This is a genomic window from Prauserella halophila, from assembly GCF_024171895.1.
Classification (GTDB): domain Bacteria; phylum Actinomycetota; class Actinomycetes; order Mycobacteriales; family Pseudonocardiaceae; genus Prauserella; species Prauserella halophila.
The window spans coordinates 1-57,671 of the sequence record NZ_JAMTCQ010000014.1 but is presented as its reverse complement, the minus strand read 5'-3'; the positions used below and the strand labels follow the sequence as shown (position 1 = coordinate 57,671).

The following is a 57,671-nucleotide window of genomic DNA, read 5'->3' as shown; positions in this document are numbered from 1 at the left end:
ACCAGGCCGGAATCGGAGTTCCCCCCGCCCGGCGACGTCTCGAACAGCTCGACGGCCATCACTCCGGCGACGTCGAGTTCCTCGGCGATGCGCAGTGCCAGGTCCTGCGCCTGCTGCATCCGTTCCTCGGACAGTCCCGGCGCGGGTGCGAGGACCTCGGTGTTGATGCCCTCGGACTGCACGGTCTCGACCACCGGCCACGCCGCACCCTGCCCGAACGGCGACCGCGCGACCAGCGCCGACAGCTCCCTGACCATCGGAACCCGTTCCTCGAGCAGCAGCGACACGCCCGCGTCGAGGAGCTCGGGCACCAGTACGCGCGCCTCGTCGGCGGAGCCGAGCTGCCACACGCCCTTGCCGTCGTAGCCGCCGGTCGCGGCCTTGAGGACCACCGGCCAGCCGTGGTCCTCGCCGAACGTCACGGCATCGGAGGCCTGCGTGACCTCGACGAACGCCGGGTTCGGCAGGCCGAGTGAGGCCATCCGTTCACGCATGAGGAGCTTGTTCTGTGCATACGCCAGCGCCCCCGGCCCCGGGCGGACGACGACGCCCTCGTCGACGAGGGTCCGCAGGTGCTCGCCGGGCACGTGCTCGTGGTCGAACGTCAGCACGTCCGTTCCGCGCGCGAAGGTGCGCAGCGCGTCGAGGTCCGTGTGATGGCCGTGGGCGACGGCGGCGGTGACGAGACCGGCCGCCTCGCCCTCACCGACGGCCAGCACCCGCAACGACTGGCCGAGCGCGATCGCGGCCTGGTGCGTCATCCTGGCGAGCTGACCGCCACCGACCATGCCGACGACGGGAAGTCCGGTACTCGTATCCATAGCGGGCTCAGCTTAAGCGGGCCCGATCCGGCCGCGTCACGAACCGTCCCCGAGTGTCACCACCGCCACTGAGGGATACCGTGCGACGAAACCACGATCCAGTGTCACCAGCGGACACGCGAGAGCCTGAGCGAACGCTGCCAGGTAGTCATCGGTCCACAGTTTGTGACTTCGGTCCTCACGGGCGGAGATCACTCGCCAGACCTGCTCGAGGTTAGCCGGCTCGGACGTCCAGACCACACGTTCGTCCGAGCGAAGCTCATCGAGAAGCCGCCACGCTTCTGCGCGACTCAACGCGGCATCGCCCATGACCGACTGGTTCGACAACAAACGGAGCAACCCCATCTGCGTCACTCGGCACAACCTGAGTTCGCCGTCCTGTTCATCGAACCACGAGGACACTTCGGCATAGTGCTTGTGCTCTTGCCACACCGACGCGAACCAGACATTGAGGTCCAACAGCATTTACTGTGCCCGATACTTCTCAGCATCTTCGGCCGCGAAGATCGCTTCGATGTCATCGTTGGTGATGTCGACTTTGCGCGACTTCGTTGCCGGGACCAGCGGGAGCTTCACGCGCTTACGTGGACGACCACCTTCGACTGTGCCCAGCTCATGACTCACTGCCCGAGCCAAGAACTCTTTCACAGTCTCCCCGCGAGCCGCGGCTTCGGATTTCATCGCCCGCATGAGCTCCGGGGGCAATTCAACCGTTGTGCGCATAAAAGCATATTAGCACATACGATCTCGCGCTTGACCTCGATCGCGGTCGAGGTCGCAGCATCCGCCGTATGCCGGACTTCGACCTTCACGCCTTCCTCGACGAACCGGGGCGACCCGCGGCCGTCTCCACGGTCACCGGACGCGGACGCCCGGCACTGGCCACGATGTGGTTCCTGTTCGCCGACGGCCGCCTGTGGTTCCACAGCCCCGTCGACGAGCCTGCGCCCTTCGTGGCCGCGGCGTCCGCAGGACGCGAGGTATCGGCGCTCGTGGCGACGTTCTCGCCGCCGCACGACGTACGCCAGTTCCGGGCCACCGGGCCCGCCGCCCTCGCATCGCGCGATCTCACGCGGGTGCACCGGATCTACGAGCGGTACCTGCTCGAGTGGTCGGCCGACTGGACGGCGCATGCGGCATCGGGCCGATTCCGCCTGTGGTCGATGGTGCCCGAACGCGGCATGGCCGTCGCCTACCCCGGTCTCGCCGAGGCTCCGGTCTACCGCTGGTCGGAACCGGCGGAGCCGACCTCGTCCCGCTGAGGCTCCGGGCGCGCCGTCGCCCCTGCCCTGCCTCGCAGCAGGGCGGCCGCCGCGCCGCGGTCGCGGCCGGCCATGCGCAGGATGTCGCGGTTGCGCCACGCCCAGCGGCCCGCGAGCACGGCGACCAGCACGACCGGCACCAGCAGATAGGCACTGCCGAGGATGTACTGCCAGAACTCCCAGTGCAGCTCCAGGTTGCGCCCGTTCGGCAGCACCAATAGCACGCAACTGACGAACACGACGAACACCGCACCGGCGGCGAGCCACCGCTTCCGCGTCTTCGCCGGGTCGGCGTGCGGCAGCTTCGACACCAGCACCATGATCAGCGGCACGGCCCACACCCAGTGGTGCGACCACGACACCGGCGAGAGCAGCAACGCGTAGAACCCCGTCACCAGCAGCGCTTCGAGCGGACGGCCGCTGCGGTGGAAGCGCAGCATCAGCCAGACCGCCAGCGGCCCCAGGGCGAGTCCGACGACGATCGCCGCGTTCGAGGCCCACGGCGCCAGGTCGGTCATCCGGTTGAACAGGCCGTTCAGCGACTGGTTGCCCGCCCAGTGCATCGGCCCGATCCGGCCCGCGTTGAACACGGTGTGCGTCCAGAACCGCCACGCGTCCGACGGGATCAGCGCGAACATCAGCGCCTGCAGGCCGAGGAACGTGCCCATCGCGCGCAGCGCGTCCATCCGGCGGCCGGTGAACAGCAGGTGCGGGATGAAGATCAGCGGCGTCAGTTTCACCGCCGCGGCCACGCCCACCATGACGCCGCCCCATCGGCTGCCGCGGGCGCAGACCACCAGCACGTCCAGCACGATCAGCGCCATGAGGATGAGGTTGATCTGGCCGAGGAAGATCGTCCGCCACACCGGCTCGAGCGCGAAGAACAGCACCGCCGACAGCACCGTGACGCGCGCGGGCGAGGCCCACACCGGCAGCTCGCCCTTCGGCCGCGGCAGCGCCTCCAGCGCCACCCGGATGACGAGCGTCATCGCCAGCAGCGACACCGCCGACAGCACACCCCACGCCACCTGCACCGGCAGCCCGGCCAGCGGCACGAACAGCAGCGCCGCCGTGGGCGGGTACGTGAACGGCAGCAGAGCCCAGAACGGTTCGGGGGCGAGCGTGTTGCCCTCGTAGAGGGGATCGCCCTGCAGCAACGTGACGGCACCGGCGCGATACACCGCCGAATCGACGCCGAGCTGCAGGTCGAGCAGCCAGCCCACGACGCCCGCCACGATCATCAGCGCGGGCAGTGCCAGCACCAGCGCCAGCGACCGGGGCCGCGCGAGCAGCCGCTCGGCCGAGGCGCGCAGCTGCAGCGACGCCACGCCCGCCGGCTCCCGGTGGGAGCCCGCGGGTGATTCGGCCTCGCGCAGATCTGGGGTGCTCACTCTCTCCAGGAAACCATGAACACCGGTGGGCCGGTGCCGGCCACTCCCCTGTCGCGTCGCCTGTCGCGTCACGCCTGTTGCGTCACGGTCCCGTCACCCATCGCCTCACTGCCGCGCCGCCAGCGATTCGAGCAGCAGGCTCGCGTCGTGGTGCGAGGCGGGCAGGCGCACCACGTTGACCCGCGCCGATCCGGCCTCGGTCAGCTGCGGATCGACGGCGAAGCGCTCGGTGAGCTCGCGCCGCAGCCGCACCGCACGGCGGGCCACGTCATCGGACCGCGGCGCGAGGGCCACCACCGTCGACGTTCCCAGCACGGCATGACTCTCCCCACCGTCGAACACCTGCCGCAGCACGTCGGCGGCCAGGATCATCCCCGCGGGCCGCAGATAGGCCGCCCCGTCGTCGAAGCCGAGCGAGATCACCACGAGCAGGTGCCCCTCGGCCACGCTCACGCCGTCGCGCGCGGCCTGCCGGTACAGCTCGGACAGACGGGTCCGCAGATACGTCTCGGTCGGCAGTCCCGTGAGCGAGTCGTACACCTCGGTGGCACCGACGTCGCCCAGCGCGACCTCGGCCCACGCCACGGCGACGATCCGCAGCAGCCGCGTGGGCAGCGCGTCGACGTCGGCGGCCTCCGCGATGGCGTCGAGCGCATCGGTGTGCGCCGTGTCGCCCGCCGGCGCACCGGTGTCGACCTGCAGCACGCCGTGCAGGGCCGCCAGGTCGCCGAGCGTCTCCTCCAGGCCCGTGCCGACGGCCGCGCGGGCGTGGGCCAGCGCGACGAGCGCCGCACCCGCACCGTGCAGACCGCCGGACCGCGTCACCGCGGAGCACACGAGGTCGAGCTCCGCGACCTCCCAGTCGTCGGGGAACCGCCAGCCGCACGCCAGACTCGCGGTCCGCCACCGGCGCCGGAGCGCCACTTGGGGTTCCCGCTCCGTCCGTGCCTCCCGCACGACCGTCGGCTGCCGGCCCCGGGGACCTCCGCCACCCTGCTCATCCCGCAGAACGAACGGCACACCCTGCACGTCGCCAGCACTCACGTCCACTCACGCCTCCTTCACGGCTCCGTCGACGGTGAGACGCAGGCAGGGAACCGGCATGACGGCTCCCGACACGAAAAGTTGGCACACGAGTGATTCGGGTGAAGGGGCGACCCTCGTCGTGACGACTTCACGATTGTCCGTCACACTTTGCCTCGCAGTGCGTCCCTGTCCGGGACGACCTGAGAGGAGAGCCGTGAGCACCGCACCCACCGACCCGCAGGGCATGAGCGACGCCGAACTCATCGCCTCGGTACGCACGGGCCAGCTCGAGTGCTACGGGACGCTGTACGAACGTCACGTATCCGCTGCGTACAACCTTGCGCGGCAACTCGCCCGCACGTCGATGGAAGCCGACGACCTCGTCTCGGACGCCTTCTCGAAGGTCCTCGACACACTCCGCGGCGGGAAGGGCCCGGACAGCGCGTTCCGGGCGTACCTGCTGACCGCGGTGCGCCACGGCGCCTACGACAAGACGCGGCGCGACAAGAAGCTCGACCTGTCCGAGGACATGGCGACCGTCACGACGGTCGGCGGCGCCGGCGCCGAGGCGCTGACCGTGGAGTTCTCCGACACCGCACTCGAAGGTCTGGAGCGCACGCTCGCCGCGAAGGCGTACGCGAAACTGCCGGAACGCTGGCAGGCCGTGCTCTGGCACACCGAGATCGAAGGCGCGACGCCCGCCGAGGTGGCGCCTCTGCTGGGGATGACAGCCAACAGCGTGTCGGCACTGGCCTATCGCGCCCGTGAAGGTCTGCGCCAGGCGTATCTGCAGGTGCACCTCGCGGAGGTCAGCGCGAGCACCTGCCACACCACGGCCGACAAACTGGGCGCCTGGACCCGCGACGGGCTCTCCAAACGGGAGCGCGCTCAGGTCGAGGCGCATCTCGACGACTGCACCGACTGCCAGGCACTCGCCGCCGAGCTGGCCGACGTCAACGGCGCGTTGCGCGCGGTCATCGCTCCGCTCGTCCTCGGCGGCGGCGCACTGGGCTACCTCGCACTCGCGGGCGGTGGCAAGGCCGCCGCGGCCACCGCGATCGGCGCCGGCACCGCGGCCGGTTCCGCAGGCGCCGCAGGCGGTGCCGCGGGTGGGGCAGGCGGTTCCGGAGGCGCCGCGGGAGCCGTGGCGGGTGCGCCCCGGGAATTCGTCGGCGTGGCGGGTTCCGGCGTCGCGATGGCCGCGGCCGTCGCGCTGGCGCTCACCGCAGGCGGCGGCGGGCAGCAGATCCCGGCGGCCGCCGAACAGCCGCAACCGGAACCGCCCGCCGCACAGTCACCGAACGAGCCCCCCGCACCTCCCCCGCAGGGACAGCCCGCTCCGGAGGACCCCCCGCCACAGGACGAACCCGCACCGCAGCCGCCGCCTGCGCCGGACGTGTCTCCACCACCCGAGTCGCCGGAACCCGCCTCGGTCGGGGCGACCGTGGACCGGCAGAGCGTCGAACTCGTCGCGGGCGGCGGACCCGCCGACCTGCCGATCACGGTGCGCAACAACGGCGGCACGCTGTCCGATCCCATCGACGCCACACTGAACCTGCCCCCCGGCGTGCGCGCCCTCGACGGCGGTGGCGGCGGGACGACCGCGGGAGCGGCCGGCAGCCCGCGCGGCCACAGCGCCGCACCGGCGGGTGGCGGTTCGTCGCCGTCCGGCGGAGCGCCCCGGCAGACCAGTGGCGGCGAGCGCATCACCTGTCCCGGCGGCACGGGCACGGTCACGTGCTCCACCGGCCGGGGGCTCGACCCCGGCGAGTCGATGACGCTCGTGTTCCGGCTGCAGGCCTCGGCCGACGCCGATTCCGGGAAGGTCACGGGCAACCTCAGCAGTGGCGGGTCCGTCGACGTGTCGCTCGAAGTGCCCGTCACGGTCGAGCCGAAGCCCGCACCGCCCGCCGAGGACGGGGTGCGGGTCCAGGCGAGCGGCTGGGGCAGGGCCCTGACCGTCGAGATCCGCAACACCGGTGACAGCACCAAGAAGGTGACGCTCACCTCCGACCGCCCCGCGATGACGCCGGACGGCGGCATGGACTGCTCCGACGGGCCGTCCGAACCGCTGTCGTGCACCTCCACCGACGTGCTCGAACCCGGCGACGGCTCCGCCGTGTTCGTCGTCGTGAGCGACGACGGCGACTGGATCGGCATCGGCAACGGGGCCGGTCACGGGAACGGGGCCGGTCACGGGAACGGGGCCGGTCACGGGAACGACGACCGCCCGGACGACATCACGTTCACCGCGACGCTCGGCGACGCGTCCGACAGTGCCTCGGTGGCGCTGCCCCAGTGCTGGCTGCCCTTCGGATGCTTCGGCGCAGCCGCGACCGAGGCGCCGGGCGGCTCCGGCTCGGCGGCGAACACACCGGACCCGCCGGCCTCGGGCTCGGCCACGGTGACCGACCCGCCGTCCGGCTCCGGTTCGGCGACGGCACCACCCGGGACGAAGCCCAACGACCCGCCGCCGTCGGATTCGTCCGGTTCGGCGACCGCACCGGCGCCGACCGGCACCTCGCAGCCGGCATCCGGCTCGGCGACCGCGACGTCGTCGACGACCGAATCCGCGGACCGGCCCGGCCCGCCGTCGAACCCCTGGCCCCGGCCGCCGGGCCGCGATCCCGAACAGGGCGGCACCGACGACGAGGGCTACGGCTACGGCGGCCACGGCTACGGCCATGGCGGCCACGGCGGCCACGGCGGCCACGGCGGCCACGGCTACGGCTACGGCTACGGCGGCCATGGCTACGGCTACGGCGGCGACAGGGGCAACGGCACCCCGCGCTGACCTCCGCGTGCGCGACGTCACGTCCGGCCACGGGCAGCCGCAGTCAGCAGGGCAGCTCGTCAGCGCAGCACAACGGGGCGGGTCTCCGGCGAGTGGGGTTCCACCGTTCGGCGGACCCGCACGGCGCGAATGGCTAGACTGCGATGCGTGTCCGTCGTCGAAACCGTGCTGGCGCACGTGCCCCGGCCGCTGCGCTCGCTGCTGTTGAAACACCGTGAACTGCTGAAGTTCGCGGTCGTCGGCGGCACGACCTTCCTGGTCGACAACGGCATCTGGTACCTGCTGAAGTTCACGGTCCTGACCGACAAGCCGACGACGGCCAAGGCCATCGCGATCCTCGTGGCGACGATCGTGTCGTACGTGCTGAACCGCGAGTGGTCCTTCCGCACCCGCGGCGGCCGGGAGACCGGGCACGAGGCGACGCTGTTCTTCGTGATCAGTGGCGTCGCGGTCGCCGTCAACCTGGTGCCGCTTCTGATCTCACGCTACGTGCTACACCTGCAACGCCCCGAGGTGTCGCTGTTCGTGCAGGAAACGGCGGACTTCATCAGCGGCTCCGTGATCGGCATGCTGCTCGCGATGGGGTTCCGCTTCTGGGGCTTCCGGAAGTGGGTCTTCCCCGACGAGCTCGGCGGCACCCGCCCGCCCGCCACCCACCACCCGACTCGGTGAAACGAACCCGACCGAGCCGACACCACCTCACCAGACGACGACACCTCCGAGTCGACCCTGCTACCTGGGCATCTTCTCCGTGGGCCACTGCACGGCGGGGACGTCCCCTGCGGTCGGCACGCGGAGGAAGAGGCTGAACGTCGCGGGCGCACGGGTGGACAGTTCGAGCCTGCCGCCGTCGGCCTCGGCGAGCGCCCGCGCGAGCGCCAGCCCCACGCCCGTCGACCCGGCACCCGAGAACCCGCGGTCGAACACGTGCGGTGCGAGCTCGTCCGGCACGCCCGGCCCCGCGTCGCCGACCTCCACCACGACCGTGCCGTCGGTGTCACCGCGCCGGGCCGCGAGCGTGACCGTGCCCGTGCCGTGCCGCATCGCGTTGTCCAGCAGCACACCGATGATCTCCCGCAGGCGCGCGGGCGTGGCCCGCACCATGAGCCCGTCGGAGATCCGCAGCCGGAGGGTGCGCCCTTGGGCCTTGAGCACGTCCCGCCACTCACCGCTGATCTCGGGCAGTATCTCGGTCAGCGACACCGGTTCGGTGCCGACCTCGCTGGCGGCGCGGGCCGCGGCCAGCAGTTCGTCGAGAGCCCCGGCGAGCCGGTCTGACTGCTCCAGCGCCGCGTGCGCCTCGTCGGCGACGTCCGGATCGCGGTGCAGCCCCAGCGTCTCGAGCCGCAGCTGCAGCGCGGTGAGCCTGCTGCGCAGCTGGTGGGACACGTCGCCGACGAGCTGACGTTCCCGCTGCACCAACTGCGCCAGCGCCGTACCCGACGAGTCGAGCGCGTCGGCCACCATGTCCAGCTCGGCCACCGCGTACCGCCTGCTCTCGGGACGGAAGTCGCCAGCACCGAGGCGGGCCGCCCGGTCGGCGACGTGCCGCAGCGGGCGCGCGAGCCGGTTCGCCGTGACCGTCGCGACGAACGTGCCGATGCCGACCGACAGCACCACGACGAACACGACGGCGATCGCGACCTGGGTCTGCTGCGTCCGCATCTCGCCGGCGGGCTGGGTCATCACGATGTGGCCGCCCGCGATCGGCTGCTGCTCGCTGATCACGTCGTCGCCCGTCGACGCACCGGCTTCCATGATCGCCGCAGAATCGTGGTGAACGACCAGGTGCGCGTCCCGCGGCATCGCCGACCGGATGTGCCGCAGGTTGAGGTCGTGCCGGTTGGCGAGCTGGTTGTCGAGCGCCGCCGCGATCCGCTGCGCGCTGTTGGTCAGTTCCCCCCGGTGGAAGTTCTCCACCAGCAGCACGCCCGTCACACCGAGCGGCGCCCCCAGTGCCACCCCGGTGACCAGCACGGCCAACAGGATCGCCAGGAGAATTCGCCGCCGCATACGCCGCCTATACCCTTACCCGCAGTGCCACGTGCCCGCCCCGGTCGCCGGTGTCAATCGACGTTGAACCGGAACCCGACCCCGCGCACCGTCGCGATGTGTTCCTCGTTCGAATTCCGCGGGTCCCGGCCGGCCGCGACCGCGAGTTTCCTGCGCAACCACGACATGTGCATGTCGAGCGTCTTCGACGTCTTGAGCGCTTCGGTGTCCAGGTCGTTCCACACCTCGGAGAGGATGTCCTCCCGGGCGACGACCTGCCCGGCGCGGCTCATGAGCACCCGCAGCAGCTCGAACTCCTTGTTGGCGAGCTGCACCTCCTCGCCCTCGACCGTCACCAGCCGGGCGGCGACGTCCATGCGCACACCGCCCGCGTCGAGCGCACCCGGCGAACGCCTGCGCAGCAGGGCACGGATCCGCGCGAGCAGCTCGGCGAGGCGGAACGGTTTCGCGACGTAGTCGTCGGCACCCGCGTCGAGCCCGACGACGAAGTCGACCTCATCGGTGCGGGCCGTCAGCATCAGCACCGGCGTCTGCGCCCCCGACGCACGCAGCCTGCGGCACACCTCGAGTCCGTCCATCTCGGGCAGTCCGAGGTCGAGCACCAGCAGGTCGACCCGTTCGGACTCCGTGGCTTCGAGCGCCGCCGAACCGTCCGCGACGGCGACGACCTCGTACCCCTCGCGTTCCAGCGCACGGGACAGCGGCTGCGCGATCGCGGGATCGTCTTCGGCGAGTAGGACCATGCTCACCTGGTCAACCTTACGGAGGGGGCACGTGGAACCATCGTGATGTGTCCCGTTATTCCGACGACGCAGAGCTGGCGGCAGAACTCGCCGACGCGGCCGATGCCATCACCGTCGAACGCTTCCGTACCCAGAACCTGCAGGTGACGGCCAAGCCCGACCGTACGCCCGTGACCGACGCCGACACCGACGTCGAGGACGCGATCCGCGGCGTGCTCTCCGGCCGGCGTCCGGGCGACGGGGTGGCGGGCGAGGAGCGCGGCGGGTCGATCGCCGCGCCCGGCCGGGTGTGGGTCCTGGACCCGATCGACGGCACGAAGAACTTTCTCCGTGGCGTACCGATCTGGGCGACGCTGATCGCGCTCCTCGACGGCGGCGTGCCGGTCGTCGGCATGATCACCGCTCCGCTGCTGGGACGCCGCTGGTGGGCGAGCCAGGGCGGCGGCGCGTGGCTGCGGGACTCGGCAGGCGAACGCCGACTGAGCGTCTCGCGAGTGCCGCAGCTCGCCGACGCCTACGTGTCCACAACGGACCTGAACAACTGGGCCGAGCACCGCACCCAGGAGGCCTATCTGTCGCTGACCAGGGCGTGCTGGGAGACCCGCGCGTTCGGCGACTTCTGGCACCACTGCCTCGTCGCCGAGGGCGCGCTGGAGGTCGCTGCCGAACCCGTGGTGAACCCGTGGGACGTCGCCGCGGCGCAGGTTCTCGTCACCGAGGCGGGCGGGCGGTTCACCGATCTCGACGGTGCGGCCCGGTTCGACCGCGGCTCGGCGCTGTCGACCAACGGTCTGGTCCACGACGCCGCGCTGGCCCACCTCCGCCGCCGCTGACGAACCCTCTCGCGTGTTCTGCGCTCACGCACGCGTGTTCTGCGCTCAGGGCAGGACGCCGACCGCTCCCCTGGCGACCTGCGCCCACGTGAGCCTGCCGAAGAGGTAGTGGCAGGCGACCTGTTCGTTGGTGAATCGCGCCCAGTCGTAGCGGTTTCCCTGTTCCCGCCAGAACACCTCCCACGCGACCCCGCCCGCGTCGTCGACGTCCTCTTCCCGCAGCACGCACCAGGTGTTGTCGACCTCGTCATCCAGCGACACCACCTCGGGCGGCACGCCGACGGCCTCGAGCCAGCGCATGATCGACTCCGTGTTCACGGGGTGTCCTCCTTCGCGTTCCGGTCCGCGCTCCCCTCGGCCGCGTCCGCCGCGTCCGGCGTGTCCGCCTGCGGGGCGACGGGTTCGAACGTCGCATCGGCCAGGTAACCGAGCGTCACGAGTTCCGCAGCGCTGTACACGGCGCGGTACCGCGCGCCGCCGCCCGGCTGGCCGAACCAGCCTGCCGACACCCCTCGCCACATCGGCACGTCCCGCAGGACGCGGTAACGCCGGTAGCCGGCGTCCAGTTCCGACGGCGGCAGCGATCGCTGCTCGAACGGCGTGCCGTCGGCGGCGAACACCCGTCCGTGGGCGGTGCCGAACCGGTCCAGCATCGTGCCGGCCGCCAGCAGCTCCGGCTCCCCCTCGGCCGAGCAGCCTTCGGGGAACCGGTCGACGGGCGGCCACACGTACGCAGGCACCTCGTCGACCTCGGCAGCAACTGCGTCACCGGTGCCGGTCGCGGGCGTATCGGCAGCGGAGGTATCGGCGACTCCGGTATCGGCGACTCCGGTATCGAGGGTGTCGCTCTCGGGGGTGCCGGTCCCGGGAGCCAGGAATTGCGCGTCCCAGTCGCGCTCGTGCATCCCGCCGAGCGGGTCGTACCCGTCGCGGACACCGCAGGGCGGGCACGGCAGCACGGCCGCGGGCGGAGGCGCGGGCTGCCGGGCGCCCTGCCGCAGCAGATCGATGGCCTGGTCCGGCTCGATGACGTCCGAGTCCGGGTGGTCGTGCGGTTCGAACCGCGCAACCACGGGCGCACCGGACTCCGGTTCGGGCACGGGAAGCTGCCGCGCCGGACGGTCGGAGGCGACCGGCAGATGCCCGATCGGGAACATGTGCACCAGGAACAGCGCGACGACGCTCTCCCGCTCCTGCCGCGGCGATCCCAACGCCGGGGCCTGCTGTGGGGCCTGCTGCGGCGGCCCCGCGGGGGGCGCAGGCGGCGGCGCTGCGGGTGGCGCTGCGGGTGGCGCTCCGTACTGGGGCGGCGGCGCGGGAGCGTGGGGTGGGACACCCGGCGCTGCCGGCGCGTTCCTCAGCTGCGGCGGTTGACCGGCGGGCGGCTGCGGCGGGTACTGCTGGCCCGCGGGCGGCCTGCCGTAAGGGTGCTGCTGCCCCTGGTTCGGCTGCCTCGGCGGCGGCTGGCCCTGGGATTGTTGGCCCGGCTGTTGCTGGCCCGGGGCTTGCTGACCCGAGGGTTGCTGACCTTGCGCTTGCTGGCCCGGGTACTGCTGGCCCGGGTACTGCCCGCCCGCGGGCGGCCGGGCGTGCGGGTGCGGTCCCTGGTTCTGCTGGCCGTACTGGGCCGCACCACCGGGCTGGGCCGTGCCGGGCTGGCCTGCACCACCCGGCGCCGCACCACCCGGGAACCCGCCGGCCGGAGCCCCGCCCGGAACGGCACCGCCGCCGGCCACAGGGCCGCCTGCGGGCGGGCCCGCAGGCGGCGGCCCGACACCGCCCGGCTGACCACCCATCGACGGCGGAACGGCGCCGGCCTGCGGGGGCAGCGCACCACCCGCGGGGGGCCCGCTCAACCCGGACAGGTTCGTACCGGTCGGCGGCGTCGGTGCGTCACCGCCGGGTGGGGGCGGCGGTCCCCAGGACGAACCGACGGGAATACCGCCGGGCGGTGTCGGCGCGTCCGGCAGCACGATCGGTCCCGTGCCGCGATCGCCCGCGCCCGGGGGCGGCACCAGCGGTGTACCGGGCCCAGGCTGCTGCCCCAGGCCGAACGGCGGTGTGCCCTCGTCGTCACCGGGCCCGCCGGCAGAACCAGGACCGCCGGAAACCCCGGGCCCGCCCGGAAACCCGGAACCGTCGGCGAAACCGGGACCATCGGGGAAACCGGCGCCACCCGGGCCACCGGGGTGTTCACCCGCGTCCGGGCCGCCGAGCAATTCCTCGACCCCGTCCAGCAGGTCACGCCCCGGTTCGGCCGTCCCGGCACCGCCGCCTCCGCCGAGCACGCCACCCGGTCCGGCGGCGGCCGCGTCGTCACCGCCGAGCACGTCCGAGGCGTCGGCGAGACCGCCTCCCGAGCCGACTCCGGGGGCGCCTCCGAGCACGTCGTCCACCGGACCCAACGGGCCGCGCGGTGTCGACGACCCCGGCGCACCCGACGACCCCGGAACCCCCGACGAACCCGGCTCAGCGAAATCCGTCCCGCCGAGCGGTCCCTCCTGGCCGAACAGGCCCGGCCCCTCGCCCCGGCCGGAGCCGAACAAGCCCGACGCGTCTTCGCCGGAGCCCGCGCCGTCGAACCCCACGGCATCCAAGCCCGCGGCGTCGGAACCCGCGGGGCCGGCGAGGGCACCCGCGCCCGGCACGTCGGGCAGACCGAGCGCGCCCAGCAGACTGCCACCGGAACCACCGGGACCACCCGTGCCGCCGGAGCCGCCGGGGCGTTCGTTGACGACGTCGGGAGCGACGCCCTGGCCCGCGCCGTCGACGCCGACCGTGTCGGCGAGACCGCCCGTGATCGCCCGCACGTTGGTGGCCGTGCCCTGCAACAGCGTGTCGACGCCCGCGAGCGCCGCCGGGTGACCCGCGTCGGCTGCCGCGGCCGCGGCGTCGCGCGCGGCCGCGGCGTCCCGCAGTTTGCGCACGAGTTCGACCTTGGTGCGGCCGACCTGCTCGGCGGCGCGGTCGAGCCGGTCGGCGGCGTCGCCCGCGCCCTGCGCGGCCGTGGTGAGACTGCCGCGTTCGGGATCGACGAAGCCCGACCACGTCCGCCGCGCGGCATCGGCGGCCTCGCCGCTCATCGCGCCGAGGGCCCGGCCCGCGATCGTGTCCGCGTCACCCGCCAGCCCGTGCAGCTCCCCTGCGGCCTGCCGCCACGACTGCGCCTGCTCGCGCATCGCGTCCTCGTCGGCCTGCGGCCACGCGACCCCGGTCTCGGCGGCGATGTCGGCGAGTTCCGCGGGCAGTTCGATCCCCATGTCGCGGGCCTACCCTTCGCGCCCGGCGTCGGTGATCGCGCGCTGCGCGGACTCGTCGCTCGCGGCGTAGGCCTCGGCGGCGGACGAGAGCGCCCTGCCCATCTCGGCCATCCCGTCCGGCAACCCGTCCAGCACCCCCGCCGCCTCGTCCGCGGGAGCCCGGTGCCGTCCGTCGAACGCCAGCCCGACCTCGTCCTCGCCCCACGGCGACGACGCGACCGCCTCGCGCAACGTCCGGGCGATCTCCGCCGCACGCTGGGTCAGCCCGTCGAACTCCGAGGCGTGCTCGCCGAGCCTACCGGCGTCGGCCTCGAAACCGCCGGCCTCGAAACCGTGGGAACCGGGCCCCGTCATCGCGAACGCTGCCATTCGGAGTCGTCGATCCAGTTGGCGTCCTCGAAGCTCTCGTCGTCGCCGAAGTCGTCGGCACTCGGGGTGCGGTCCTGCCCGGCCGGGGTGATCTCGTCGGCCGTCAGATCGGCCGTGCCGAGCAGCAGCGCCTGCGGATCGGTGTCCTGCGGCAGCGCCGGAGCCAGCACCTCGCTCGCATCGGTGAACGCCTTGGCCGTCGCCGCGCCGGTGAGGCGGACGATCTGGGCGGCGAGCTCGGCGGGCCGGTACCGCTCGTAGGCGGCGTCGGCGATCGTCAGGCCGGTGAGCACGCCACGCCCGCCGACGGTCGCGGTGACGAGGCCGTCGTCACTGCTGGCGGATTCGCTGACGGCCGTGAGCTGCTGCTGCACGTCCGCCAGCTGCTCCCGGCTCCGCCGGTACTCGGCGAGCAACTGCTCCACCTCGTCGCGATGGTCGGTCACGGCGATCTCCCGACGTCGATCAGTACGGCCGCATGCAGCCCCGGCTGGAGTTCAGACGTGACGGCCCGGCCGGTGGTTCCCGGTATCCCCCGAAAGGACGACCGCGATGAACCAGATGCCCCACGGCGGGCACGGCGCCCACGGTGTGGGCATCTCAGCCCGCAAGAGCCTTGACGACCCGCGACGGGCTCGGCCTGCCGAGCTGCTCGGCCATCCACGTGCTCGCGGCGACCAGCGCGTCGAGCTCGGCGCCGTGCTGCACCCCGAGCCCGTCGAGCATCCACACGAGGTCCTCCGTGGCGAGGTTTCCGGTGGCCGACTCGGCATAGGGACAGCCGCCGAGACCGCCCGCGGACGCGTCGACCGTGGCCACGCCGCGGCGCAGCGCGGCGAGCGTGTTCGACAGCGCCTGCCCGTAGGTGTCGTGGAAGTGCACGGCCAGCGCGTCGACGCCGACCCCCGCGGCGGCGAACGCGTCGACGAGCCGGTCGACCTGGCCCGGCGTGGCGACGCCGATGGTGTCGCCGAGGGACAGCTGCCAGCACCCGGCGTCGAGCAGGCGCTTGCCCGCCGCGACGACCCGGGCGGGGTCGACGGCGCCCTCCCACGGGTCGCCGAAGCACATCGACAGGTAGCCGCGCACGGCCATGCCCTCGTCGCGGGCGCGCGTGACGACCGGTTCGAACATCGAGAACTGCTCGTCGTAGGTGGAGTTGAGGTTCCGCCGGGCGAACGCCTCCGTGGCACTGGCGAACACGGCGATGTCGGCGATCCCCGCGTCGACGGCCCGGTCCAGGCCACGTGCGTTGGGCACCAGCACCGGGTAGCGCACACCGGGCCTGCGCTCGAGGCGTGCGAGCAGTTCCTCGGCGTCGGCGAGCTGCGGCACCCACTTCGGGTGCACGAAGCTCGTCGCCTCGAGCATCGTCAGACCGCCGCGCGCGAGCCGGTCGAGGAACTCGAGTTTGACATCGACGGGCACGGTGGCCGCCTCGTTCTGCAGCCCGTCGCGCGGGCCGACCTCCCAGATCGTCACCTCGGCCGGCAGGTCGCCGGACCGGGGGAGCCGCTCGGGCAGTCCCACTTCTCGTGCGCCCATGTTCATCACCCCTGCTGCGCGCCGGGCTGGGGCGACTGCCCCGGCTGCTGCGGTGGGTACGGCTGCTGCGGTGGGTACCCCTGCTGCGGCGGGTGTGGCTGCCCGGTGGTCTGCTGCCCGGCGGTCTGCTGCCCGGACGGCTCGTAGTCGAAGTCGTCGTACGGGTTCTCGTTGACCTGGCGGTAGATGTAGGTGTGCACCTTCTCGACGTTCGGGATGTCGTCGAAGGTCAACGGCTCCTCCGACGCCGATTCGATGATCAGCGTGCCGCAGCCGAAGACCCGGTCGAGCAGCCCGTGTTCGAACCGCACGCTGTTGATGCGGGCCATCGGGATGTCGACGCCGGTGCGCTTGAGGACACCTTCACGGGCGATGACGCGGTCGGTCGTCACGATGAAGTGGGTGGTGCGCCACCGCACGAACGGCCCGGCGACCGGCCAGATCAGCAGGATCAGCGCGACGGCACCGACGGCGATCTGCGTGACGAGATCCCACGGCGCCTCGAAACCGGGCGCCACGAAGAAGGCCAGCCAGCCGCCCACGACCAGGGTGAGCACCAGGATCAGTACCGGCCATACGAGCATCTTGAAGTGCGGATGCTTGTGGACGACGACGTTCTCGCCCTCACTGAGCAGGCTTTGTGGATACGCCACCGCTGGCCACTCCCCGATACGCGGTTGTCTTCTCTGCGGGCAACGGTACCGCTCCGGAGCGTGTTTCACCCACCGGTCGGCCGAAGATGCACGATGTCTCCCGCAAACACGGTCCGGCGGGTGCCCCCCGGAAGAGCGACGACCAGCGCGCCGGTCGGCTCGATGTCGACCGCATCGCCGATCACGCTGCCGCCGCCGGTGACGACCTTGACCTCGTGACCAAGCGTCACGCACCGCCGCCGGTACTCGTCGAGCATGCCGGCATCGGCGAGGTCGCCCGCCGCCTCGCGCCACCCGACCTCGCGTTCGTGCAGCGCCGCGAGCAGCATCATCGCCACGTCGGTGCGATCGCTCGTGGCCGCGCCGAGCTCGGCGAGCGAGACCGGAGGCAGCGTGCCGGCCGGCACGGTCACGTCCGCGCGCACGCGCGTCACGTTGAGGCCGATGCCCAGCACGACGGCCAGATCGTCCGACGAGGCCGCCTCGGACAGGATTCCCGCACACTTGCCCGAGGCATCGGCGGCCAGGACGTCGTTGGGCCACTTGAGCGCGACCTGCGCCCCGAGCGCGTCGCCGACGTCGAGCACCGCCAACCCCGCGACGATCGACAGCGATCCCACGCCCGCGACCGGCACGCCTGCGGGCCGCAGCAGCACGCTCGCGTACACCCCGGAGCCCGGCGAGGCCCACGTCCGGCCGCGCCTGCCGAGCCCGGCGGTCTGTTCGGCCGCGACGAGCGCCGTCCGGTCGGGCGCACCGTCGACGACCGCCTGCCGCAGGTCGGCGTTCGTCGAGCCCGTACTGGCGACCACGTCCACCTGCGCGTACGGCCCGACCGGCGCGGCCAGTTCACCACGCAGTCGGGCCCCATCGATGCGATTCGGCACGCGCGAGACCCTAACGCCGGGAGCTGCGGGGACCTCACCTCGGCGTGCGGATCGGCTGCGGGATCAGCTGCGGGAACGGCCGTCCGCCGCGACACGGCGGACGTAGTCCACGCCACACCAGCACCCGCGGACCCATGGTTAAGCTCGCGTGTCATGAGCAGCGCAACGGAGCCGGCCGGGGACGCGCCCGACGCCCCGAACACCGAACCGGACATCCACACCACGGCGGGCAAGCTCGCCGACCTGTACCTGCGCTACGACGAGGCCGTGCACGCCGGATCGGAGCGCGCCGTCGAGCGCCAGCACGCCAAGGGAAAGAAGACGGCGCGCGAGCGGGTGGACATGCTGCTCGACCCGGGGTCCTTCGTCGAGCTGGACGCGCTCGCGCGGCACCGGTCGACGAACTTCGGGCTCGAGGACAGCCGTCCGTACGGCGACGGTGTCGTCACCGGCTACGGCACGATCGACGGCCGCGAGGTGTGCGTGTTCAGCCAGGACGTCACCGTCCTCGGCGGCGCGCTGGGCGAGGTGTACGGCGAGAAGATCACCAAGGTCATGGACCTGGCGATGAAGACCGGCCGCCCGATCATCGGCATCAACGAGGGCGGCGGCGCGCGCATCCAGGAGGGTGTCGTCTCGCTCGGGCTGTACGCCGAGATCTTCCGCCGCAACACCCACGCCTCGGGGGTCGTCCCGCAGATCTCGCTGATCATGGGCACCAACGCGGGCGGGCACGTCTACTCCCCCGCGCTGACGGACTTCGTCGTGATGGTCGACGAGACCTCGCACATGTTCATCACCGGCCCGGACGTCATCAAGACGGTCACCGGTGAGGAGGTCACGTTCGAGGACCTCGGCGGTGGCCGCACCCACAACGCCAAGTCCGGCAACGCCCACTACTTGGCCTCCGACGAGGACGACGCCGTCTCCTACGTCAAGGAGCTGCTCAGCTTCCTTCCCTCGAACAACCTGGCCGAGACACCGGTGTTCGACGCGCCGGAACCGGCCGGCGGTGCGATCACCGAGGACATCACCGACGGCGACCGGGAGCTGGACACGCTCGTGCCGGATTCGCCGAACCAGCCGTACGACATGCACGAAGTGGTGAGCCGCGTACTGGACGACGGCGAGTTCCTCGAGGTGCAGGAGCTGTTCGCGCCGAACGTGCTGACCGGCTTCGGCCGCATCGAGGGCCATGCCGTGGGCATCGTGGCCAACCAGCCGACCCAGTTCGCGGGCTGTCTCGACATCGACGCCTCCGACAAGGCGGCGCGGTTCGTGCGCACGTGCGACGCGTTCAACGTGCCGGTGCTGACGTTCGTGGACGTGCCGGGCTTCCTGCCGGGGACCGACCAGGAGTGGAACGGCATCATCCGCCACGGTGCGAAGCTGCTGTACGCCTACGCCGAGGCGACGGTTCCGCTGGTCACCGTCATCACGCGGAAGGCCTACGGCGGTGCGTACGACGTCATGGGCTCCAAGCACCTGGGCGCCGACATCAACATCGCGTGGCCGAGTGCGCAGATCGCGGTGATGGGAGCGCAGGGCGCGGCCAACATCGTCCACCGCAAACGGCTCGCGGCCGCGGGCGAGAGCGGCGAGGACGTCGAGCAGCTGCGCGCCGAACTCATCCAGGAGTACGAGGACACGCTGTGCAACCCGTACGTGGCCGCCGAGCGCGGCTACGTCGACACGGTCATCCCGCCCGCCCACACCCGTGGGCACGTCACACGCGCGCTGCGGATGCTCCGTGAGAAGCGCGAGAACCTGCCCCCGAAGAAGCACGGGAACATTCCGCTGTGAGCACCTCCGACGAGACTCCCGAGACGGCGTCGACCGACGCCGGTACCGACGGTTCCGGCAACGACCGGCCGCTGCTGCGGGTCGTGCGCGGGGAGCCGGACGACACCGAACTGGCCGCATTGACCGCGGTGGTGGCCGGCCTGGCGGCCGGCGACGGCGGCAAGGGCGGCGAAGGCGGCGACGCGCCGCCGCGTTCCCGGTGGGCGGACCGGGCCGCGCTCGTACACGCGCCGCCGGCCCCCGGACCGGGGGCGTGGCGCGCGTCGGCGCTGCGTCGCTGAAATGCTGCGTCGCTGAAATGCTGTGTCGCTGGGATCAGAGTCGCTGAAATCGGGCCGCCGGGATCAGAGCCGCTGGGATCAGAGCCGCGGTCATTACGCCTACCTCCCTGCCGGAACCATTGCCGAGACCACCGGTTCCGGTGAAGAGCCGGGCGGCGGCGCGGTTCCGGCGTACCCCCGGAGTCGCACCATCCCGGCGAGCCCGGCCATCGCCAGCACGAGCGGGATCCCGAACGCGTAGCGGTGGGCGCCTGCCGGAGCCACCCCCGCGGCGAGCAGCCCGTCGATCGCCAGGCCCGCCCCGAGCTGCGACACGACGGCGAAGGTGAACCCGCCCATGTTGGCGAGCCCGCTGGCCACCCCCGCGCGGTGCGCCGGGCTCGCCGACCGCGCGAGATCGAACGCCAGCATGCTCACCCCGCCACCGACGCCGAGCGCGACCAGCGCAGGCAGCAGCGTCGCAACCGTCGCCCCGGCGGGCAGGACCACGAGCGCGGCACCCCCGCAGACCACGAGCGTGCCCGCACCGAGCACGAGCCGGCCGCGCACCTGCGGCCTGCGCGAGGCCAGCTGCCCTGCGCCGGTGCTGCTCCCGACGAACCCGAGCACGACGACGGTCACCAGCCCCGCGGCCGCCCCGCCGGACAGGCCGTGCGCGGCGACGAGATACGGCTGGCCGAGCACCGCGGTGAACGAGACGAACGAGCCCATCAGCACGAAGTGCGTCACCAGGGCGTGCCGCACGCCCGGCGACCGCCAGGTCAGCCGCAGCGTGTCCCGCAACCGCTCGGCCGGTTCGGCCCGCACCCGCTCGGCCGGTTCGGCCACAACGCCGTCACGGTCCGCAGCGCCGTCGCACTCCGCTGCGCCGTCGCGCTGCTGCGGCGATTCGCGCAGGGCGGCGGCGGTCACCGCCAGCACGACGACGGTGACGACACTCGCGACGAGGAACGCATTCGTCCAGCCCTGGGCATCCAGCAGCGCCGCGAGCGGCGAGGTCGCGATGATCTGACCGAGTCCGCCGATCATGCCGGTGAGTGCGGCGACGAAGGCGTAGCGGTGACCGGGGAACCAGTTGCGCGTGATCCGCAGGACGCTGACGAACAGGCATGCGTCCCCGGCGCCGATGAGCGCCCGGCCCGCCATCGCCGCCGGATACGCCGTCGCGAGCGCGAACACCACCGAGCCCGCGGCCATCAGGGCGGTCCCGCCGACGAGCAGCACGCGCGGGCCGTACCGGTCGTTGCCGATGCCGACGGGCACCTGCAGCAGCGCGTACAGGGTCAGCTGCACCACGGAGAACGCGGCGAGGCCGGTCGCGTCGATGTCGAATCGCTCCTGCGCGGTCAGCCCGGCGACCGACAGGCTCATCCGGTGGAACATCGCCGTCAGGTAGCAGAGCGCGCCGAGCGCCCACATCGCCCACGGCACGAGCGCCCTCGCCGCAGGCACCCTCCCCGCAGGAGCCCCCGACGTACCGGACTCCGGCGCACCTGCCTGCGACACCGCGGCAGGACGTGACCCGAGCAGCCGCACACCCATCCCCTTGTTCGACGGTTCCGCCGTATAGACATCACACGGACATGACTTGTATCTATGTTGTGCTCAACACTCCGGCTAAACTGCGGAACATGTCAACGAGCGACCGGTCACACCCGCCCGCGCCGGCCTCCACGTCTCCCGCACCCGGCCGCGAACCGGCGCCGCGGCAGTCCCCGTCCGGAGAATCGGCACCCGCTCGCCCGGCGGGCGAGCGGGTGTACGCCTGGGTGAAGGAGCGCATCCTCGACGGCAGGCTGCCCGGAGGCGAACTGCTCAGCGAAGGCGACGCCGCGACGGCACTGGATCTGTCGCGCACGCCCGTGCGCGAGGCGTTCCTACGACTCGAAGTCGAAGGGCTGCTGCGGTTGTATCCGAAGCGCGGCGCGCTCGTCGTCCCCGTGTCGCCGGACGAGGCCGACGAGGTCACCGAAGCCCGCATCCTGCTGGAGAGCCACGCCGCGGAGCGCGTGATCGAACGCGGCGAGGCCGCCGACGTCGCCGCCCGCATGCGCGCCGTACTCGACCGGCAGCGAGCGCTCGACGTACCCGCCGACCGGGCCCGGTTCTCGACACTGGACCGCGAGTTCCACGCGACGCTCGTCGACGCGGCGGGCAACGGCCTGATCTCACACTTCTACTCCGGACTGCACGACCGGCAGGTGCGCATGGCCACCTCGGCGCTGCGCCGCGTACCGGATCGGCGGACCGAGATCCTCGCCGAGCACGACACCCTCTGCACACTGCTCGAACACGGCGACGCGGCCGGCTTCCGCGCCACGCTCACCACGCACATCAACGGCACCCACGGGGCGCTGCTGGACAGCTGACACGGCAGGAGGCGACGGCGAGCGACGGCGGAGGACGGGCCGGCGACCCTCGCAGGACCCGCATCCCGTGCCTCGTAACCTGGGGTTCGTGCGCTTCGTCCTCGCCTCCGCCTCTCCCGCCCGGCTCGCCGTGCTGCGCGCCGCAGGGATCGAGCCCGACGTGATCGTCTCCGGAGTCGACGAGGACGCCGTCGCGGCGGACCTCGCCGATCCGACTCCCGTCGCGACGGTGACGGCCCTGGCCGCAGCCAAGGCACGCGCGGTCGTCGCCGAACTCGACAGCGACACCGGCGCCGGCAGCGACACCGGCAGCGGCGCCGAGGACGTCGTCGTGGTGGGCTGCGATTCGATGCTGTCGATCGGCGGTGACCTGGTCGGCAAGCCGCAGACCGCCGAGATCGCCCGCAAGCGCTGGGCGGACATGGCAGGCGCTTCAGGCGACCTGCTCACCGGGCACGCCGTGCTGCGTGTGTCGGGCGGCACGGTCACGGCCGAGGCGAGCGGCACGCGCACGACGACGGTACGGTTCGCCGATCCCGCCCCGCACGAACTCGACGCCTACCTCGCCACGGGGGAACCGCTGCAGGTCGCGGGCGCGTTCACGCTCGACGCGCTGGGCGGCTGGTTCGTCGAGGGCATCGACGGTGATCCGTCCAGTGTCGTCGGCATCAGCCTGCCGCTGACCCGGCAGCTGCTCGGCGAGGCGGGCGTCAGCGTCGTGGACCTCTGGCGCCGCTGATACACCCGTTCGGGGGCTCCCCGTCGTGGCCAATGTAGACACACTGGACATCCTCGGCGGCCGAATCTCCACCGGCACCACGGACGCGAACGCAATCGGCGTTCCACTCTGCACTGTCTTCATGCGACGGTGGTACATCGACGAGGGGAACCCCGAAAACCGAGTGTGATAACGCGTCACTCGTTCACGTTCCCCCAGGTCTCGATCGTATGGGTCCCCTTGCGAGTCACGGCGGACCGGTTCGATGATCTTGGAGCGAGGTCACGGATGATCCGGCGACCCGACGACCGAAGCATCACAATCCCTAGGGAGACTGGAAATTGCGTAAGACCCTGGCTCGTACCACTGCCGCCACCGCCATCGCCCTCGGCGCCCTGACCGCAGGCGCGGGTGTCGCTTCGGCCGGCACGATCGACGCCCCGGAGGTTCCGTCCAACCCGACCGGTGCCGACTACGTCAACGCCTGGAACGAGTCCGGTGCTCACCTCGGCGCCGGTGCCGCAGGCCTGGTCAGCTCCGCCTGGGCCGGCGCCATCCCGTCGATCCTCGGCGCCTGAGCGGATTCTCGCGCCGTAGCGCCGATACCGAACATGTGACAACCCCGGGTGGCCCGGCCACTCGGGGTTTTCGCATGTCCGGATCCGCCGACTGTGGTCTCGTCGACAGCACAGCCCTCACACGTCGGGGTACTGTCGCGTTCGTTCCGGCCCACCGGCTCACGCGAGACCGGCCGTTCGAAGGAGCCCTGTGGATCAGCACGAATTCGCCGGCAAGGTCGCTGTGGTCACGGGCGCAGCCCAGGGAATCGGCGCCGCCGTGGCCAGGGCACTGCGCGACGCGGGTGCCACGGTGGTGGCGACGGACCGCTCGCCCGGCGTCGCCGAGACGTATGCCGACGAACCGGCCATCACGGGCATGGCCTGCGACGTGACCGACTCGGCACAGGTCGACGACGTCGTCGCGAGGACGGAAGCGACCGTCGGCGCCGTCGATGTCCTGGCCAACGTCGCCGGGATCCTGGTGAAGGGACCCGTCGCGTCGTACACGGACGAGGACTGGGAGTTCACGTTCGGGGTCAACACCACGGGCGTGTTCCACATGTCGCGGGCCGTGAGCGCGCGCATGATCGAGCGGGAGCGCGGCAGCATCGTCACCGTGTCGTCGAACGCGAGCGGCGTGCCGCGGCGGGGCATGGCAGCGTATGCGGCGTCGAAGGCCGCAGCGACCATGTTCACCAAATCGCTGGGCCTGGAACTGGCCGATCACGGCATCCGCTGCAACGTCGTCTGCCCCGGATCGACGGACACGCCCATGCAGCGCGCCATGTGGGAACACGACGGCGGCGGCCCCGAGCCGGTGCTCAACGGCGATCCGGAGAACTACCGGGTCGGCATTCCGCTGCGGCGCATCGCCGACCCGGAGGACGTCGCCGACGCCGTCCTCTACCTCGCCTCGGACCGCGCCCGGCACGTGACCATGCAGGAGCTCTACGTCGACGGCGGCGCCACCCTCCGCTGACGCGCCCGCGCCGTGTTGCGGATTCCAGAGCCCGTGTTGCGGATTCCAGAGCCCGTGTTGCGGATTCCGGAGGCCGTGTTGCGGATTCCGGAGGCCGTGTTGCACGCACGGCCGTGACCGACGCGGCACTCGGGCCGTCGGACCAGGCGGTTACCGCCGCGGCGCCACCCTCCGCTGACCCGCCCGGGGAAGCCGGAGCGCGCCGGCGAGGGCCAGTACGCACAGCCCGACCACGCACCAGAACGCCTCGCCGAACGAGGCCGCGACGTCGCCCGTCGCGGCGAGGCGCAGTTCCAGCAGCACAGCCAGGCCCGCGGTGCCGATCGCCCCGCCGACGTAGTTGACGAGACTCAGCGCGCTCGATGCCCGCGGCAGCAGCTCCTGCTCGACTGCGGTGTAGACGATCGTCATCACCGGCGAGGCGATCATGCTGGTGCCCAGGCCGCGGACGAGCAGCGTCGCGATCAGCCCGCCGTCGGTGAGGTCGGCGAGCTGGGTCAGCGGCACCGTCGCCGCGATGATCAGCGCGAACCCGGTGACCACGATCGTGCGCGGCGCCACCCGGTCGATCAGCGGCTTCACCACGAGCAACGACCCCAGCACCGCGCCGGCGCCCTGTGGTGCCAGCATCAGCCCCGCGTCCCACGCCGACAGCCCGCGCCCCGACTGCAGATACATCGGCAACAGGAACATCGTGCCGAACACCGACGCCGCAGCCACGAACAGCGCCAGCACCGCGGCGCCGACCGGTGGGGTGCGCAGCAACCGCGGGTCGACCAGCGGCGTCCGGTCCGACCGCAGTGCGTGCACCAGGAACGCCGTGAGCAGCCCGGATCCCACCACCAGCGCGGTCACCGCCATGGGCGGGTTGCGCTCCTCGGAGCCGATGTCGGTGAGGCCGAACAGCACCGCAGCCAGCCCGGGCGAGAGCAGCATCGCCCCCCGCAGGTCGAACCGCGAGACCGTCTCGGCCGCGGGCACGCGCGGCACCAGCCACACCGCCAGCAGCATCGCGACCACGCCGACCGGGAGGTTCACCAGAAACAGCCACGACCAGTCCGCGACCTCCAGCAGCGTGCCGCCTGCCAGTGGGCCGAGCACCGGCGCCAGCATCGGCACCACACCCACGATGCTCATGATCCGGCCGGTGCGGCTCCTGCCTGCCACCCGCGCCAGCAGCGCCTGTCCGGTCGGCGGCAACAGCCCGCCGCCCAGTCCCTGCAACACCCGGAACGCGGCCAGCGACGCCGTCGACCACGCCAGCGCACACGCCAGTGACCCGGCCAGGAACACCGTCACCGCACCCAGCCACACGCGGCGCGCCCCGAACCGTTCCGCCAGCCACCCCGACATCGGCGCCGCCGCGACCACCGCCAGCAGGTACGCGGTGCTGGCCCACTGCACCTCGGTCACGCTCGCACCGAACTCGGCGCTCAGCGCAGGCAGGCCGACGTTGACGATCGTCGCGTCGAGCGAGGCCATGAACGTGCCGAGCACGAGCACCAGCGACATCGCCAGCAGTCTGCCGCCGATACGGCCGGACTCCTGCGCAGCCGCACCTCCGGGGTCGTCGGTGCGCGCCTGCGCCGTCACTCCGCCCACTCCGCACGCTCCGGGCCCGCCTGCAGGGACCGCTCCGCGAGCCGCACCAGCGCCGCGGCGCCCGACTCGGCAGTCCCGCTGCCGTCTCCCGCCCCGCGCTCCGTGGCCTCACCGCCGGCGGCGGCACCGTCCTCGCCGCCGAGCACGTCCGGCAGTGCCCGCAGCACGCGTTCGAACGCGGCCGCCAGCGTGCCGGCGTCCTCGGCCACCATGCCGGGCCGGCACGCGACGATGCCGCGCCAGCCCGCGCCCTCCGGCATCACGGTGACCGTCACCGGGTGGTGCGTGAACTCCCGGAAGCGCATGCCCGTCATGCTCAGGCCCGGCGCGGGTTCGGCCAGCCGGTCCGGGTCGACCGGGTAGTTCTCGAACACCAGCAGGCTGTCGAAGAGCCGTCTCACACCCACCGAGCGTTCGAGTGCGGACAGCGACACCGTGTGGTGTCCGGCCATCGCCTGCTGCCGGTCCTGCAGGTCGCGCAGCGCACCGTCGAGCGGGCCGGTGAGGTTCGCGCGCACCGGCACGGTGTTGGCCAACAGGCCGATGATCTCCTCGACACCGTCCACTTCGGGCGGTCTGCCGGACACCATCGTGCCGAAGTGGACGTCGGTGCGCCCGCTCCGTGCCGTCAGCACGGCCGCCCAGGCACCCTGCACGAGGGTCGCGGCCGTGATCCCGCACGCGACGGCCGCCGCGGTGAGCGTGCGCACCAGCTGCGGTTCGAGGTCGAACGTGACCGGCTCCGGTGTCACGGCGCCCACCGGGTCCTCGGCAGGCACGTCGGCGGCCGGGATGTCGGGCAGTGCCCGGTCGTACCGGTCCACCGACGCCAGCTCACCGGACCATGCGGCGACGTCGGCGTCGCGGTCGCGTTCGGACAGCCACCGCAGGTACCGGGTGAACGGGACCGGTTCCGGCAGGTGCGCCGCGCTCCCGGCGGCCGTGCGCGCGGTGTAGGCGGCGAAGATCTCCCCGAGCATGCGCGGCGCCGACCAGCCGTCGGACAGCACGTGATGCGTGGTCAGGACGAGTTCGACCGCGTCGGCGGCCCTGCGGACGACGGTGAGCCGCACGGCCGAGCCCGCGGCCGGGTCGAAGGGTTCGGCCAGGTCGGCGGCCAGCACTCGCTCGACTGCGGCGTCGACGTCGGCCCCGGTCGAGACGTCGACCTGGCGGCGGTCCGGTGCCGCATCGGCGAGCAGCACCGCCACCTCGAGTCCCGGCGGGAACGCGGCGCCGAGGTTGGGATGCCGGGCCAGCAGATCGCAGGCCGCGGCGTGCAGCGCGTCGACATCGACCCGGCCGGTCAGCGAGAACGCTGCCTGCACCGTGTACGGATCGCGGCCGCCCGCGGGAACCCGCCGCGAGTGCTGCAGCATCAGTTCCTGCAACGGGCTCAGCGGCAGCACGTCGGCCACGCGGTAGCGCCGCTCCAGATCCTCCACATCGGACTGGGTGAGGGACACGAGCGGGAAGTCGGACGGCGTGCGGCCCGCACCGGCGGGCGCGTCCTCATCGGAGGCCAACGCCGTCAGTTCCTGCCGGAACGCCTCCACCAGTCCGGCGACGTCGTCGTCGGTCAGCACCGCACGCGGCCAGGTCACCCGTACGTGCAGCGCCTGGCCGTCACCGTCATCCCAGGTCATCGCGTTGAGCATGAGGCTGTGCGGCATCGGCAGCGTGTCACCGCCGGAACCGAACGGTGCCGAACCCGGCGGCGCCTGCCACGCGCGCTCGGTCTCGGGCGCCGAGGCGAACTGGCCGAGGTAGTTCCAGCTGACGTCGGGCCGCACCGGGCTCACCTGTCCTGCCGCGGCAAGGATCCCGTGGCCGAGGCCGTCCCCCTGAGCGCGAAGCTGCTCCTTGACGGCCTTCAGCTGCGTGGCCGAGTCCCCGTCCGGCAGCGTGATCCGTGCCGGATGGACCGCGGTGAACCAGCCGACCGTGCGCGACAGGTCGACCTCGCCCGCCGGATCGGGCGCGTGCCTGCCATGGCCTTCCAGCGCCAGGTACAGGTCCGGTGCGCGGTCCAGCCAGCGGGCGATCGCCCGGGTCAGCGCGGTCAACAGCACCGTGTCGGGTGTCGCGTGGTAGGCCGCGGGCAGGCTCGTCAGGAGCGTCCTGCTCGCCTCGGCGTCCAGGGCGAACTCGTGGTGCATCGCCGTCGCACCGGTGTCGCGCTGCGGATCGAACCGGGTGCGGGTGAGTCGTTTCTGCGGGTTGCGCCCGACGCCGCGCCAGTGCGGCAGTTCACCGGCCCGGGCATGGGCGGCCGAGGCCAGCGACCGCGCCCAGCCCAGGAACGGAGTGGGCCTGGGCAGCTCCCTGCCCTCGTAGGCGTCGGCGAGGTCGTCGAGCAGCACCCGCCACGACACGCCGTCGACCAGCAGGTGGTGGGCCACGAGCACGAACCGGCCCAGTTCGCCGGGACCACGGTCGACCCACAGCGCGCGCACCAGCGGCGGGTGGTGGACGTCGAACTGGCCGCGCACGTCGGCGATCCAGCCGTCGACGAGGTCGCGCACCTCGCCGGTCGCCGTGACGTGGGTGAGCACGTCGGCCGCGGTGACCGAACCCGGTTCGGGAATCCGCAACACCGCACCGTCGCCGGCGTCGGCGAGGTGGGCCCGCAGCACGTCGTGGGTCCGCAGCAGGGCGTCCACGGCCTGCGACCACGTGGCGAGGTCACCACCCGCCGGGACGCAGATCTCGGTCCACTGGCAGAAGTCGCCGGGCTCGGGTGCGCGCTCGAGCAGGTCGCGCATCACCGGGGTGAGCGGGGCATCCCCTGTGGACGGTCCGGCGTCGGCACTCGCCGCTGCGGCAGTGCTGCGCGCCGCGATGCCCGCGATCGTCCCGCCGTCGAGCACGTCCCGCGGCCCGAGCCGCAGCCCCTGCCTGCGCGCGCGGGACACGACCTGCAACGAGACGATGCTGTCGCCCCCGGCGTCGAGGAAGTGGTCCTCCAGGCGGAGATCACCCGCGCCCAGCACGTCCCGGACGATGCCGAGCAGCACCTCCTCGGCGTGGGTCGACGGCTCCCGTCCCGCGCCGTCGCCTGCGTGTTCGGGTGCGGGCAGCGCGCCGGAGTCGAGTTTCCCGCCCGGGGTGAGCGGCAGCCGGTCGAGCCGCACGAACGCGGCCGGGACCAGGTGGTCGGGCAGCTGTCCGAGCAGGTCCTCCCGCAGCCGCACCGGATCGAATTCCGCACCCTCGGCCGGGATCACGTAGCCGACGAGTTGCCTGCCGCCCCGCACGACGACGGCGCAGCCGCGGACGTCGGGATGCCGCGTCAGCACGGTCTCGATCTCCGCGGGTTCGATGCGGAACCCTCGGACCTTGACCTGCCGATCCGCGCGGCCGAGGAACACCAGCTGCCCGTCGGGACGCCAGAACACGACGTCGCCGGTGCGATACATCCGCGATCCCGGCTCGCCGTGCGGATCGGCCACGAACGCCTGCGACGTCTGCCCCGGCCTGCCGAGATAACCGCGGGCGAGTTTCGGCCCCGCCAGATACAGCTCGCCGGCCACGCCGGTGCCGACGGGCTGCAGGCCGTCGTCGAGCACGTAGGCGCGCACGTTCGGGTCCGGCCGTCCGATGGGGACGGCGCCGGTCTCGCCCGGTTCGTAGTGCCAGGTGACCGCGTTGATGGTCACTTCGGTCGGCCCGTAGGCGTTGAACAGCGCGCGCCTGCCCGTGCCCCACCGGTCGGCCAGTTCCGGGTCGAGCCGTTCGGCGCCGACCACGAAGAACACGTCGTCGGGCACGATGCGGTCCTCGGGCACGGCCGACAGGAACGACGGCAGCAGGTTCACCCCGGTCAGCCGGTGCTCGGCGAGGTAGTCGAGCAGTTCGTCGCCGGGCACGCGCACCTCCTCCGGCGCGACGACGAGCGTTCCGCCGGAGGCCAGCGGCACCATCGTCTGCCAGAACGCGACGTCGAAGCTGGTCGAGGCGAAGTGCAGGTAGCGGTCGCGTTCGGTGACCCCGACGACCTCTTCCTGCAGCGCGATCAGATCCGGAATGCCGCGGTGCGTCACGGCCACGCCCTTGGGATTTCCCGTGGTGCCGGAGGTGTAGATGATGTAGGCCAGCGAATCCGGCGTCAGCGCCGCGCGGGCGCCGGCCGGGTCGTCGTCGCTGCCGACGGCCTGCGCGTCCGGATCGTCCGTGCGCACCACGACGCCGTCCCCGGGAACCTGCCCGCCGAGCCGCGCCAGCGCGTCGGCGTCGGTGACGAACGCGGCGGGCCGCGCGTCGCCGATCATGTACGCGAGCCGGTCGGCCGGGTAGTCCGGGTCGAGGGGCAGGTACACCGCCCCGGCCTTGAGTATGCCCAGCAGCGCGACGATCATCTCGACGTCGCGGCCCAGCAGCATCCCGACCGGCACCTCCGGCCCCGCTCCCGCGTCGAGCAGGCGGTGGGCGAGACGGTTGGCCTGCCGGTCGAGCTCGGCGTAGGTCAGGCTGCGGCTCCGGCACACGAGCGCCTCGGCCTCGGGGGTGCGGTCCACCCACGCGGCGAACGTCTCCAGCACCCCGTCGCGGGGTGTCTTCGGGAGACGGGACGTGCCCTGGTCGAGCACCGTGGCCGTCTCACCGGCGTCGAGCATCGGCAACCGGCCGACGGGCCGGTCGGGTGCGGCCACCAGTTCGGTCAGCAGCGTGTGCAGCCACCGGGAGTATCCGCGCACGGTGTCGGCGGACAGCGCGTGCGGCTGGTAGCTGAGCACGAGGCTCAGCGTGTCGCCGGGCAGCGCGATGACGGTGAGCGGATAGTGCGTGGCGTCGGTGATGTCGACACCGGCGAGTGCGACCTGCTCGTCGACCGCGAGTCCTTCGCCGTTGAACGGGAAGTTCTCCATCACCAGCATCGTGTCGAACAGGTCGCCTGCGCCGACGGCACGCTGGATGTCGGGCAGGCCGAGGTGGTGATGCTCGGCGAGCGCCACCGATTCCTCGTGGACCGCCTCGAGCAGCTCGGTCGCCGGCTGATCCGGGCGATACTGCACCCGCACCGGAATCGTGTTGCCCAGCTGGCCGATCATCGACTCGACCCCGTCCACTTCGGGCGGCCTGCCGGAGGTGGGGCAGCCGAACACGACGTCGCGCCTACGGGTCAGCCTGCCGAGCAGCAGTCCCCACGCCGTCTGCAGCACCGTGGTGACCGTGATGCCCCGGTCGCGCGCGAAGGCGCTCAGCCGCTTGCTGAACTCCTCCCCCAGATCCAGCGTGATGTCCTGCGGCCGGACGACCTCCCGCCGCGCCGTCGCGGGCGCCAGCCGGGTCGATTCGTCCACACCGGACAGTGCGTCGCGCCATGCGCCGCGTGCCGCACTGCGGTCGCGGTCCGCCAGCCAGTGGTGGTAGTCCTGCAGCGACGCCGACGGCGCCACCACGGGGCCGCCGCCGAGTTCGCGATACAGGCCGAGCAGCGTCCGCCCGGTCAGCGGCATCGACCAGCCGTCGAGGAGCGCGTGGTGGTTGGTGAGCACGAGCCGGTGCTCGGCCGGGCCGAACCGGACGAGGCAGAACCGGATCAGCGGCGGCACCTCGGGATCGAACGGCCGCTCCAGCTCCTCGCGGCACCGCGCGGCGAACGCCGCCTCGACATCCGGGTCGCCGGAAGCAGCCGCCACGGTGTCCACCGTGGACATGTCGACGTGCTGCCAGTCCACATCGACCTCGGCGGGCACGACCTGCACGACCTCGCCCGCCGCGGTCGTCGCGAGGTGCACGCGCAGGGCGGGCTGCCTGCGCAGCAGCTCCCGGGCGGCCTCGGCGAGCCGCCGCTCGTCCAGTTCGCCGGTGAGCGTGAGCACGGCCTGCACGATGTACACGTCCGCGTCGGTCTCGCCTGCGGCCATCGTGTGGAACGACAGCCCGGCCTGCAGCGCCGTCGCGGGCAGCACGTCCGACACGGGGCGCTGCCGTTCGAGCGCGTCGATGTCGGCCTGGGTCAGCGACACGAGCGGCAGATCGGACGGCGTGAGTCCACCACCACCGGGACCGAGGCGTTCGGCGTGGGCGGCGAGCGCGTCGAGGGCCTCGGACCAGGCGCGCTGCAGGTCGGCGAGGAGGTCGGCACCGACGAGCCTGCCCGCGGCGGTCCATTCGACGGCGAGGCGCGGACCGCCGCCCGCATCACCACCGCCGGCAACGCCACCGTCTCCGGCAACGCCACCGTCTCCGGCAGCGTCACCGGCACCGTCGTCCGGGCCGTGCTCGTGGACGAAGCAGTTCAGCGCCAGGACCTGTTCGAGCGCCTTGCCGTCGGGTTCGAGGACTCCGAAGGCCTCGCGTTCGGGCAGTCGCCAGTCGCCGCCCTCCGGCGCGGCGAACCGGCCGAGGTAGTTGAGCAGCACCTCCGGCGGTGCCGGGGCGAACTCGGCGCCGTCGTCGAGGTGGCGCAGGATGCCGTGGCCGAGGCCGCCGTCGGGCACGGCGCGGCGAGCCTCCTTGACGGCGCGCAGCAGCCGTCCGGCCGCGTGGCCGCCCGCCAGTGCGTCGCGCAGTTCCGCATCGGTCCGCAGCGTCTCGGCGGGAACGCGCACGGGGAACTCCGCGGTGAACCAGCCGATCGTGCGCGAGAGGTCCGCGCCGGGCGTGAGCGGTTCACGGCCGTGGCTTTCGACCGTGATCCCGACGGCGGCCGGGCGCGGATGCGCCTCCCCCGGTGTCCGGGCGCGCACGGCCTGCACCGCCAGCGTCAGCGCCGCGAGGAGCACCTCGTCGGTTCCGGTGCGGTACGCCGCGGGCAGGGACGTCAGCGCGGCGGCCGACGACCGCGTACTCACGACGGTAACGTCGCGGCGGGCCGTCGCGACCGTGTCCTGCTCGGGGTCGAGCGCAGGCAGGCCGAGCGGCCGGATCGCCGGATCGGCGGCGGCCCGCCAGTGGTCGAGTTCGCCGCGCCGCTCGCCCGAGGCGCCCTGCTCGGCCAGCGCCAGCGCGTGCGCCCGCCACGACGTGCCCGCGGGCGCGAGCACGTCACCGCGGCAGGCGGCTCGCAGGTCCGGCAGCAGGACCCGCCAGGACACGCCGTCCATCACGAGGTGGTGCACGACGATCACGAGCCGGTCGTCGCCGACGAGGGCCAGCCGCAGCAGCTCGCCCGCGACCGGGTCCAGCTCGGCCGCGAGGCGCTGCGCCACGTCGGCCGGATCGGCGCCTGCGGGTGCGGTCGAGACCATGCTCTCGGCGGCGACCTCCGTGACGGGCCGCACCTCGAGCTCCCGGCGTCCGGTCAGCCGCAGTCGCAGCGCGGCGTGCGTGTCCACGACGACGCCGAGCCCGGTGACCAGGGCCGGGCGTTCCAGCGGCGTGCTCGTCGTGACGACCGTCCACTGTGCATAGTCCGCGACGGAAGCCGGGTCGGGATGCGGGTCGAGCAGGCCGCGGGCGATCGGCGGTGCGGGCAGCGTGCCGACCGGTTCGTCGGCGACGGCGGGCACGGCGTCGTCATCGGATGCGGACAGTCCGGCCGCCAGCGAGGCGAGGTCGCGCCGGGCGAGCAGATCGCGCGGACGCAACTCGAACCCGTGGCCGCGGAGGCGGCTGCTGACGCTGATCGCGCTGATGCTGTCGCCGCCGAGGCCGAAGAAGTCGTCGTCCGGGCCGACCTCGTCGGGTGCCAGGTCGAACACCTCGGCGACGACGGCGCACAGCAGCCGTTCGCGTTCGGTCGACGCCGGCCTGCCGGACGTCGTGGCGCGCGGCACGGGCAGCGCCGCGCGGTCGACCTTGCCGCTGACGGTGAGCGGCAGCTCGTCGAGCACGACGACCGCCGACGGCACCAGGTGGTCGGGCAGCCGCTCGGCGAGACTGTCGCGGATCCCGTCCGGTGCCGGGGCCGCGCCGCGTTCGGGGACGACATATCCGACGAGCCGCGGCGTCGCCGTATCGCGGCGGACCGTCGCGGCGGCGCCGCTCACCCCGGGCAGCGCGCCGAGCTCGGCCTCGACCTCGCCGACCTCGACGCGGTGGCCGCGGATCTTCACCTGGCCGTCGGCGCGGCCCAGGTAGTCGAACCCGCGCCCGGGAGTCCACCGGGCGAGGTCGCCGGTGCGGTACATCCGGTCGCCGGGCGGCCCGTACGGATCGGCCACGAATCGTTCGGCGGTACCGGCGAACCGGCCGAGGTACCCGCGCGCGAGCTGCGGCCCCGCGAGGTACAGCTCCCCCACCGCGCCCGGCGCAACCGGCTGCAGCGCGTTGTCCAGCAGGTACGCGCGCATCCCCGCCAGGGGTGTGCCGATCACCGGGGTGTCGCCGTCGATGCCGGCGTAGGCCGCGTCGACGGTCGCCTCGGTGGGGCCGTAGATGTTGCGACCGTCCACATCGGACTCGGCGATGCGACGCCACAGCGCGGGCGGCGTCGCCTCCCCGCCGAGCACGAGCAGCGACGGCCGGTGCGCCCCGGTGAGCAGGCCGGCCTCGACGAGCGGTGCGGCCAGGGCCGGCGTGGTGTCGACGACGTCGATCGCGTCGCGGGCATAGGCGGCCAGCAGCGCGTCGGCGTCCTTGGTGACGTCGGTGTCGTAGAGGTGCAGTTCGTGCCCGCACAGCAGCCACAGCAACTGGTCCAGCGCGGAGTCGAACGCGAACGAGTACGTGTGCGCGACGCGCAGCCTGCGGCCGGCACGGCGTTCGGTCTCGGCGACGACCGTCGCGCGCTGGTGGTGCAGCAGCGCCTGCAGACCCGCCGAGGGCACGAGCACACCCTTCGGCGTACCCGTCGAGCCCGACGTGTGGATGAGATACGCCAGATCCTCCGGCCTGCGCTGCCGTGCCCGTTCGCCGGTAGACAGTGGACGGTCGTCGCACCTCGCCGCATCGGCGACGGCGATCGTGGACCACGCGCCGAGGTTGCGGCCGAGCGCCGGATCGGTGACCACCAGCGCGGGCCGCGCGTCGTCGAGCAGCAGGCGCAGGCGCTCATCGGGATGGTCGAGGTCGAGGGGCTGGAACGCCGCCCCCGCGTCGAGCGCGGCGAGCAGCGCCACGACGAGGTCGGCCGACCGCGGCAGCGCGACGGCCACCAGATCGTCCGGACCCGCGCCGCGCGCCCGCAGCGCCCGCGCGAGCCGGTGCACCCGCGCGGCCAGCTCGGCGTAGGTAATCCGTTCGGCACCGCAGACCAGCGCGGTGTCGCCACCGCGGGACGCCGCCAGCGCGGCCAGGACGTCCGGCACCGCCGCGGGTTCACCCGGGATCGCGGCCGGCGCCCACGCCTCGAGCACGGCGGCCCGGGTGTCCTCGGACAACAGCGACACCCGCCCTGCCGTGCGGTCCGGATCCGCGGACAGCTGCCGGACGATCGAGCGCACCGCGTCGAGCCGTGCGTCCACATCGGACTGCGAATGGGTGCGGGCGTCCACTTCGAACCCGAGCAGCAGTCCGCCGCCGCGGCTCGGCAGCACGCTCAGTCCCATGTCCTCCGGCGGACCGCCCGCGACGTTGCGCATCACGCCCTGCGAACCGGCGAAATCCAGCGTCAGATCGAACGCCTTCAGGTTCACCCCCGCGCCGTGCAGGATCGCCCCGGCACCCGGAGCCGCCAGGTCGCGCGGCAGGTTCTCGCCGCGGTAACGCTGGTGGGCGCGCAGCTCGCGCATCTCCCCGGCCACGCGCCGCGCGACGACGCCGAGGGTGTCGCCACCGCGCACCTCGACCCGCAGCGGCAGCACGTTCACCGCCATCGCCGGCGTCCGCAGTTCCGCCGCGCTGGTGCGGCACATCAACGGCAACGCGAACAGCACATCGCTGCGGCCGAGCACGCGGTGCAGGAACACCGCGTAGCAGGCCAGGAGAGCGTCGCCCCACGTGACGCCCTCCCGGTCCGCGCACGCGCGCAGCTCGGCCAGGTCCTCGGCGCCCAGCTCCGCACTCGCCGAGACCGTGTCCGCGAGACCGGAACCGGGTGCCGTCCACTCGGGCAGATCCGGCAGCGGCGTCATCCGGTCGACCCAGTACGCACGGTCGGCCTCGGGCTTGTCGCCGGCCAGGTAGTCTCGGTCGGCGGCGACGACGTCGGCAAACGGGCTGAACGGGCACTTCGGCGGGTCCTCGCCGCGCACGAGCGCCGTGTACCGGGCGGCCGTGCGGCGGGCCAGCATCGCCGCGCTGTAGCCGTCGAACACCAGGTGGTGGCCCAGCTGCGTGTACCGGACGTCCGTGGCGGACAGCGTGATGATCGTCTGCGTGTACAGCGGGCGGCCGGTCATGCCGCGCGTCGATTCGGCGAGTGCGCACCGCTCCCGCGCGACCAGCTCCTCGGCGGCCGCCATCGGATCGGGTTCTCCGCTGACGTCGACCACCCGCGGCGCGGGCACCGGTTCGTCACTCACCCACTGGCGCGGCCCGTCGGAGGTCTCGGCCAGCCGCAGTCGCAGCGACTCCGCCTCGCCGACCGTGCCGGTCATCGCTTCGGCCAGCCGCGCGACGTCCACCGGCTCCGCACCGCTGAGCTCCACGACGTCGCCGACGACGTAGTACGGCGAATCCGGTTCGAGGCGCTGGGCGTTCCAGATGCCCAGCTGTGCGCTGGTCAGCTCGAACAGCTCGGCGGCAGGTGCCGCGGATTCCGCAGGTTCCGACGATGACAACACTCGCTCCTCACGAACGCTTCGGGCAGGGCCGGCCGTGTGCGGCCGGTGGCGGCTGCCGCTATTCGGGGACGACCATCGGCGTGCCGCTCACCGGGTCGGCGACGATCACGCTCGGCAGGTCGAACACGTCCTTGATCAGGGCCGCGTCGACGACGTCGGCGGCAGCGCCCTCGGCCGCGACCCGGCCGTCCTTCATCGCGACGAGATGGTCGGCGAACCGGCACGCCTGGTTGATGTCGTGCAGCACCGCGATCACGGTGCGGCCCTCGTCCCGCAGTCGCGAGAGCAGGGCCAGCAGCCGGTACTGGTGCGTGATGTCCAAAAAGGACGTCGGCTCGTCGAGCAGCAGGTACGGCGTGTCCTGTGCGAGCACCATCGCCACCCACACGCGCTGGCGTTGCCCGCCCGAGAGCTCGGCCACCGGCCGGTCGGCGAAGTCCTCCACCTCGGCGGTGTCCATCGCCTCGGCCACCGCCCGTTCGTCGCCCGCGGTCCACAGCGCCAGTAGCGACTGGTGCGGATACCGGCCCCGTGCGACGAGCTGGCGCACCGTGATGCCCTCGGGTGCGAGCGGATCCTGCGGCAGGAATGCCAGTTCCCGCGCGAGGGCCTTCGCCGGAAAGTCCGTCACGGAACGGGAATCCAGCGACACCGTGCCCTCGCCGGGTTTCAGCAGCCGGACGAACGCCCGCAGCAACGTCGACTTCCCACAGCCGTTGGGCCCGACGACGGCGGTGAACGCGCCGTCGGGGACGTCGAGGCTGAGCCGGGTCGACACGACCCGCTCGCCGTAGCTCAGGGTCACGTCCCGAGCGGACAGTCGGGTGGTCATCTCCGCCGCACCTCCTGGGCGAGCAGCCAGATCAGGTAACCGCCGCCGATCGCCGTCGTGACGACGCCGACGGGAAGGGACACGGGGGCGAGCAGCATCTGCGCGATGAGGTCGGCCAGCTGCAGCAGCACCGCGCCGGTCAGTGCGGCGGGCAGCAGCGGGATTCCCGGCGCCTTCGCGAGTCTGCGGCCGATCTGCGGCGCGGCCAGCGCGATGAACGCCACCGGTCCGGCCACCGCCGTCACCGTCGCGGTGCAACCGACGCCGACCAGCACCATCAGCATCCGCTGCCGCTCCAGCGGCACTCCGGTCGACACCGCGATCGCATCGCCGAGCGCCGACTGGTGCAGCGTCTGCGAGCGCAGAGCGGCGACGGTCAGCAGCACCGAGAGGACGGCGAACGGCAGGATCAGGTCGTCCCAGTCGATGCCGTTGAGCGACCCGGAGTTCCAGCCGACCGCGGCCATCGCGACCTCGAGCTCCGCGCGCAGCACGAGCCAGTTGTTCAGCGCCGTGATCATCGCGTTGACGGCGATGCCGATGACGACCAGCCGCATGCCCGACAGGCCGTTCGACCGCGACAGCGAGTACACCAGCGCCGCGGTGACCAGCCCGCCGACGACGGATCCGAACGCGACGGTCATCGACGCGCCCGCGAACACGGTCATGACCAGCAGCGCACCGGTGTAGGCGCCCGCGTCCAGGCCGATGATGTCCGGGCTTCCCATCGGGTTGCGCGTCAGGTTCTGGAAGATCGCACCCGCCACGCCGAGTGCGGCGCCGAACAGGATTCCCGCCACGACCCGGGGTGCGCGCCACTCGGCGATGACCACGGACGGTTCCAGTCCCGTCAGCGCGCCGAACACCTCGCCGGGTGTGGCCCAGCTCGTGCCGTAGGACAGGCCGACGAACCCGAGCCCGAGCATCGCCGCGGCGCAGCCCAGGACGAGGGTGATCGTGCGGCGCTGGACGAACCACGCGCGGTCGCCGACCGGCACGCGTACCGTCGAGGTCCGTCCGCTCACGGGCGTCTCCCTCACGTCATACGTGTCGGGGTTCTGCGTGCCGGGGTTCTGTGTTCCGGGTTTCTGCGTGCCGGGTTTCTGCGTTCCGGGGTTCTGCGTGTCGGGCTGCTGCGTGTCGGTCACAGTGACCCCGCCCCGTACCGCCGGACCACCCAGATCAGCATCGGGCCGCCGAGGAAGGCGGTGACGATCGCGACCGGCACCTCGCCGGTGTGCAGCAGCACGCGGGCGATCGTGTCCGCCACGAGCATCAGGATCGGCCCCACGAGCGCCGACAGGCCGACGAGCCACGGCACCGAACCGGCGGTCAGCCTGCGCAGCAGGTGCGGCACGATCAGCCCGACGAACAGGATCGGCCCCGCGACGGCGGTCGCCGCGCCGGCCAGCACGGTGATCAGCAGCAGCGTCACCGTGCGCACCCGCGCGACGTCGGCGCCCAGCGTGTGCGCGACGGTGTCCCCGAGCGCGACGGCGTTGAGCGACCGTGCGATCACCAGCGCGCCGGCGAGCGCGAGGCCGATCGCGACGAGCGGCACCGTCAGGTCGGTCTGTTCCCGTCCGGCCAGCGACCCGACCGACCAGAACCGGTACTGGTCCAGCGCGTCCGGCGAGGTGAGCCGGATGCCGAGCGACACGCCCATCAGCACCGCGGAGAACGCGACACCCGCGAGCAGCAGCCGCAGCGTGGAATGCCTGCCGACGGCGTAGACGAGCGCGGTCGCCAGCACCGAGCCGACGACACCGAGACCGAGCTGCGAGATCGCCGAGCCGGCCAGGCCCAGCGCGGCGCCCACGGTGAGCGCGAATCCGGCGCCGTGGGTGACGCCGAGGATGCCCGGTTCGGCGAGCGGATTCCGCGACAGCGTCTGGATCAGGGCGCCCCCGACGGCGAGTGCGGCGCCGACGGCGATGCCCAGCACCATCCGCGGTAGCCGGATGTCGCGGACGACCAGGTGGTCACCGTCCCGCGGATCGAAGTCCGCCAGCGCCTGCCACAGCTCGCCGACGGGCACGGCGCGGGCACCGACGGCGAGACTGACGGCACCTGCGGCCACCAGGGCGATCACGCCCACGGCGAGGACGACCGGGCGGGCCGTGCTCGCCGTGGGCGGATTCGCGGAAGGTGCGCTCGTCACGGCCGTCGCGTCACTTCTTCAGCAGGGGTGCGAACGTCTCGTCCAGCGCGTCGAGTGTCTGCTTCGCCTGGCCGTACGTCGCCGCCTCGGTGTACTTGACCGGGAACGTCATGTCGTCTTCCACCGCGGGCAGGTTCTTCCACAGGTTCGAGTCGAGGACGTACCCGACGGGCTGGGGTGCGGACCCGTCGGGGTCGACGGTGTAGGTGATCGCGTCGGCCTCCTGCATGGCCGAAGGCAGTTCCTCGAGCGACGGGTACTCGCTGACCGCGCGGGAACCCTTGCCCTTCTCGGCGACCTCGCCGTAGTACTGCGCACCGATGTCATTGGCGATGTTCGTGCCCCACGAACCGTCGAACTCCCGCTGGAAGTTGCCGTTCTCGACCTCGCCGTAGCCGCCGACGTGGGCCAGCTTCAGATCCGGCAGGACGTCGGCGTACTTCTGCTTCAGCTCGTCGGCCCTCGTGTCGTACTCGTCCTTGACCTGGTCGAACTGCTCGAGCGCACCGGCCGCGTCGGCCTGCGTGCGGGAGACCTCCCGCCACGCCGACGGCACGTTCGGGCCGATGGCCACCACGGGCGCGATCGATTCGAGGCGCTCGGCGTCGATCTCGCCGAAGATGGGCTTCGGCACGCCGATGACGATGAGATCGGGGTCCTGCTCGGCGATGGCGTCGTAGTTCGTCTCCGCCGCGGTCTCACCGGCGATGCGCGGCAGCTCCTCGTAGGTCGTGAGGTCCTCGTCGGACATCAGCGGTTCGCCGCGCTCCCAGGAGGAGATGCCGACGAGCGGGGCGCCGGCCTCGATCAGCGTGGGCACGGCATAGCCGGTGGCGACGACGCGCTCGGGATTCTCGGGGATCTCGACGGTGCCGTTGTCGGCCTCGAACTGGCGGGTCGCACCGTCGGACTGTTCGCCGCCGGCGGCACCGCACGCGGAGAGGCCGACGGTCAGTGCGAGGGTCGCCGCGGTGGCCGCGCCCTTGGCGAGGCGGGATCTGAGTAGAGACATCGTTTTTCGTCCTTGAACAACTCGATGGGGGTCGGGGATTCAGTTGTGGGCCGGGAAATCAGTGGTGGCCGGGAAATCAGTGGTGGTCGTCGTCGTAGTCGGCGATGCCGAGCTTCCAGTAGCCGGTGATGTCGTAGTCACCCTTGGCGAGGCGGAGCTCGTCGCGGACCCACCGGCGCAGCGGCTTCAGCGTGCCCGCCTCACCGGCGAGCCACACGTAGAGGCTGTCCTCATCGGACGGACCGGGAACCGGGAGCGACCGCAGCGCCGGCTCGAGCAGATCGGCGGTCCCGGCACGTGCGCCTGCCCGGTGGAGCCAGCGGACCTCGACGCCGTCGGGCCCGTCGAGCGGGATCTGCTCACCGGCGTCGGCGACCTCGACGACGGCCCAGCCCTCGGCACTCGGCGGCATCTCCTCGAGCCACCGGGCGATGGCGGGCAGGGCGGTGATATCGCCTGCGAGCAGGTACTTGTCGTAACTGTCGGGGACGACCAGCCCACCGGGCGGGCCCGCGACGTGGACGGGCTCGCCCACGCGGGCGGTGCGTGCCCACTCGGCCGCGAGACCGCCGTCGTGCACCGCGATGTCGATGTCGAGGTGCCGCGCCGCGGGGTCGAACCGGCGGACCGTGTACTCCCGGGACGTCGGCGAGGGCCGCGGCCACGACAGCATGGTGCCGTTCGGCTCGGGCAGCCGGAGTGTGCCGTCGGGGTCGGCGAAGACGAGTTTGACGTGCTCGTCGGGAACGTGGGCCTCGAATCCGTCCAATCCGGACCCGCCGAGGGTGAGACGGATGAGGCCGGACCCGACCGGTTCGGTGCCGACGACCTCCACGGTGCGGATGCCGATCGGGTAGCCGACCTTCTCGGCGCCCTCGCCCGCCCGCACCTCGGCGATGCGGTCGAGATGACGATGGCGGTGATCGGTCCGCGTCATGCCCCCGACTCCTGTGTTCTGCGGGACACCCTCCCCGATTGCGGCGAAAACGCATGCCGCAACGAGGGCCCGGCCCGGTCGGCCACATGACCGGTGGCGCCGCGATCAATGGTCATGCGGGGTTCTCCTCGGTCAGCAGGGCGATCCAGTGGCCGAGTTCGGGTTGTTCGGCCAGATCGGGGAATTCCACCGCGTCGGCACCCGCCGCGCGCCAGCGTTCGATCAGGCTCATGATGCGGATCGAGTCGAGGCCCGCGTCGAGGAGGTTCTCGTCGGCGGCGATGTCGCCCGCATCGCGGCCGAGCAGGTCGGCGACCTCGGCGCGGATCTGCTCGGCGGTCAGGGCGCTCGCGCCCGTGGTCGGTTCCGTCATGATCGTTCCCTCCGTCGACGGTGGTCTACAGTGCGGCCGCGGTGACGGGTGCGGCGAGTGCGGCGCGGGCGGTCGCGGTGCCGACGACGGCGCCGCAGCACCCGGCCACGTAGGCGCACGCCTGGTCGTGGCGGTCCCTGGAGAAATCGGCGAGCGCGTCGGCGACGAGGAACGGCCGCACGTCGCGCATGAACGCCTCCTGCGCGGTGGCCTGGCAGCCGATGTGGGCGTACACACCGGTGATCATCAGCTGGTCCCGGCCCGCGGCGGCGAGGCGTTCGGCGAAGTCGCTGCGCTGGAACGCGCTGTAGCGCCACTTCGTCAGCACCGTGTCGCCGTCGGCGGGAGTCAGTTCGCCGACGATGTCGGCCACGTGCGGATCGTCGTCGACGTGCGCCCGCATGCCCTGGCCCCAGAAGTCGGCCTGCAGCCCGCGTTCGCCGGGCGGCGGGGTCGCGGGCTGGGCGGTGTAGAACACCGGGACGCCCCGCTGCCGGCACGCCGCGGCCAGCGCGGCGATGTTGGCGGTCATCTCCGGGATCGGCGCTCCCGTGTACGGGCGCATGAAGTACCGCTGCATGTCGTGCACGAGCAGCGCGGACCGGTCCGCCTCGAGACGCCAGTCCACCCGCGACGCCGGCAACTCCCCGGCCCCGGGCAGCGCGTAGGGCTCGATCTTCGGCAGGGACATCGACATCACCCGTTCTTCGCCTGGTCCGCGAGCACGGCCCGCAGCTCCCGTTTGCTCGTCTTGCCGACGCCGGTGGTGGGGAACTCGGCGGTGAGCACGACCCGGTCCGGGACCTTGTACGCCGCGACACCCCGTTCGCGCACGAAGCGCCGCAGCTCGGCCTCGGCGGGCTCGGCCCCGTCGACCGGCACCACGTAGGCGCACGTCCGCTCGCCGAGGAACGCGTCGGCCACCCCGACGAGCGCGGCGTCGAGAACGCCGGAGTGGGCCATGAGGTGGTTCTCGACCTCCTCGGGTGCGACCTTCTCCCCGCCGCGGTTGATCTGCTCCTTCACGCGGCCGACGACCTCGACGTGCCCGGACGGGTGCAGCCGCACCAGATCGCCGGTGCGGTAGAAACCGTCGGCCGTGAACGCCGTCGCGTTGTGCTCGGCGGCCCGGTAGTAGCCACGGATCGTGTACGGCCCGCGAGTCAGCAGCGCGCCCGCCTGACCCGGTTCGACGACGTCGGCCGCACTCGCCTCCGGATCGTCGGGGTTCACCACGCGAATCTCGTCGTCGAGGGAGATCGGCCTGCCCTGGGTGGACAGGACCAGTTCGTCGGGGTCGTCGAGGCGGGTGTAGAAGACGAGTCCCTCGGCCATGCCGAACACCTGCTGCAGCCGGCAACCCAGCGCGGGTTCGATGCGCTCGGCGAGTTCCCGCCCGCACTTGGCACCGCCGACGAGCAGTACCTCCAATGTGGACAGATCCCGCGTCGTGCGCGCCGCGGCCTGCACCCAGGCGGCGGCCAGCGGAGGCACGACCCCGCACATCGTCACGCCCTCGGACTCGACGAGCGCGAACGCCGTGTCCGCGTCCGGTCGCGGCGAGAGGACCACGGTCGAGCCTGCGTGCAGCGCACCGAGGATGCCCGGCGAACTCATCGGATAGTTGTGCGCGGCGGGCAGCACCACGAGGTACACGCTGTCGGGGCGCAGCCGGCAGATCCGGGCGCTCTCGCGGACGCTGTAGAGGTAGTCGTCGTGCGTGCGCGGGATCAGTTTGGACATTCCCGTGCTGCCGCCCGACAGCTGCAGGAACGCGGGCGCCCCGGGGTCCGGGTCGGGCAGCTCCCTCGGCTCGGTGGCCGCCAGCTCGGCGAACTCGTCGCTGCCGACGACGAACACGCGGCGCACCGGCGCCACCTCATCGGCCACCGAGTGCGCCTCGGCGGCGTAGTCGTGGCGCTCGTGCTCGCCGACCGTGACGATCGCCGCCGCCTCCGCGTGCGAGGCGAAGTGCACCAGCTCGGAATGCCGGTGCGCGGGCAGCGCGAACACCGGCAGCGCACCGGCCCGCCACAGGCCGAAGAGCACCGGGACGTACTCGGCGACGTTCGGCAGCTGCACGAGCACCCGCTCGCCGGCCTCGATGCCCCGGGCCGCGAACCCGGCGGCGAGGCGATGCGCCCGCTCGTCGAGCTCGGCGTAGGTCCAGCGCACCTGCTCGCCCGTCGCCGCGCTGACGCCCACGACCGCGGTGCGCCCGGCGTAGGCGGCGGCCAGGCCGCTGAGCCAGGTGCCGAACGTCTGCCCGCGCCAGTGGCCCAGCGCCCGGTACCGTGCCGCCTCCTCGGCGGGCCAGGGCGTGAAATCGGGTCCGGAACTCGCGGCAGGGCCGGGGTTCACGGCGGATCCGGGATTCGCGGCAGGGCCGGGGTTCACTCGGCCACCCCCAGCGCTCCCAGCAGGGTGCGGAACTTCGCCCGCGTCTCGGCCAGCTCCGCCTCCGGGTCGGATCCGGCCACGATGCCCGCGCCCGCGTGCACGCGCACGGTCTCCTCGGACGCCTCGGCGCAGCGGATCGTCACGACCCATTCGCCGTCGCCGTCGGCATCGGTCCAGCCGACCAGCCCGGAGTAGTAGCCGCGGCCCGCGGGTTCGAGGTCGGCGATGACGTCGCGGGCCGTGCTCGTCGGCACCCCGCACACGGCCGGGGTCGGGTGCAGCGCCTCCGCGAGGGCCAGCGACGACGAGGCGGGATCGCCGGGCTCGGCGAGCGTGCCGGTGATGCGGGTCGACAGGTGCCACATCGCCGGCGTGCCGACGACCTCGGGCTCGGGCACGTCGAGGCCGGAGCAGAACGTCCGGAGCACGGCGGCGACCTGGCGGATGACGAGGTCGTGCTCCGCGCGGTCCTTGGCGGCCGTGCGCAGGTCGTCGATGCGCCTGCGGTTCTCCGCGTCGTCGGCGCTGCGCGGCCGGGAACCGGCCAGCGGGTTGACGGTGACGGTGCGGCCACGGCGGGAGATCAGCAGTTCGGGGCTGGCGCCGAACAGGGTGCGGGCGGCCGGGTCGCCGGGTGCGGTGACGTCGACGGCGAAGGCGTGCGCGGCCGGGTCGGCATGCACGAGGCGCGCCAGCAGCGGCGGTACGGACACCGGCGCCTCGGCGGTGACGTCGAGCGCCCGCGCGAGGACGACCTTGTCGATGTCGCCGGTCTCGATGTGCAGCAGTGCCCTGCGGACGGCGTCGACGTAGTCGGCGGGATCGGGCTGCGGCGTGACGATCCGGCTCGCGCGGACCGGTGCCGACGCGGCCGCAGCGGCGGTCGTCGCGTCGGGCGCAGGCGCGCGGCGGACGAGGGCGGGCACGACCAGGCTCGCCGCGTCGTCGGGCCGGAACCCGAGGGCGCCTGCGACGATCGGATCGGCCAGGCCCGCCGCGCGGGCGTCGGCGAGTGCGCGGGCGGCCGCTCCGGCACGGGACGCACCCGGCTCGGCGGCCACGGCGGCGTGCACCCCGTCGGCGAGCAGCGTTCCCCGCGGCGACGAGTAGTAGAACGAGCCGGGCAGGTACGCCGTCAACAGGTCGGCGGCGTCGTACTGGGGCCGTGGCCGCGCCAGGACCGGTGAGGACACTCAGACAACTCCCTCGAGAGACACGTCGTTCACTCCTCGCTTCTCGCCGGGGCTCGCGATCGCCGGCCGTTCCCGGCGGTCGAGCCGAACCTCGACGTCCGATCGGTGACGTCCGATCAGCGACGTCGCAGCCAGCGACCTCGCAGGCAACGACATCACAGCCAGCGACATCATGGTTAGCCTTACCTAACGAATGAGAACCGTACGTTAGGTAAGCCTTAGATGAAAAGACGAGTTCGTGAGATCCGGTTCACAGGCCGATGACCGGTTCGGACCAGCGGAGTCGTGACGGTGCGTTACGAGCACGCCATGAGCTCGGACAATTCGACGTCGACCTCGGGCCAGCCCCGCAGCGAGCCCGGCGAACCGTAGGTACCCGTACAGCCGACCGTCCCGCCCGACAGGTCGAACACCTCGGCCAGCACCGGCGCCTGCCGGCACGCCGCGACACTGTCGACATCACTGCAGTCGTGACTGACGACGATCACCTCGGGCACGTCGTCACTGTCCACGTCGTCGAGCGTCACGCTGCCCGCGTCGGAGAAGTACGGCCGCTGGTCGGAACGCCAGCTGTCGCCCTGCCACACGTGGAGCTCGCCGACCATGCCACCGTCGTGCGGACCGCGCACGAGACACACCGGCGTCACGCTCTCCTCGCAGCGCAGCGAGTCCTGGTTGAGCGGAACCCCCATCGTGCCGATGGCCACCTCGGCCACGCTCGCCGACGCGGGCCCGCCCGCGCGCAGCCTGCCCGCCGACCCGCGCTCGGCCGCCAACAGCTCGACCGTCATGCCGTTCACCGACGCCGACGCGACGACCCGGCACGGCCCGCCCGCGCAGCCGTTGCCCGCCGTCGCCGTCGGCATCGAGAGCCCGTCGGCCACCTCGCGGTCGGCGTCCGGGCGCAACAGCACGGCCGCCACCAGCGACGCCACGACCACCACGACCGCGAGCGCCACCGTCAGCAGCACCGGCCCGGGCGGCCTACGCGAGGGGGACGCCGCCCCCTCCGGCCGGTCCTGCACCTCGGGCTGCTCCGATGCCGGCTGCTCCGCCGGCCCCGGCTGCTCTGCCCGCGCCGACTGCTCTGCCCGCGCCGGCACGTCCGGCACGTCCGGTTCCTCCGGCTGCTCCGGCTGCTCCGGTTCCGACGACTCGCTCCGCACGCACCGAGCCTAAAGCTTGCGGCCATGACGTTGGCCGCAGTCGACAGGGTTGTCGGAGACCCCCGTTCGGTCCCGGAAGGGCTCGACGACCTTCGCCGGGTTGTCGATCCGTTGCGCGCCGAGTCCGAGGAGCTGTTGGAACGGTTCGACGCCGACCAGCTGGCCACGATCACGGACTTTCTGACCGGCACCACCGAGATCGCGTACCGGCACGCCGCCCGCTTGCGCGCCGAACCAGCATCGCCGGTCGACCCCGAGCGAAGCTCGTAGCGAAAGGACAGAGATGAGCATCCTCCACGTTCCCGGAGCTCGGCTCTACTACGAAGTACGCGGCGATGGGCCACTCCTCGTGTTGATCCCCGGTGCGCCCGGGAATGCGCGGGTCTTCACCGCGCTCGCTGATCAGCTGGCGCAGCGCTACACCGTGCTGACTTACGACCGGCGCGGCTTCTCCCGCAGCGTTCTCGACGGAGCACAGGTCGCGAACACGGTGGGCCGCCCGGTACTCGAATTGCCCGGCGGACACATCGGTTACGGCGCCGAACCCGTCGAATTCGCCCGCGAACTGCTCGCCGCACTGAACTGAGGCCGCGACCCGTTGCCCGTGTGGCCGTACGGGAACTATTCCGGGACGAGCGACGTTGTCGGCATGTCGTCGGCAACCACCGGACTGCCTGGAGCCCACATGCCCGATCCCGCAAGTGCCGGGGAGACGCCGGCCGACGTCACCACGCGGCACGCCACACCGGCAGACCTCGACGTCATCGGGCCGGCGTACGGCGAGGCCGCGTACGACGAGGCGGTGGCCAGCTGGCTGCTGCCCGACGAGGATCGCAGGCGCCGGCTGCCCGAACTCCCCGCGTTCCACCGGTACGTACGGGAGCTGGTGGAAGCCGAGCTTCTGGTCGTGACCGAGTTCCAGCAGCAACTCGCGGGATTCTCCGTGTGGCTGGAAGCGGACGGTTCGGCGGGCGACGACACCTCCGATGCCGCCGACGCAAGCGCCGACGAATCGGATGCGCTGTTGCGGGAGGTCTACGGCGACTACGTGGACAGGGTGCGTCGGGTCGGCGCACTCACCGCACAACGGCATCCTGACGAACCGTACTTTTACCTGCAGCAGATGGCGGTCCTGCCGGCATACCGTGGTCGTGGACTCGGTGGTTCGATGTTGCGCCACGGGCTCGCCGTCGCGGACGGCAAAGGGCTACCGACGTATCTGGAAGCGAGCACGCCCCGCAACCGTGCGTTGTACCAACGTCACGGGTTCGCCGATGTCGGCTCCCCTGTTGCGCTCCCCGAGGAGGGACCCCGGCTCCAGCCGATGCGTCGTGCACCATCCGCGAGCCCCTAGGACTCCGCAGTCGTTCCGCTGCCGAGGCAGGTGAACATCAGCGTCATGCCCATCCACCTCGCCGACGGTGGTGCCTCGGGGCTTCTCGGGTCGGCGCCCGCCGACCCGGGAAGCAACACCCGTCCGTGGCACATCGCGCGGACGTGGGACAACCCGGACCACGGACCGCGCACGGTTACCGTGATGTCGGTGACGAATCCCCAGCTGCCGCCCGTGGTCTACCTGCCCACCGGCCCGCACGACGGCAAGCACACCCGCCAGACCGACGTCGAGCTCCGCCGCACCCCCGACGGCCGCCTCGCGCTCCTCGCCTACACCGCCGTCGACCGCCTCACGGAATGTTGCGGCGAGCACCAACCGTGGATGCTCGTGCAGACGTCCGACCTGCAGACCCTGCACGAATCGCAGCCCTACGACGTGATCCTCGTCGACGCCGAGATCCCCGAAGAGCTGCGCCACCCGGCGTGACCCTCCCGCCCGCCCCTGGCCGTGACTCGGGTCTCACCGGCGGCCGCCCGCCGGTCCGTAGACTCCGACCGAGAACGGCTTGACATGGAGGTAGGCGTGCCGGAGCGAGGCAACAAGGTCGTGGCAGGCGCGGTGACGAAGGTGCTCATCGCGAACCGTGGCGAGATCGCGGTGCGCGTGATCCGAGCCGCGCAAGACGCGGGTGTCGCCAGCGTGGCCGTCTACGCCGACCCGGACAGGGACGCTCCGCACGTCCGGCTCGCCGACGAGGCGTTCGCCCTGGGCGGGGACACGGCGGCGGACAGCTACCTGGTGTTCGACAAACTGCTCGACGTGGCGAAGCGTTCCGGTGCGGACGCGGTCCACCCGGGCTACGGCTTCCTGTCCGAGAACGCCGACTTCGCGCAGGCGGTCCTCGACGCGGGCCTGACCTGGATCGGCCCGTCCCCGCAGGCCATCCGCGACCTCGGCGACAAGGTCACCGCGCGGCACATCGCGCTGAAGGCGGGCGCTCCCCTGGTGCCCGGCACCAAGGATCCCGCGGGCAGTGCGGACGAGATCGTGGCGTTCGCCGAGGAACACGGCCTGCCCGTGGCCATCAAGGCGGCGTTCGGCGGTGGCGGCCGCGGCCTGAAGGTCGCCCGCACGCTCGACGAGATCCCTGAACTGTTCGAATCCGCCACGCGCGAGGCGGTGTCGGCGTTCGGCCGCGGCGAATGCTTCGTCGAGCGCTACCTCGACAAGCCCCGACACGTCGAGGCGCAGGTCCTGGCAGACCAGCACGGAAACGTCGTCGTCGTCGGCACCCGCGACTGCTCGCTGCAGCGCCGCCACCAGAAGCTCGTCGAGGAGGCGCCCGCGCCGTTCCTGACCGACGCGCAGCGCGAGACCATCCACGCCTCGGCCAAGGCGATCTGCGCCGAGGCCGGATACCACGGCGCCGGCACGGTCGAATACCTCGTCGGCATCGACGGCACGATCTCGTTCCTCGAGGTGAACACCCGGCTGCAGGTCGAACACCCGGTCTCGGAGGAGACGACGGGCCTGGACCTGGTGCGCGAGCAGTTCCGCATCGCCGAGGGCCACGAGCTGCAGCTGACCGGGGACCCGGCGCCGCGCGGGCACTCCATCGAGTTCCGCATCAACGGCGAGGACGCGGGCCGGAACTTCCTGCCCGCACCGGGCACGGTGACGCGACTCGACTTCCCCGCAGGTCCCGGCGTGCGCATCGACGCGGGCATGGAGACCGGCACCGTCATCGGCGGCCAGTTCGACTCGATGCTGGCGAAGGTCATCGTCACCGGCGCCGATCGCGAGCAGGCCATCGAGCGGTCGCGCCGCGCCCTCGACGAGATGGTCGCCGAGGGCATCGCCACCGTGCTGCCCTTCCACCGCACCATCCTGCGGGACCCGGCGTTCGTCGGTGACGGCAAGAACTTCTCGGTGCACACCCGCTGGATCGAGACCGAGTTCGAGAACACGATCGAGCCGTACGTCGCAGCCGACGACGCCGACGACGCCGACGAGGCGCCGCGGCAGAACGTCGTCGTCGAGGTCGGCGGGCGCAGGCTCGAGGTGTCGCTGCCCGGCAACCTCGCCTCGGCCGGCGGCGGTGGCGGCGCGGCGGCGAAGTCCAAGCCGCGCAAGCGCACCGGCGGCGGCAAGGCCGCGGTCAGCGGTGACGCGGTGACCGCCCCGATGCAGGGCACGGTCATCAAGGTCGCCGTCGAGGAGGGTCAACAGGTCGAGGCCGGCGAGCAGATCGTGGTGCTCGAGGCCATGAAGATGGAAAACCCCGTGACCGCGCACAAGGCCGGCACCGTGACCGGCCTGTCCGCCGAAACCGGCTCCACCGTCAACCAGGGCGCCGTCCTCCTCGAACTCAAGGACTGACCCCGACCCCGCGTGTCCTGCGCCCACCCGTCGCCCGACCACCGCCCCCACGGCCGCGCTGACGCGCGACTGCGCTGTCGCGCGTGTGCTGCGTTCAGGCACGCGTGTTCTGCACTCGGGGAGCGAACAACGCGCAACGGTTTCGCAGGTGCCGTGGCCGCGTCGAGGTCCGCACGCCTACGATCGACGTGTGGCCGCTGATCGATCCGAGCTGCGGCTCAGCGACGCTGAGCGGCAGGAAGCCCTCGATGCGCTGTCGGAGCACGTGCGCACCGGGCGGCTCGAGCTGACCGAGTTCGACGAACGCTCGGCGGGAGTCAGCGCGGCGAAGTTCCGCAAGGACCTGAAGCCGATGTTCGCCGACCTGCCCGAGCCCCGGCCGAGCGTCCTCGAGAGCGGCCCGCGACAGGACGGCGGGATGTCCCGCACCGGCGCGTCCGGCCCGCCGGTGCCGGTGCAGCCGTGGCGGCAACGGCTGGCCTCCCTGGCACTGCCCGCCGCCGCGATACTGGCGATCGCGCTGTTCTTCGTCACCCGGGCCGGGTTCTTCGTGTTCCTGATCCCGGCGGCGGCAGCGCTGCTCGCCGGCATGATCGTCAACCGCCGCTGACTGCCCACCGGACGTCGAGACTCTCCCGCGGCGCTGCGCCGACCCCACTCCCGCTCCGCCGACCCTGTTCCCGCTGCGCCGACCCTGCTTCCGCCGCGCTTTCCGACATCGACCTCGCATCCACAGCGGACGTCGTATGTGGACACTCCTGTCGCGACGGGGCGCACGACACCCCGTTCCCGCACGGCCGGAATGCAGCACACGCGGTGCCGAGTGCAGCACACGCGGTGCCGAGTGCAGCACACGCGCGACAGCGCAGCCGCGCCCGGCACGCCGGTGAGGGGTGGCGGCCGGGCGACGGGTGGACGCAGGACACGCGGTGCGCCTCGCGTCCGGGCAGGTCTCAGCTGACCGGCTCGGTGAGGTCCGGCCTCGGTTCCGGTGCTGCGACGCGCCGGGCGTCGGCGGCCTCGTCGTCGGGCTGTGCCTGCGAATCGCGCTCGGCCTCCACGCGAGCGCGATACACCTCGACCTCACGCTCCCGCTGCTGCGGCGTCCAGCCCAGTACGTCGCCCACCAGCTCGGCGACCTGCTCGGCACAGTCGACGCCGCGGTGCGGGTACTCGATGGAGATCCGGGTCCGCCGGGCCAGCACGTCCTCGAGGTGCAGTGCTCCCTCGTCGGTGGCGGCGTAGACGACCTCGACGCGCAGGTAGTCCGGCGCCGTCTCGATCGGCTTCAGCAGATCGGGCCTGCCCTCGGCGAGCGCGAGCACGTCGCCGATGAGCGAGCCGTACCGGTCGAGCAGGTGCCGTACGCGGTAGGGGTGCAGCCCGTGATCGGACGCCAGGTGATCGGCCTGGTTGACCAGCGCGTGGTACCCGTCCGCGCCGACGAGCGGCACCTTGTCGGTGATCGACTCCTGCACACGCTCGGGAACGTCGACGGCCGCGGCGTCCACGGCATCGGCCGCCATCACGCGGTACGTCGTGTACTTGCCGCCCGCGATCGCCACCAGCCCCGGCGCCACGCGTGCGACCGCGTGCTCGCGCGAGAGCTTCGACGTCTCCTCGCTCTCGCCGGCCAGCAACGGCCGCAGCCCCGCGTACACGCCTTCGATGTCGTCGTGCGTCAGCGGCGTGGCCAGGACCTTGTTCACGTGTTCGAGGATGTAGTCGATGTCGCTGCGCGTCGCCGACGGATGCGCCAGGTCGAGATACCAGTCGGTGTCGGTGGTACCGATCACCCAGTGGTTGCGCCACGGGATCACGAACAGCACCGACTTCTCCGTCCGCAGGATCATGCCGCTCTCGGCGACGATCCGGTCCCGCGGCACGACGATGTGCACACCCTTGCTCGACCGCACCCGGAACCGTCCCCGGCTGCCCGAGAGCCGCTGCAGCTCGTCGGTCCACACGCCGGTCGCGTTGATCACGGCGTGCGCCCGGACGTCGGTCTCCTGTCCACTCTCGACGTCGCGCACGCGCACGCCCGACACCCGGTCGGCTTCGCGGAGGAACCCGACGACCTGCGTGGAGTTGCGCACCACGGCGCCGTAGTGCGCGGCGGTGCGGCCGACGGTCATGGTGTGGCGGGCGTCGTCGGCCTGCGCGTCGTAGTAGCGAATGCCGCCGATCAGCGCGTCCCGCTTCAGCGCAGGCACCATGCGCAGTGCGCCCGCGCGCGTGAGGTGCTTCTGGCCGGGAACGGAACGCGCGCCGCCCATCGTGTCGTACAGGAACAGACCGGCGGCGGTGTAGGGACGTTCCCACCCGCGGTGCGTCAGCGGGTACAGGAAGCTCACCGGCTTGACCAGGTGCGGTGCGAGCCGGTTGAGCATCAGTTCGCGCTCGCGCAGCGCCTCGCGGACGAGGCCGAACTCCAGCTGCTCGAGATAGCGCAGGCCGCCGTGGAAGAGTTTGCTCGACCGGCTCGACGTGCCCGAGGCCAGATCCCGCGCCTCGATGAGCGCCACGCGCAGGCCGCGCGTCGCCGCGTCGAGAGCCGTGCCCGCACCGACGATGCCCCCGCCGATCACGACGAGGTCGAACGTCTCCTTCCCGAGCTGCTGCCACGATTCGGCGCGCGTCTCCGGGCCCAACTGTGCCGACGCCGCGGCCCTGGCCGACGTCCTCGCCTCACGTCCACGCTGCGCTGTCACCTGATCCTCCTCGCCGACGTCGCCCCCGATCACCGGGACGCGTCCAGCATGTCACGTCCGCCGTCACTCGCGCGTCCGCCGTCACTAGCGCGTCCGCACGCCATCGCTACGCCGGACGTCGCTTTGAGCCATCACTCACATGCGAGTAGCGTACCGAGCAGTGTTAAACGGCAGCGCCGCCCGACCGGCATGGGAGCACCCCTGCACGGACCCGCCCGGTGCGGCCATGAACGACAAGTCCCGGTCGTAACCGAGGTGGAGGGCTGATTGCCTATGAACGCCGGATCAATTTTCGTCTGGGAGATGCTGGGCACCTCGGTGCTCGTCCTCCTGGGGACCGCCGTCGTGGCGAACAACACGCTGCACAAGACTCTCGGGAACGGCAGCGGCTTCCTGTTCGTCACCATCGGCTGGGGCTTCGCGGTCTTCGCCGGTGCGAGCATCGCCGACCCGTCGGGCGGGCACATCAACCCGGCGGTGACCTTCGGGCTCGCCGTCTCGGGAGAGCTGGCCTGGGCCGACGTGCCCATCTACTGGGCGGGTCAGCTCGTCGGTGGTGTGCTCGGTGCGGGACTGACGTGGCTGACCTACAAGCTGCAGTTCGACGAGCATCCGGAACCGGAGAACACGCTCGGCATCTTCTCGACCGTTCCGCCGATCCCGAACAAGCTGTGGAACACGGTCACCGAGATCATCGGTACGTTCATCCTGCTGGCGTGGATCCTGCTCACCCCGACGGCGTCCGTGACCGCCGAGGGCGATCCCGTGTTCGGCAACGCGGCACTCGGCTACGCGGGCGTGGCGTTCGTCGTGCTGGTGATCGGTACCTCGCTGGGCGGTCCGACGGGCTACGCGATCAACCCGGCACGTGACCTCGGACCGCGCATCGCGTACGCGCTGCTGCCGATCCGCGGCAAGGGTAATCCGCAGTGGGGATATTCCTGGGTTCCCGTCGTCGGCCCGCTCATCGGTGCCGGCCTCGCCGGCCTTCTCTACCTCGCAGTCAGCGGCCTGAGCTGAGTTTGGAGCAACTGTGTCTCGTTTTGTCGCCGCCATCGACCAGGGCACGACGTCCACCCGCACGATGATCTTCGACTATTCCGGCAACGTGGTCGCGGCCGACCAGCGGGAGCACGAACAGATCTTCCCGCAGGCCGGCTGGGTCGAACACGATCCGGAACAGGTCTGGGCCAATACCCGGGCGACGGCCGCGGGCGCGCTGGCCAACGCCGACATCACGGCCGCCGACGTGGTGAGCGTCGGCATCACCAACCAGCGCGAGACGACCGTCGTGTGGGACCGCCGCACCGGCAAACCCGTCTACAACGCGATCGTCTGGCAGGACACGCGCACCGACCGGATCATCACCGAGCTCGGCGAGCTCGGCGGCGGCCAGGAGCGGTATCGCGAGAAGACCGGGTTGCCGCTCGCGACGTACTTCTCCGGTCCGAAGATCAAGTGGATCCTGGACAACGTCGACGGGGTGCGGGAGCGCGCCGAAGCCGGCGACCTGCTGTTCGGCAACATGGACACGTGGGTGCTGTGGAACATGACCGGTGGTGTCGACGGCGGCATCCACGTCACCGATCCCACCAACGCCTCACGCACCATGCTGATGGACCTGGCCACGCTGACCTGGGACGAGGGCATCGCCGCCGACATGGGCATTCCGCTGGCGATGCTGCCGGAGATCCGCTCCTCCTCCGAGGTGTACGGCACCGTGCGGGAACGCGGCGCGCTCGGCGGCGTACCCATCTCGGGCATCCTCGGCGACCAGCAGGCGGCGACGTTCGGCCAGGCCTGCCTGTCCCCCGGAGAGGCCAAGAACACCTACGGCACCGGCAACTTCGTGCTGCTCAACACCGGCAACAACATGGTGCTGTCGGAGAACGGCCTGCTCACGACGGTCTGCTACAAGATCGGCGACAACGACACCGTGTACGCGCTCGAAGGGGCGATCGCCGTCACCGGGTCGCTGGTGCAGTGGCTGCGCGACAACCTCGGCATGATCGGCTCGGCCGCCGAGATCGAAGGCTACGCGCGCACCGTCGACGACAACGGCGGCGCCTACTTCGTGCCCGCCTTCTCCGGCCTGTTCGCCCCGTACTGGCGCTCCGACGCACGCGGCGCGATCGTCGGCCTGACCCGTTACGTCAACAAGGGCCACCTCGCGCGGGCCGTACTCGAGGCGACGGCGTTCCAGACCCGCGAGGTCATCGACGCGATGGATGCCGACTCGGGCGTGCCGCTGCGCACGCTCAAGGTCGACGGCGGCATGGTGGTCAACGACCTGCTGATGCAGTTCCAGGCCGACATCCTCGGCGTGTCCGTGATCCGGCCCAAGGTCAACGAGACGACCGCCCTCGGTGCCGCCTACGCGGCCGGGCTGGCCGTCGGGTTCTGGCAGTCCGAAGAGGACATCCGCTCGAACTGGGCCAAGGACAAGCAATGGCAGCCCGCCATGGACGAGCAGCGCCGCGAAAGCGAATACCGCAACTGGAAGAAGGCGGTCACGAAGACGTTCGACTGGGTGCCCTAAATACCTACTGCGTGGTGATCCTACGGGTACGGGGCGCCTATGCGGGTGCCCATGCGGGAATGATTGAAATCCCCGCCAGCCCGTAGCGACGTTCAGGCGGCGTGACCTGCACTTTGCGAATCAAGCGCGAAAGCAGGTCACGCCGCCGGGTCACCGGCAACGTGTCCCACTCGGCGAGCAAGCCCAGCGCGACGACGCGGGCGGGCTCGGTTTCTTCGGTAGCGGCCTGCTGCTTGGCAAGGGCGAGCCTTTCGACGGCGGTCTGTTGCTCGGCGAGCAATTCGGCGCGTGTCTGGTCGTACTCGGCTTCGGTCATGCGCTCGGCGATCAGGTGTCGCCGCAGCGTCGCCAACTGCTTATCGATGCGGTCGAGTTCGCGCTGCGCCTCTTCGGCGGTCGCGCGGGTGGTGAGCTGCAAGTGCTCGCTACGCCGAGCACTTTCGGCTGCGTCGCCGATGTCGTCCGCGAGCTCGGTGAGCCACTGTTTCACGGCGTCGATGGCGCGGTGTTCGGAAACCGTCACCATGCACACCCCGCCGCTGTCGGTACTCCGCCGGCAGATGAGTTGCACATAGGGGCGTTCACGATTTCCGGTGCGGTCCCGTCTTGTCATGGCCGCAGTGCAGTCTCCGCATTGAACGAGGCCAGACAGGGTGTAGCGGGCTGCGACCCGCCGGGGGTGCTGCTGGCCACGCTGCACCCGGGTTCGCTTGTATTTCTCCCATTCGTCCGAGGTGATGATCGCCGGGTGCGCGCCCTGGTCCCACACGATTTGCTGGAACGGTCCGGTGATCTTCACGCCGTCGGCGTCGACGGGCACGCGCCGTAGCAGGCCCGCGCCGAATCCGGAGTCGAGCACGTCGCGGACTGTCTTGGCGTGCCAGGGTTTTTCGCGTGCGTTCGTAATGCCTCGGCGGTTGAGTTCACGGGCGATACCGGGTCCGCCGCTGCCGCTGTTGTAGGCGGCATACATCCATGCGAGCACGCCGGCCTGTTCTGGGTTGATCTCGTAGCGTTCGGTCTCACCCTGGTTACGTATCCAGTGGTAGCCGAATCGCTTCCCGCCGATGGCTGGTAGTCCGCGAGCGCGCCTGTTGTGGTGCGTTTCCTGCCAGCCTTCACCGATCAACTCGCTTTGGAACGCCGCGTACTCCCCCATCATGCCGCGCTGGAATCGTCCAGCGGCTGTGGTGGTGTCGATGGGTTCGAGTGCGGACTCGACGCGTCCGCCGAGTGATTCCACGCGGTCGTTCGCGGCGGCGAAGTGCAGGCGTTGCCGAGCTAGGTCATGTCTGATATTTGTCGGGTCCAGGCGATGACGGCGTTGAGGATGATCGCTGCGCGGTAGATGGTGGCGTGTTTGTCGTATCGGGTGGCCAGGCCTCGCCACTGTGTGAGATGGCAGTAGCGGCGCTCGATCACGTTGCGGTGCCGGTACTCGGCGGCGTCGAGCCCGACGGGCCGCCCGCCGTGTGATCCGCGGTTCTTGCGGTGCTGTTTCTGATCGTCGGGTTCGGGGATCACGGCGGTGATGCCGCGTGAACGCAGGTGAGCCCGGATCGCTCGAGAGGAGTAGGCCTTGTCGGCCCGGACAGCGTCGGGTCGGGTTCGTGGCCGTCCCACCTGCCGGCCGATACGTAGCTGTCGTAGCAGTGGCAGCAGCATCGGAGAATCGCCCGCATGGCCCGCGGTCAGCAACGTGACCAGTGGCAGCCCGCTGCCGTCGACAAGTTGGTGGATCTTCGTCGACAGCCCACCGCGTGAACGGCCGAGCGCGTGATCACGCGGCTCGATGGTCGGCTGCGTGTAATTCGATCCAGCCCCCTGTGCGGCGCGTGACATTCGCCGCGTGCTGATGCGCCCGCGCGATCGTGGAATCGACCGAGACCGACCAATCCACCAACCCGGCCGCGTCCGCCGCAGCGGTCAACTCAGCCAGCACCGCATCCCATGTGCCCTCGGCGGCCAGCCGCCGGTGCCAGGTCCAGACGGTCTGCCATGGACCGAACACCTCGGGCAGATCCCGCCACGCGATCCCTGTCCGATAGCGGTACATGATCGCCTCAACCATCGTCCGAGCATCCGAAAACGGCCTACCCCTACGACCAGT

General features: G+C 71.9%; 49 protein-coding genes (1 of these 49 running past the window's edge). 18 read left to right on the top strand and 31 right to left on the bottom strand.

Annotated elements, in window-relative coordinates:
* The 3 genes in view from LY41_RS21120 to LY41_RS21110 are tightly spaced (at most 36 nt apart) and all read right to left on the bottom strand, a layout consistent with a single transcriptional unit that may run on beyond the window.
* Positions 1 to 821 carry the 5' portion of a 5-(carboxyamino)imidazole ribonucleotide synthase gene (locus tag LY41_RS21120; protein ID WP_253865938.1) on the bottom strand. It extends 382 nt beyond the left edge of the window, so the window shows 821 of its 1,203 coding nt (coding positions 1-821); the start codon lies at positions 819 to 821; its stop codon lies beyond the left edge, outside the window.
* Positions 822 to 857: 36 nt separating this feature from the next.
* Positions 858 to 1,286 carry a TA system VapC family ribonuclease toxin gene (locus LY41_RS21115; protein ID WP_253865937.1) on the bottom strand — a complete coding sequence of 143 codons (429 nt, stop codon included), beginning with the start codon at positions 1,284 to 1,286 and terminating at the stop codon, positions 858 to 860.
* Entirely contained in the window at positions 1,287 to 1,544 is a 258-nt protein-coding gene (locus LY41_RS21110; RefSeq protein ID WP_253865936.1) for a hypothetical protein, read from the bottom strand.
* A gap of 68 nt (positions 1,545 to 1,612) precedes the next feature.
* On the opposite strand from LY41_RS21110, the gene LY41_RS21105 reads away from it, so the two are divergent.
* Positions 1,613 to 2,083, top strand: a complete 471-nt coding sequence (locus LY41_RS21105) for a pyridoxamine 5'-phosphate oxidase family protein (protein WP_253865935.1) — start codon at positions 1,613 to 1,615, stop codon at positions 2,081 to 2,083.
* On the opposite strand, the gene LY41_RS21100 is transcribed toward LY41_RS21105, so the two are convergent.
* Both LY41_RS21100 and LY41_RS21095 read right to left on the bottom strand, forming a co-directional pair.
* Positions 2,041 to 3,474 (bottom strand): glycosyltransferase 87 family protein, encoded by a 1,434-nt coding sequence (locus LY41_RS21100; protein ID WP_253865934.1) that lies wholly within the window; start codon positions 3,472 to 3,474, stop codon positions 2,041 to 2,043. The two genes, LY41_RS21105 and LY41_RS21100, sit on opposite strands and share 43 nt — an antisense overlap.
* A 105-nt stretch (positions 3,475 to 3,579) precedes the next feature.
* Positions 3,580 to 4,431, bottom strand: coding sequence for a GGDEF domain-containing protein (locus LY41_RS21095; protein WP_443678876.1), 852 nt, complete (start codon positions 4,429 to 4,431; stop codon positions 3,580 to 3,582).
* Positions 4,432 to 4,714: 283 nt separating this feature from the next.
* Between LY41_RS21095 and LY41_RS21090 the strand changes: the two genes are divergently transcribed.
* Entirely contained in the window at positions 4,715 to 7,294 is a 2,580-nt protein-coding gene (locus LY41_RS21090; protein WP_253865932.1) for a sigma-70 family RNA polymerase sigma factor, read from the top strand.
* A gap of 147 nt (positions 7,295 to 7,441) precedes the next feature.
* The gene (locus LY41_RS21085; RefSeq protein ID WP_253865931.1) at positions 7,442 to 7,966 is read left to right on the top strand and encodes a GtrA family protein; all 525 of its coding nucleotides are present in this window, start codon (positions 7,442 to 7,444) and stop codon (positions 7,964 to 7,966) included.
* A gap of 60 nt (positions 7,967 to 8,026) precedes the next feature.
* On the opposite strand, the gene LY41_RS21080 is transcribed toward LY41_RS21085, so the two are convergent.
* Together LY41_RS21080 and LY41_RS21075 are read right to left on the bottom strand one after the other, a co-directional pair.
* Positions 8,027 to 9,307 (bottom strand): ATP-binding protein, encoded by a 1,281-nt coding sequence (locus LY41_RS21080; RefSeq protein ID WP_253865930.1) that lies wholly within the window; start codon positions 9,305 to 9,307, stop codon positions 8,027 to 8,029.
* A 53-nt stretch (positions 9,308 to 9,360) separates the two neighbouring features.
* Complete coding sequence (locus LY41_RS21075) at positions 9,361 to 10,050, bottom strand: response regulator transcription factor (protein WP_253866140.1); 690 nt, start codon at positions 10,048 to 10,050, stop codon at positions 9,361 to 9,363.
* A 47-nt stretch (positions 10,051 to 10,097) separates the two neighbouring features.
* On the opposite strand from LY41_RS21075, the gene hisN reads away from it, so the two are divergent.
* A complete protein-coding gene (gene hisN, locus LY41_RS21070; RefSeq protein ID WP_253865929.1) occupies positions 10,098 to 10,883 on the top strand; it encodes a histidinol-phosphatase in 786 nt (261 codons plus the stop codon).
* A 45-nt stretch (positions 10,884 to 10,928) separates the two neighbouring features.
* Here the strand turns inward: hisN and LY41_RS21065 are convergent, their stop codons facing one another.
* From LY41_RS21065 to LY41_RS21035, 7 genes are all read right to left on the bottom strand, one after another.
* Positions 10,929 to 11,201 (bottom strand): hypothetical protein, encoded by a 273-nt coding sequence (locus LY41_RS21065; protein WP_253865928.1) that lies wholly within the window; start codon positions 11,199 to 11,201, stop codon positions 10,929 to 10,931.
* The gene (locus LY41_RS21060) at positions 11,198 to 14,143 is read right to left on the bottom strand and encodes a TNT domain-containing protein (protein ID WP_253865927.1); all 2,946 of its coding nucleotides are present in this window, start codon (positions 14,141 to 14,143) and stop codon (positions 11,198 to 11,200) included. Before LY41_RS21060 ends, LY41_RS21065 begins: the two co-directional genes overlap by 4 nt.
* A gap of 9 nt (positions 14,144 to 14,152) precedes the next feature.
* Positions 14,153 to 14,512, bottom strand: a complete 360-nt coding sequence (locus LY41_RS21055; protein ID WP_253865926.1) for a hypothetical protein — start codon at positions 14,510 to 14,512, stop codon at positions 14,153 to 14,155.
* Positions 14,494 to 14,958 carry a YbaB/EbfC family nucleoid-associated protein gene (locus LY41_RS21050; RefSeq protein WP_253865925.1) on the bottom strand — a complete coding sequence of 155 codons (465 nt, stop codon included), beginning with the start codon at positions 14,956 to 14,958 and terminating at the stop codon, positions 14,494 to 14,496. Before LY41_RS21050 ends, LY41_RS21055 begins: the two co-directional genes overlap by 19 nt.
* Before the next feature lie 154 nt (positions 14,959 to 15,112).
* Positions 15,113 to 16,057, bottom strand: coding sequence for a hydroxymethylglutaryl-CoA lyase (locus tag LY41_RS21045; protein WP_253865924.1), 945 nt, complete (start codon positions 16,055 to 16,057; stop codon positions 15,113 to 15,115).
* A gap of 5 nt (positions 16,058 to 16,062) precedes the next feature.
* The gene (locus tag LY41_RS21040) at positions 16,063 to 16,710 is read right to left on the bottom strand and encodes a PH domain-containing protein (protein WP_253865923.1); all 648 of its coding nucleotides are present in this window, start codon (positions 16,708 to 16,710) and stop codon (positions 16,063 to 16,065) included.
* Between the two features lie 65 nt (positions 16,711 to 16,775).
* Positions 16,776 to 17,597, bottom strand: a complete 822-nt coding sequence (locus LY41_RS21035) for a biotin--[acetyl-CoA-carboxylase] ligase (protein ID WP_253865922.1) — start codon at positions 17,595 to 17,597, stop codon at positions 16,776 to 16,778.
* A gap of 153 nt (positions 17,598 to 17,750) precedes the next feature.
* On the opposite strand from LY41_RS21035, the gene LY41_RS21030 reads away from it, so the two are divergent.
* On the top strand, positions 17,751 to 19,400 hold the full coding sequence (locus tag LY41_RS21030; protein WP_253865921.1) for an acyl-CoA carboxylase subunit beta: 1,650 nt from the start codon (positions 17,751 to 17,753) through the stop codon (positions 19,398 to 19,400).
* Between the two features lie 71 nt (positions 19,401 to 19,471).
* Positions 19,472 to 19,681 carry an acyl-CoA carboxylase subunit epsilon gene (locus LY41_RS21025; RefSeq protein ID WP_253866138.1) on the top strand — a complete coding sequence of 70 codons (210 nt, stop codon included), beginning with the start codon at positions 19,472 to 19,474 and terminating at the stop codon, positions 19,679 to 19,681.
* A gap of 99 nt (positions 19,682 to 19,780) precedes the next feature.
* On the opposite strand, the gene LY41_RS21020 is transcribed toward LY41_RS21025, so the two are convergent.
* Entirely contained in the window at positions 19,781 to 21,217 is a 1,437-nt protein-coding gene (locus tag LY41_RS21020; protein ID WP_253865920.1) for an MFS transporter, read from the bottom strand.
* Positions 21,218 to 21,312: 95 nt separating this feature from the next.
* Here LY41_RS21020 and LY41_RS21015 point away from each other — a divergent pair, with 95 nt between their 5' ends.
* The 4 genes from LY41_RS21015 to LY41_RS21000 all read left to right on the top strand — a co-directional run bounded on the left by LY41_RS21015 (position 21,313) and on the right by LY41_RS21000 (position 24,307).
* A complete protein-coding gene (locus tag LY41_RS21015; protein ID WP_253865919.1) occupies positions 21,313 to 22,050 on the top strand; it encodes a GntR family transcriptional regulator in 738 nt (245 codons plus the stop codon).
* Positions 22,051 to 22,138: 88 nt separating this feature from the next.
* Positions 22,139 to 22,789: a Maf family protein gene (locus LY41_RS21010; protein WP_253865918.1), complete on the top strand. Its 651-nt coding sequence runs from the start codon at positions 22,139 to 22,141 to the stop codon at positions 22,787 to 22,789.
* A gap of 320 nt (positions 22,790 to 23,109) precedes the next feature.
* Positions 23,110 to 23,346 (top strand): hypothetical protein, encoded by a 237-nt coding sequence (locus tag LY41_RS21005; RefSeq protein WP_253865917.1) that lies wholly within the window; start codon positions 23,110 to 23,112, stop codon positions 23,344 to 23,346.
* A 190-nt stretch (positions 23,347 to 23,536) separates the two neighbouring features.
* Positions 23,537 to 24,307 carry a 2,3-dihydro-2,3-dihydroxybenzoate dehydrogenase gene (locus LY41_RS21000; protein ID WP_253865916.1) on the top strand — a complete coding sequence of 257 codons (771 nt, stop codon included), beginning with the start codon at positions 23,537 to 23,539 and terminating at the stop codon, positions 24,305 to 24,307.
* A 150-nt stretch (positions 24,308 to 24,457) separates the two neighbouring features.
* Here the strand turns inward: LY41_RS21000 and LY41_RS20995 are convergent, their stop codons facing one another.
* From LY41_RS20995 to LY41_RS20940, 12 genes are all read right to left on the bottom strand, one after another.
* Entirely contained in the window at positions 24,458 to 25,819 is a 1,362-nt protein-coding gene (locus LY41_RS20995) for a DHA2 family efflux MFS transporter permease subunit (RefSeq protein WP_253866137.1), read from the bottom strand.
* Positions 25,820 to 25,896: 77 nt separating this feature from the next.
* Positions 25,897 to 36,522, bottom strand: coding sequence for a non-ribosomal peptide synthetase (locus LY41_RS20990; protein ID WP_372493330.1), 10,626 nt, complete (start codon positions 36,520 to 36,522; stop codon positions 25,897 to 25,899).
* Positions 36,523 to 36,580: 58 nt separating this feature from the next.
* The gene (locus LY41_RS20985) at positions 36,581 to 37,354 is read right to left on the bottom strand and encodes an ABC transporter ATP-binding protein (RefSeq protein WP_253865914.1); all 774 of its coding nucleotides are present in this window, start codon (positions 37,352 to 37,354) and stop codon (positions 36,581 to 36,583) included.
* Positions 37,351 to 38,379 (bottom strand): FecCD family ABC transporter permease, encoded by a 1,029-nt coding sequence (locus LY41_RS20980; protein WP_253865913.1) that lies wholly within the window; start codon positions 38,377 to 38,379, stop codon positions 37,351 to 37,353. Before LY41_RS20980 ends, LY41_RS20985 begins: the two co-directional genes overlap by 4 nt.
* Before the next feature lie 119 nt (positions 38,380 to 38,498).
* A complete protein-coding gene (locus tag LY41_RS20975) occupies positions 38,499 to 39,515 on the bottom strand; it encodes a FecCD family ABC transporter permease (RefSeq protein ID WP_372493329.1) in 1,017 nt (338 codons plus the stop codon).
* A gap of 10 nt (positions 39,516 to 39,525) precedes the next feature.
* Positions 39,526 to 40,527 (bottom strand): ABC transporter substrate-binding protein, encoded by a 1,002-nt coding sequence (locus tag LY41_RS20970; RefSeq protein ID WP_253865912.1) that lies wholly within the window; start codon positions 40,525 to 40,527, stop codon positions 39,526 to 39,528.
* 76 nt (positions 40,528 to 40,603) lie between these two features.
* Positions 40,604 to 41,464, bottom strand: coding sequence for a siderophore-interacting protein (locus tag LY41_RS20965; RefSeq protein ID WP_253865911.1), 861 nt, complete (start codon positions 41,462 to 41,464; stop codon positions 40,604 to 40,606).
* A 112-nt stretch (positions 41,465 to 41,576) separates the two neighbouring features.
* A complete protein-coding gene (locus LY41_RS20960) occupies positions 41,577 to 41,837 on the bottom strand; it encodes a phosphopantetheine-binding protein (RefSeq protein ID WP_253865910.1) in 261 nt (86 codons plus the stop codon).
* Between the two features lie 25 nt (positions 41,838 to 41,862).
* On the bottom strand, positions 41,863 to 42,534 hold the full coding sequence (locus LY41_RS20955; protein WP_253865909.1) for an isochorismatase family protein: 672 nt from the start codon (positions 42,532 to 42,534) through the stop codon (positions 41,863 to 41,865).
* On the bottom strand, positions 42,534 to 44,198 hold the full coding sequence (locus LY41_RS20950; protein ID WP_253866133.1) for a (2,3-dihydroxybenzoyl)adenylate synthase: 1,665 nt from the start codon (positions 44,196 to 44,198) through the stop codon (positions 42,534 to 42,536). The genes LY41_RS20955 and LY41_RS20950 overlap by 1 nt, the downstream gene beginning before the upstream one ends.
* 32 nt (positions 44,199 to 44,230) lie before the next feature.
* Complete coding sequence (locus LY41_RS20945) at positions 44,231 to 45,430, bottom strand: isochorismate synthase (protein ID WP_253865908.1); 1,200 nt, start codon at positions 45,428 to 45,430, stop codon at positions 44,231 to 44,233.
* Positions 45,431 to 45,726: 296 nt separating this feature from the next.
* A complete protein-coding gene (locus tag LY41_RS20940; RefSeq protein WP_253865907.1) occupies positions 45,727 to 46,596 on the bottom strand; it encodes a hypothetical protein in 870 nt (289 codons plus the stop codon).
* A gap of 24 nt (positions 46,597 to 46,620) precedes the next feature.
* Between LY41_RS20940 and LY41_RS20935 the strand changes: the two genes are divergently transcribed.
* The 6 genes from LY41_RS20935 (at position 46,621) to LY41_RS20910 (ending at position 50,921) form a co-directional block, all read left to right on the top strand.
* Positions 46,621 to 46,866 carry a hypothetical protein gene (locus tag LY41_RS20935; protein ID WP_253865906.1) on the top strand — a complete coding sequence of 82 codons (246 nt, stop codon included), beginning with the start codon at positions 46,621 to 46,623 and terminating at the stop codon, positions 46,864 to 46,866.
* Between the two features lie 13 nt (positions 46,867 to 46,879).
* Positions 46,880 to 47,182 carry an alpha/beta fold hydrolase gene (locus tag LY41_RS20930; protein ID WP_253865905.1) on the top strand — a complete coding sequence of 101 codons (303 nt, stop codon included), beginning with the start codon at positions 46,880 to 46,882 and terminating at the stop codon, positions 47,180 to 47,182.
* A gap of 99 nt (positions 47,183 to 47,281) precedes the next feature.
* Positions 47,282 to 47,950, top strand: a complete 669-nt coding sequence (locus tag LY41_RS20925) for a GNAT family N-acetyltransferase (protein ID WP_253865904.1) — start codon at positions 47,282 to 47,284, stop codon at positions 47,948 to 47,950.
* Positions 47,951 to 47,995: 45 nt separating this feature from the next.
* Positions 47,996 to 48,418: an SAV_915 family protein gene (locus tag LY41_RS20920; RefSeq protein WP_308292288.1), complete on the top strand. Its 423-nt coding sequence runs from the start codon at positions 47,996 to 47,998 to the stop codon at positions 48,416 to 48,418.
* Positions 48,419 to 48,514: 96 nt separating this feature from the next.
* A complete protein-coding gene (locus LY41_RS20915) occupies positions 48,515 to 50,311 on the top strand; it encodes an acetyl/propionyl/methylcrotonyl-CoA carboxylase subunit alpha (protein ID WP_253865903.1) in 1,797 nt (598 codons plus the stop codon).
* Between the two features lie 190 nt (positions 50,312 to 50,501).
* Positions 50,502 to 50,921, top strand: coding sequence for a DUF1707 SHOCT-like domain-containing protein (locus tag LY41_RS20910; protein WP_253865902.1), 420 nt, complete (start codon positions 50,502 to 50,504; stop codon positions 50,919 to 50,921).
* A 343-nt stretch (positions 50,922 to 51,264) separates the two neighbouring features.
* Here LY41_RS20910 and LY41_RS20905 read toward each other — a convergent pair whose 3' ends face one another.
* Positions 51,265 to 53,022: a glycerol-3-phosphate dehydrogenase/oxidase gene (locus LY41_RS20905; RefSeq protein WP_253865901.1), complete on the bottom strand. Its 1,758-nt coding sequence runs from the start codon at positions 53,020 to 53,022 to the stop codon at positions 51,265 to 51,267.
* Positions 53,023 to 53,295: 273 nt separating this feature from the next.
* Between LY41_RS20905 and LY41_RS20900 the strand changes: the two genes are divergently transcribed.
* Together LY41_RS20900 and glpK are read left to right on the top strand one after the other, a co-directional pair.
* Positions 53,296 to 54,042 carry an MIP/aquaporin family protein gene (locus tag LY41_RS20900; RefSeq protein WP_253865900.1) on the top strand — a complete coding sequence of 249 codons (747 nt, stop codon included), beginning with the start codon at positions 53,296 to 53,298 and terminating at the stop codon, positions 54,040 to 54,042.
* Positions 54,043 to 54,055: 13 nt separating this feature from the next.
* Positions 54,056 to 55,561 carry a glycerol kinase GlpK gene (glpK, locus tag LY41_RS20895; RefSeq protein WP_253865899.1) on the top strand — a complete coding sequence of 502 codons (1,506 nt, stop codon included), beginning with the start codon at positions 54,056 to 54,058 and terminating at the stop codon, positions 55,559 to 55,561.
* A 37-nt stretch (positions 55,562 to 55,598) separates the two neighbouring features.
* On the opposite strand, the gene LY41_RS20890 is transcribed toward glpK, so the two are convergent.
* From LY41_RS20890 to LY41_RS20880, 3 genes are all read right to left on the bottom strand, one after another.
* On the bottom strand, positions 55,599 to 56,804 hold the full coding sequence (locus LY41_RS20890) for a recombinase family protein (RefSeq protein WP_253865898.1): 1,206 nt from the start codon (positions 56,802 to 56,804) through the stop codon (positions 55,599 to 55,601).
* A 38-nt stretch (positions 56,805 to 56,842) separates the two neighbouring features.
* Positions 56,843 to 57,403 carry an IS5 family transposase gene (locus LY41_RS20885; RefSeq protein ID WP_253865897.1) on the bottom strand — a complete coding sequence of 187 codons (561 nt, stop codon included), beginning with the start codon at positions 57,401 to 57,403 and terminating at the stop codon, positions 56,843 to 56,845.
* Positions 57,342 to 57,671 (bottom strand): transposase (locus tag LY41_RS20880; protein ID WP_301297157.1); only part of this gene is annotated, 330 nt, incomplete at its 5' end. The genes LY41_RS20880 and LY41_RS20885, both read right to left, overlap by 62 nt.

Coding starts and splice junctions, on each gene's coding strand:
- LY41_RS20985 (WP_253865914.1), bottom strand. CDS start 37,354: ATGACCACCCGACTGTCCGCTCGGGACGTGACCCTGAGCTACGGCGAG.
- LY41_RS20970 (WP_253865912.1), bottom strand. CDS start 40,527: ATGTCTCTACTCAGATCCCGCCTCGCCAAGGGCGCGGCCACCGCGGCG.
- LY41_RS20920 (WP_308292288.1), top strand. CDS start 47,996: ATGCCCATCCACCTCGCCGACGGTGGTGCCTCGGGGCTTCTCGGGTCG.
- LY41_RS20935 (WP_253865906.1), top strand. CDS start 46,621: ATGACGTTGGCCGCAGTCGACAGGGTTGTCGGAGACCCCCGTTCGGTC.
- LY41_RS21015 (WP_253865919.1), top strand. CDS start 21,313: ATGTCAACGAGCGACCGGTCACACCCGCCCGCGCCGGCCTCCACGTCT.
- LY41_RS20965 (WP_253865911.1), bottom strand. CDS start 41,464: ATGACGCGGACCGATCACCGCCATCGTCATCTCGACCGCATCGCCGAG.
- LY41_RS21060 (WP_253865927.1), bottom strand. CDS start 14,143: ATGGGGATCGAACTGCCCGCGGAACTCGCCGACATCGCCGCCGAGACC.
- LY41_RS20925 (WP_253865904.1), top strand. CDS start 47,282: ATGCCCGATCCCGCAAGTGCCGGGGAGACGCCGGCCGACGTCACCACG.
- LY41_RS20885 (WP_253865897.1), bottom strand. CDS start 57,403: ATGTCACGCGCCGCACAGGGGGCTGGATCGAATTACACGCAGCCGACC.
- LY41_RS21030 (WP_253865921.1), top strand. CDS start 17,751: ATGAGCAGCGCAACGGAGCCGGCCGGGGACGCGCCCGACGCCCCGAAC.
- LY41_RS20995 (WP_253866137.1), bottom strand. CDS start 25,819: ATGTCGCTGGTGCTCGTGCTCGGCACGTTCATGGCCTCGCTCGACGCG.
- LY41_RS21110 (WP_253865936.1), bottom strand. CDS start 1,544: ATGCGCACAACGGTTGAATTGCCCCCGGAGCTCATGCGGGCGATGAAA.
- LY41_RS21105 (WP_253865935.1), top strand. CDS start 1,613: ATGCCGGACTTCGACCTTCACGCCTTCCTCGACGAACCGGGGCGACCC.
- LY41_RS20900 (WP_253865900.1), top strand. CDS start 53,296: ATGAACGCCGGATCAATTTTCGTCTGGGAGATGCTGGGCACCTCGGTG.
- LY41_RS20955 (WP_253865909.1), bottom strand. CDS start 42,534: ATGTCGATGTCCCTGCCGAAGATCGAGCCCTACGCGCTGCCCGGGGCC.
- LY41_RS21045 (WP_253865924.1), bottom strand. CDS start 16,057: ATGGGCGCACGAGAAGTGGGACTGCCCGAGCGGCTCCCCCGGTCCGGC.
- LY41_RS20960 (WP_253865910.1), bottom strand. CDS start 41,837: ATGACGGAACCGACCACGGGCGCGAGCGCCCTGACCGCCGAGCAGATC.
- LY41_RS21115 (WP_253865937.1), bottom strand. CDS start 1,286: ATGCTGTTGGACCTCAATGTCTGGTTCGCGTCGGTGTGGCAAGAGCAC.
- LY41_RS21080 (WP_253865930.1), bottom strand. CDS start 9,307: ATGCGGCGGCGAATTCTCCTGGCGATCCTGTTGGCCGTGCTGGTCACC.
- LY41_RS21075 (WP_253866140.1), bottom strand. CDS start 10,050: ATGGTCCTACTCGCCGAAGACGATCCCGCGATCGCGCAGCCGCTGTCC.
- LY41_RS20930 (WP_253865905.1), top strand. CDS start 46,880: ATGAGCATCCTCCACGTTCCCGGAGCTCGGCTCTACTACGAAGTACGC.
- LY41_RS21055 (WP_253865926.1), bottom strand. CDS start 14,512: ATGGCAGCGTTCGCGATGACGGGGCCCGGTTCCCACGGTTTCGAGGCC.